58 protein-coding genes and 1 pseudogene (1 of these 59 running past the window's edge) are annotated in these 57,671 nt (G+C 47.9%); 27 read left to right on the top strand and 32 right to left on the bottom strand.

The annotated features are described in order from the left end of the window. From leuD to T491_RS0108090, 4 genes are all read right to left on the bottom strand, one after another. Nucleotides 1-252: the 5' portion of a 3-isopropylmalate dehydratase small subunit gene (leuD, locus tag T491_RS0108105; RefSeq protein ID WP_028903453.1), read on the bottom strand. Its footprint begins 345 nt before the window's first position; only the first 252 of its 597 coding nucleotides appear in the window; it begins with the start codon at nt 250-252; its stop codon lies off the left edge, out of view. A gap of 13 nt (nt 253-265) precedes the next feature. Then, nucleotides 266-1,660 (bottom strand): 3-isopropylmalate dehydratase large subunit, encoded by a 1,395-nt coding sequence (gene leuC / locus T491_RS0108100; protein ID WP_028903452.1) that lies wholly within the window; start codon nt 1,658-1,660, stop codon nt 266-268. Beyond that, a complete protein-coding gene (locus tag T491_RS0108095; RefSeq protein WP_028903451.1) occupies nt 1,660-3,165 on the bottom strand; it encodes a 2-isopropylmalate synthase in 1,506 nt (501 codons plus the stop codon). The genes leuC and T491_RS0108095 overlap by 1 nt, the downstream gene beginning before the upstream one ends. 309 nt (nt 3,166-3,474) lie before the next feature. After that, nucleotides 3,475-4,635 (bottom strand): iron-containing alcohol dehydrogenase, encoded by a 1,161-nt coding sequence (locus tag T491_RS0108090; protein WP_028903450.1) that lies wholly within the window; start codon nt 4,633-4,635, stop codon nt 3,475-3,477. Nucleotides 4,636-4,717: 82 nt separating this feature from the next. Between T491_RS0108090 and T491_RS0108085 the strand changes: the two genes are divergently transcribed. Next, nucleotides 4,718-6,034: a GH25 family lysozyme gene (locus tag T491_RS0108085; protein ID WP_028903449.1), complete on the top strand. Its 1,317-nt coding sequence runs from the start codon at nt 4,718-4,720 to the stop codon at nt 6,032-6,034. Next, on the top strand, nt 6,031-6,501 hold the full coding sequence (gene rlmH / locus T491_RS0108080; RefSeq protein WP_028903448.1) for a 23S rRNA (pseudouridine(1915)-N(3))-methyltransferase RlmH: 471 nt from the start codon (nt 6,031-6,033) through the stop codon (nt 6,499-6,501). Before T491_RS0108085 ends, rlmH begins: the two co-directional genes overlap by 4 nt. Here rlmH and T491_RS0108075 read toward each other — a convergent pair whose 3' ends face one another. Both T491_RS0108075 and T491_RS0108070 read right to left on the bottom strand, forming a co-directional pair. Next, on the bottom strand, nt 6,502-7,377 hold the full coding sequence (locus tag T491_RS0108075) for a neutral zinc metallopeptidase (protein ID WP_028903447.1): 876 nt from the start codon (nt 7,375-7,377) through the stop codon (nt 6,502-6,504). Nucleotides 7,378-7,408: 31 nt separating this feature from the next. After that, the gene (locus T491_RS0108070) at nt 7,409-8,143 is read right to left on the bottom strand and encodes a DUF5715 family protein (protein WP_028903446.1); all 735 of its coding nucleotides are present in this window, start codon (nt 8,141-8,143) and stop codon (nt 7,409-7,411) included. Between the two features lie 78 nt (nt 8,144-8,221). On the opposite strand from T491_RS0108070, the gene T491_RS16030 reads away from it, so the two are divergent. The 19 genes from T491_RS16030 (at nt 8,222) to T491_RS16020 (ending at nt 29,451) form a co-directional block, all read left to right on the top strand. Continuing rightward, nucleotides 8,222-9,196, top strand: a complete 975-nt coding sequence (locus T491_RS16030) for a PhoH family protein (RefSeq protein WP_036915708.1) — start codon at nt 8,222-8,224, stop codon at nt 9,194-9,196. Then, a complete protein-coding gene (locus tag T491_RS0108060) occupies nt 9,193-10,149 on the top strand; it encodes a phosphoribosylaminoimidazolesuccinocarboxamide synthase (RefSeq protein WP_028903445.1) in 957 nt (318 codons plus the stop codon). Before T491_RS16030 ends, T491_RS0108060 begins: the two co-directional genes overlap by 4 nt. A gap of 32 nt (nt 10,150-10,181) precedes the next feature. Continuing rightward, complete coding sequence (ubiE, locus tag T491_RS0108055) at nt 10,182-10,913, top strand: bifunctional demethylmenaquinone methyltransferase/2-methoxy-6-polyprenyl-1,4-benzoquinol methylase UbiE (protein WP_028903444.1); 732 nt, start codon at nt 10,182-10,184, stop codon at nt 10,911-10,913. Between the two features lie 13 nt (nt 10,914-10,926). Further along, entirely contained in the window at nt 10,927-11,679 is a 753-nt protein-coding gene (locus tag T491_RS0108050) for a shikimate dehydrogenase (RefSeq protein WP_028903443.1), read from the top strand. Between the two features lie 9 nt (nt 11,680-11,688). After that, nucleotides 11,689-12,852 carry an AIR synthase-related protein gene (locus tag T491_RS0108045; RefSeq protein ID WP_028903442.1) on the top strand — a complete coding sequence of 388 codons (1,164 nt, stop codon included), beginning with the start codon at nt 11,689-11,691 and terminating at the stop codon, nt 12,850-12,852. A gap of 604 nt (nt 12,853-13,456) precedes the next feature. Continuing rightward, nucleotides 13,457-13,774 (top strand): 50S ribosomal protein L21, encoded by a 318-nt coding sequence (gene rplU, locus T491_RS0108040; RefSeq protein ID WP_028903441.1) that lies wholly within the window; start codon nt 13,457-13,459, stop codon nt 13,772-13,774. A gap of 21 nt (nt 13,775-13,795) precedes the next feature. After that, on the top strand, nt 13,796-14,059 hold the full coding sequence (gene rpmA / locus T491_RS0108035; RefSeq protein ID WP_013064241.1) for a 50S ribosomal protein L27: 264 nt from the start codon (nt 13,796-13,798) through the stop codon (nt 14,057-14,059). 169 nt (nt 14,060-14,228) lie between these two features. Then, nucleotides 14,229-15,548 carry a serine--tRNA ligase gene (gene serS, locus T491_RS0108030; protein WP_028903440.1) on the top strand — a complete coding sequence of 440 codons (1,320 nt, stop codon included), beginning with the start codon at nt 14,229-14,231 and terminating at the stop codon, nt 15,546-15,548. Nucleotides 15,549-15,568: 20 nt separating this feature from the next. Beyond that, entirely contained in the window at nt 15,569-17,929 is a 2,361-nt protein-coding gene (locus tag T491_RS0108025) for a bifunctional dihydroorotate dehydrogenase B NAD binding subunit/NADPH-dependent glutamate synthase (RefSeq protein WP_028903439.1), read from the top strand. After that, the gene (locus T491_RS0108020; RefSeq protein WP_028903438.1) at nt 17,916-18,698 is read left to right on the top strand and encodes a tRNA 2-thiocytidine biosynthesis TtcA family protein; all 783 of its coding nucleotides are present in this window, start codon (nt 17,916-17,918) and stop codon (nt 18,696-18,698) included. Before T491_RS0108025 ends, T491_RS0108020 begins: the two co-directional genes overlap by 14 nt. 2 nt (nt 18,699-18,700) lie before the next feature. Next, on the top strand, nt 18,701-19,837 hold the full coding sequence (locus T491_RS0108015; RefSeq protein ID WP_028903437.1) for a hypothetical protein: 1,137 nt from the start codon (nt 18,701-18,703) through the stop codon (nt 19,835-19,837). A gap of 12 nt (nt 19,838-19,849) precedes the next feature. Continuing rightward, entirely contained in the window at nt 19,850-20,722 is an 873-nt protein-coding gene (locus tag T491_RS0108010; RefSeq protein ID WP_028903436.1) for a nucleoside phosphorylase, read from the top strand. Next, nucleotides 20,723-22,066, top strand: a complete 1,344-nt coding sequence (gene mnmE / locus T491_RS0108005) for a tRNA uridine-5-carboxymethylaminomethyl(34) synthesis GTPase MnmE (RefSeq protein ID WP_028903435.1) — start codon at nt 20,723-20,725, stop codon at nt 22,064-22,066. Between the two features lie 310 nt (nt 22,067-22,376). Then, nucleotides 22,377-23,885, top strand: coding sequence for a helix-turn-helix domain-containing protein (locus tag T491_RS0108000; RefSeq protein ID WP_197018831.1), 1,509 nt, complete (start codon nt 22,377-22,379; stop codon nt 23,883-23,885). Between the two features lie 113 nt (nt 23,886-23,998). Further along, nucleotides 23,999-25,111, top strand: coding sequence for a site-specific integrase (locus tag T491_RS0107995; RefSeq protein WP_028903433.1), 1,113 nt, complete (start codon nt 23,999-24,001; stop codon nt 25,109-25,111). 173 nt (nt 25,112-25,284) lie between these two features. Further along, a complete protein-coding gene (locus tag T491_RS0107990) occupies nt 25,285-26,139 on the top strand; it encodes a hypothetical protein (protein ID WP_028903432.1) in 855 nt (284 codons plus the stop codon). 134 nt (nt 26,140-26,273) lie between these two features. After that, nucleotides 26,274-26,630 (top strand): helix-turn-helix domain-containing protein, encoded by a 357-nt coding sequence (locus tag T491_RS0107985; protein WP_028903431.1) that lies wholly within the window; start codon nt 26,274-26,276, stop codon nt 26,628-26,630. Nucleotides 26,631-26,641: 11 nt separating this feature from the next. Then, the gene (locus T491_RS16025) at nt 26,642-27,844 is read left to right on the top strand and encodes a DUF3987 domain-containing protein (protein ID WP_197018830.1); all 1,203 of its coding nucleotides are present in this window, start codon (nt 26,642-26,644) and stop codon (nt 27,842-27,844) included. Between the two features lie 269 nt (nt 27,845-28,113). Continuing rightward, nucleotides 28,114-29,451, top strand: a complete 1,338-nt coding sequence (locus tag T491_RS16020; protein WP_051523044.1) for a hypothetical protein — start codon at nt 28,114-28,116, stop codon at nt 29,449-29,451. A gap of 80 nt (nt 29,452-29,531) precedes the next feature. Here T491_RS16020 and T491_RS0107965 read toward each other — a convergent pair whose 3' ends face one another. The 9 genes from T491_RS0107965 to T491_RS0107930 form a co-directional block, all read right to left on the bottom strand. Then, nucleotides 29,532-30,506: a hypothetical protein gene (locus T491_RS0107965; RefSeq protein ID WP_155950077.1), complete on the bottom strand. Its 975-nt coding sequence runs from the start codon at nt 30,504-30,506 to the stop codon at nt 29,532-29,534. Nucleotides 30,507-30,553: 47 nt separating this feature from the next. After that, nucleotides 30,554-30,916 (bottom strand): type II toxin-antitoxin system HigA family antitoxin, encoded by a 363-nt coding sequence (locus tag T491_RS0107960; RefSeq protein ID WP_028903428.1) that lies wholly within the window; start codon nt 30,914-30,916, stop codon nt 30,554-30,556. A 16-nt stretch (nt 30,917-30,932) separates the two neighbouring features. Next, nucleotides 30,933-31,232, bottom strand: coding sequence for a type II toxin-antitoxin system HigB family toxin (locus tag T491_RS0107955; RefSeq protein ID WP_028903427.1), 300 nt, complete (start codon nt 31,230-31,232; stop codon nt 30,933-30,935). A 719-nt stretch (nt 31,233-31,951) separates the two neighbouring features. Then, a complete protein-coding gene (locus tag T491_RS0107950) occupies nt 31,952-32,986 on the bottom strand; it encodes an aldo/keto reductase (RefSeq protein ID WP_028903426.1) in 1,035 nt (344 codons plus the stop codon). Nucleotides 32,987-32,995: 9 nt separating this feature from the next. Further along, nucleotides 32,996-33,961 (bottom strand): carboxymuconolactone decarboxylase family protein, encoded by a 966-nt coding sequence (locus T491_RS0107945; protein WP_197018829.1) that lies wholly within the window; start codon nt 33,959-33,961, stop codon nt 32,996-32,998. 102 nt (nt 33,962-34,063) lie between these two features. Then, nucleotides 34,064-34,492 carry a flavodoxin gene (locus tag T491_RS18065; protein ID WP_231480218.1) on the bottom strand — a complete coding sequence of 143 codons (429 nt, stop codon included), beginning with the start codon at nt 34,490-34,492 and terminating at the stop codon, nt 34,064-34,066. 94 nt (nt 34,493-34,586) lie between these two features. Further along, entirely contained in the window at nt 34,587-34,805 is a 219-nt protein-coding gene (locus tag T491_RS18060; protein ID WP_231480217.1) for a hypothetical protein, read from the bottom strand. A gap of 10 nt (nt 34,806-34,815) precedes the next feature. After that, nucleotides 34,816-36,162, bottom strand: a complete 1,347-nt coding sequence (locus T491_RS16010) for an amidohydrolase family protein (RefSeq protein ID WP_231480216.1) — start codon at nt 36,160-36,162, stop codon at nt 34,816-34,818. 52 nt (nt 36,163-36,214) lie between these two features. Then, on the bottom strand, nt 36,215-37,150 hold the full coding sequence (locus T491_RS0107930) for an aldo/keto reductase (RefSeq protein ID WP_028903424.1): 936 nt from the start codon (nt 37,148-37,150) through the stop codon (nt 36,215-36,217). Between the two features lie 150 nt (nt 37,151-37,300). Here T491_RS0107930 and T491_RS0107925 point away from each other — a divergent pair, with 150 nt between their 5' ends. Beyond that, nucleotides 37,301-38,194: an AraC family transcriptional regulator gene (locus T491_RS0107925; RefSeq protein ID WP_028903423.1), complete on the top strand. Its 894-nt coding sequence runs from the start codon at nt 37,301-37,303 to the stop codon at nt 38,192-38,194. A gap of 231 nt (nt 38,195-38,425) precedes the next feature. On the opposite strand, the gene T491_RS0107920 is transcribed toward T491_RS0107925, so the two are convergent. Genes T491_RS0107920 through T491_RS0107900 form a run of 5 tightly spaced genes read right to left on the bottom strand, consistent with a single transcriptional unit; the run spans nt 38,426 to nt 44,284 of the window. Continuing rightward, complete coding sequence (locus T491_RS0107920; RefSeq protein ID WP_028903422.1) at nt 38,426-39,487, bottom strand: ABC transporter permease; 1,062 nt, start codon at nt 39,485-39,487, stop codon at nt 38,426-38,428. A 5-nt stretch (nt 39,488-39,492) separates the two neighbouring features. Next, nucleotides 39,493-40,593 (bottom strand): ABC transporter permease, encoded by a 1,101-nt coding sequence (locus T491_RS0107915; protein WP_028903421.1) that lies wholly within the window; start codon nt 40,591-40,593, stop codon nt 39,493-39,495. A 26-nt stretch (nt 40,594-40,619) separates the two neighbouring features. Then, entirely contained in the window at nt 40,620-42,089 is a 1,470-nt protein-coding gene (locus tag T491_RS0107910) for an ATP-binding cassette domain-containing protein (protein ID WP_028903420.1), read from the bottom strand. Nucleotides 42,090-42,105: 16 nt separating this feature from the next. Further along, nucleotides 42,106-43,005: an HlyD family secretion protein gene (locus T491_RS0107905; RefSeq protein ID WP_028903419.1), complete on the bottom strand. Its 900-nt coding sequence runs from the start codon at nt 43,003-43,005 to the stop codon at nt 42,106-42,108. A 4-nt stretch (nt 43,006-43,009) separates the two neighbouring features. Continuing rightward, on the bottom strand, nt 43,010-44,284 hold the full coding sequence (locus T491_RS0107900) for a TolC family protein (RefSeq protein WP_028903418.1): 1,275 nt from the start codon (nt 44,282-44,284) through the stop codon (nt 43,010-43,012). A gap of 161 nt (nt 44,285-44,445) precedes the next feature. On the opposite strand from T491_RS0107900, the gene T491_RS0107895 reads away from it, so the two are divergent. After that, entirely contained in the window at nt 44,446-45,351 is a 906-nt protein-coding gene (locus tag T491_RS0107895) for an AraC family transcriptional regulator (protein ID WP_197018828.1), read from the top strand. 53 nt (nt 45,352-45,404) lie between these two features. Here T491_RS0107895 and T491_RS0107890 read toward each other — a convergent pair whose 3' ends face one another. The 3 genes and pseudogenes from T491_RS0107890 to T491_RS0107885 form a co-directional block, all read right to left on the bottom strand. Then, entirely contained in the window at nt 45,405-47,084 is a 1,680-nt protein-coding gene (locus T491_RS0107890; RefSeq protein ID WP_028903416.1) for a DUF5597 domain-containing protein, read from the bottom strand. Between the two features lie 235 nt (nt 47,085-47,319). Next, nucleotides 47,320-47,454: pseudogene (rhuM, locus tag T491_RS17380) on the bottom strand (RhuM family protein); the annotation flags it as partial. Between the two features lie 149 nt (nt 47,455-47,603). Further along, entirely contained in the window at nt 47,604-48,152 is a 549-nt protein-coding gene (locus T491_RS0107885) for a M48 family metallopeptidase (protein WP_028903415.1), read from the bottom strand. A gap of 727 nt (nt 48,153-48,879) precedes the next feature. Here T491_RS0107885 and T491_RS0107875 point away from each other — a divergent pair. From T491_RS0107875 to T491_RS0107860, 4 genes are read left to right on the top strand one after another with little or no spacing between them, the layout of a single operon-like run. After that, a complete protein-coding gene (locus tag T491_RS0107875; RefSeq protein WP_028903414.1) occupies nt 48,880-49,308 on the top strand; it encodes a membrane protein in 429 nt (142 codons plus the stop codon). 12 nt (nt 49,309-49,320) lie between these two features. After that, nucleotides 49,321-49,560: a hypothetical protein gene (locus T491_RS0107870; RefSeq protein ID WP_028903413.1), complete on the top strand. Its 240-nt coding sequence runs from the start codon at nt 49,321-49,323 to the stop codon at nt 49,558-49,560. Nucleotides 49,561-49,571: 11 nt separating this feature from the next. Beyond that, complete coding sequence (locus T491_RS0107865; protein WP_028903412.1) at nt 49,572-49,976, top strand: ferritin family protein; 405 nt, start codon at nt 49,572-49,574, stop codon at nt 49,974-49,976. Nucleotides 49,977-49,988: 12 nt separating this feature from the next. Next, nucleotides 49,989-50,711, top strand: a complete 723-nt coding sequence (locus T491_RS0107860) for a flavin reductase family protein (RefSeq protein WP_231480215.1) — start codon at nt 49,989-49,991, stop codon at nt 50,709-50,711. A gap of 96 nt (nt 50,712-50,807) precedes the next feature. Here the strand turns inward: T491_RS0107860 and T491_RS17000 are convergent, their stop codons facing one another. The 9 genes from T491_RS17000 to T491_RS0107815 all read right to left on the bottom strand — a co-directional run. Further along, nucleotides 50,808-51,293 (bottom strand): D-Ala-D-Ala carboxypeptidase family metallohydrolase, encoded by a 486-nt coding sequence (locus tag T491_RS17000; RefSeq protein WP_051523043.1) that lies wholly within the window; start codon nt 51,291-51,293, stop codon nt 50,808-50,810. 71 nt (nt 51,294-51,364) lie between these two features. Further along, nucleotides 51,365-53,851 (bottom strand): BT4734/BF3469 family protein, encoded by a 2,487-nt coding sequence (locus tag T491_RS0107850; protein WP_028903410.1) that lies wholly within the window; start codon nt 53,849-53,851, stop codon nt 51,365-51,367. A gap of 18 nt (nt 53,852-53,869) precedes the next feature. Further along, nucleotides 53,870-54,196 (bottom strand): hypothetical protein, encoded by a 327-nt coding sequence (locus T491_RS0107845; protein ID WP_028903409.1) that lies wholly within the window; start codon nt 54,194-54,196, stop codon nt 53,870-53,872. Between the two features lie 103 nt (nt 54,197-54,299). Next, complete coding sequence (locus T491_RS0107840) at nt 54,300-54,557, bottom strand: hypothetical protein (RefSeq protein ID WP_028903408.1); 258 nt, start codon at nt 54,555-54,557, stop codon at nt 54,300-54,302. A gap of 4 nt (nt 54,558-54,561) precedes the next feature. Continuing rightward, nucleotides 54,562-54,933: a hypothetical protein gene (locus T491_RS0107835; RefSeq protein WP_028903407.1), complete on the bottom strand. Its 372-nt coding sequence runs from the start codon at nt 54,931-54,933 to the stop codon at nt 54,562-54,564. A gap of 5 nt (nt 54,934-54,938) precedes the next feature. After that, nucleotides 54,939-55,238, bottom strand: a complete 300-nt coding sequence (locus T491_RS0107830) for a hypothetical protein (RefSeq protein WP_028903406.1) — start codon at nt 55,236-55,238, stop codon at nt 54,939-54,941. A gap of 131 nt (nt 55,239-55,369) precedes the next feature. Continuing rightward, complete coding sequence (locus tag T491_RS0107825; protein WP_028903405.1) at nt 55,370-56,038, bottom strand: hypothetical protein; 669 nt, start codon at nt 56,036-56,038, stop codon at nt 55,370-55,372. A 190-nt stretch (nt 56,039-56,228) separates the two neighbouring features. After that, nucleotides 56,229-57,089 (bottom strand): hypothetical protein, encoded by an 861-nt coding sequence (locus T491_RS0107820; RefSeq protein WP_197018826.1) that lies wholly within the window; start codon nt 57,087-57,089, stop codon nt 56,229-56,231. Between the two features lie 307 nt (nt 57,090-57,396). Beyond that, nucleotides 57,397-57,671: ATP-binding protein (locus T491_RS0107815; protein WP_028903403.1), on the bottom strand; the 275-nt coding region annotated here is incomplete at its 5' end.

The following is a 57,671-nucleotide window of genomic DNA, read 5'->3' as shown; positions in this document are numbered from 1 at the left end:
ACTACTGCCAGAACCAAAGTTCTTACCAGCTACCAGGATGCAACCCGAATACGCCGGATTGTTAAGCACAAAGTTCTCGTTCAGCGTGCCATCGGCATTGTATCGCCAGTCGCGAAACAAGTTGTCGCCGAAGAATTTCTCCTCGCGGGTAGTAGCCTTCAAGAATCGGGCAGGTATGATCTGGTCTGTGTCCACATTCTCCATCGGAAGTGGCACACAAGTGGATGTTATGATGTCGAATTTCTGTTTCATTGTTCTATTCTTCTTAAATTAACTCTCGTGGATCAGTAATTACACCCGTAATGGCTGCTGCTGCAGCGGTCAGAGGCGATGCCAATATGGTACGGGCACCAGGACCTTGGCGACCTTCAAAATTGCGGTTCGAAGTTGATACCGCCAACTTGCCAGCAGGCACCTTATCATCGTTCATTGCAAGGCAAGCCGAACAGCCTGGCTGACGGATAGCGAAACCAGCTGCCTCAAATATCTGATCAAGACCTTCCTCACGTATCTGCTTATCAACAACCCACGAGCCAGGCACCAGCCAGGCTACCACATCGGGCGACTTATGGCGACCTTTAACCAGATGGGCAAACGCACGGAAATCCTCAATACGACCATTGGTACAAGCGCCTAAGAAGACATAGTCCACCTTCGTACCCAACAATTTCTGCCCTGCCTCGAAGCCCATATAGTTCAATGCCTTCTCGAAACCAGCTTCGGGTGAATTGGCTTGTTGCGCATTACCGGGTATTGCCTCAGTGATACCAATACCCATACCAGGGTTGGTGCCATAGGTGACACGAGGTTCTATGTCAGCCGCATCGAAGGTCAGTTCCTTGTCGAATACAGCATCATCACCGCTCTTCAGTGTCTTCCAGTATGCCACAGCCTTATCCCAATCCTCACCCTTTGGCGCATATTCGCGACCTTTCAAATAATTAAAGGTGGTGCTATCAGGTGCTATAAAACCACCACGTGCCCCCATCTCGATAGAGAGATTGCAGAGTGTCAATCGGCCTTCCATCGACATTGCCTTAACAGTCGAACCTGCATATTCGATGAAGTAGCCCGTTGCACCGCTGGTAGTGATCTGCGCCATCAGATAGAGTGCCACATCCTTGGGCGTTACCCCCTTACCTAATACACCATTAATCGAAATGCGCATCGATTTGGGTTTCTGTTGCAGGATACACTGCGAAGCCATTACCATCTCAACCTCACTGGTACCGATACCAAAGGCCACAGCACCCATAGCACCATGTGTAGAGGTATGCGAGTCGCCACAGACAATCGTCATGCCTGGCAGGCTCAGGCCTTTCTCGGGACCTACCACATGGATAATACCATTATCCTTCGACATCATGCCATAGTGTGTCAATCCGAACTCTACCGCATTCTTTTCGAGCGTATCTACCTGCGCCTTCGAGATAGGGTCTGCGATAGGTTTGTCCTGATCATGTGTAGGTGTGTTATGATCGGGCATACAGTAGATTTGCTTCGGACGGAAACATTTCAATCCGCGAGCACGCATGCCGTCGAATGCCTGAGGCGATGTTACCTCGTGACAATACAAGCGGTCTATATATAACTGTGTGGGGCCGTCGGGTACTTGCTGCACCACGTGTTTATCCCATATTTTATCAAAGAGTGTATTCATTAGTCTTCCTCCTTCTTAAATTTGTTGATACAATCGACATAAGCCTCGACACTGGCGGTTACGATATCAGTATTGGCACCAAAACCATAGTAAAGTGCACCATCGTACTCCACTTGCATGTGAACTTTACCCACATCGTCAGAGCCCTTAGAGATGGCCTGAATGGTAAACTCCTTCAGCGTCATCTGTTTCATGATAATCTTCTTAAGAGCTTTGATAGCCGCATCCACAGGACCGTTACCAGAAGCTGCCGCCTCGAATTTCTGTCCACTGATGTCGAGCCCGATACTGGCCACACTCTTCACGCCCTTACCGGTAGTAACCTGCAAGAAATCAAGGCGAACGGCGTGTGTATCAGCTGTATCTGCACCAGCCAGCATCAGGGCATCAGCATCGCTCACCTCTTTCTTCTGATCAGCCAGCACCAGGAACTTCTCATATACTTTATCCAGTTTTTCCTCAGTCAGATCCACGCCGTTCACATGCAGACGATGCTTCAAGGCAGCTCGACCAGAGCGGGCGGTGAGTACAATCGAGTTATCATCAATACCCACGTCTTTGGGGTCCATAATCTCGTATGTCTGCACATTCTTCAGCACACCATCCTGATGGATACCGCTTGAGTGTGCAAAGGCATTACGCCCCACGATAGCCTTGTTAGGCTGAACAGGCATGTTCATCAAGCTCGATACCATACGGCTGGTGGGATAAATTTTGGTAGTATTGATATTGGTCTCGATGCCTAACTGCTTGTGACACTTCAGTATCATCGCGATTTCTTCGAGCGAGGTGTTACCAGCACGCTCGCCAATACCATTGATGGTTACCTCCACCTGACGGGCACCAGCCATCACACCACTGAAAGTGTTGGCTGTAGCCATACCCAGGTCGTTATGGCAATGGGTTGAGATAATGGCACGATCGATATTATCAACATGCTCCTTCAAGTACTTGATTTTCTCGAAATACTCCTGTGGCAGACAATACCCTGTGGTATCAGGAATATTCACCACCGTCGCACCAGCCTTGATAACAGCCTCTACCACCTGAGCCAGATATTCATTATCCGTACGTCCAGCATCCTCGCAGTAGAATTCCACATCGTCTACAAATCGCTTGGCATATTTGGTAGCTGCAACTGCACGCTCCAGAATTTCTTCGCGGGTAGAATTGAACTTATACAGAATATGCTCGTCGCTAGTGCCGATACCCGTATGGATACGCTTGTGTTTGGCATACTGCAGGGCTTCGAAAGCCACGTCGATATCCCGTTCAACGGCACGTGTCAGCGCACAAATCACTGGCCATGTAACCGCTTTCGAAATTTCAATCACACTGTTAAAGTCGCCTGGACTTGAGATAGGGAATCCTGCTTCGATCACGTCCACGCCCAACTGCTCAAGCGCCTTTGCCACCTGTATCTTCTCTACAGTGTTCAATTGGCATCCGGGCACCTGTTCGCCGTCGCGGAGCGTTGTGTCGAAAATAAACAATCTGTCACTCATTTCTTTTGTTTCTTAATTAATTGTTTGACTATATATTCCAAGAAAAAAGCCTTTCACACTCGGAAGTGAGAAAGGCTCTATAACATTCAGTATCATTATATCTAACTTATATACGCACCTAAATCACTTCCGCCTGCCCCATGCAGTCGAATAATAATCAGGCCGTTAAGTAGATTCAGACTCTTCATTTTTGCTTACTTTTTTAAATTCGGGTGCAAAAGTAATCATTTCTTTTGGAATAAACAAACAATTTGTAACTTTTTTATTAAGATTTCTATCAAATTATCATATTTACGCAATAATTACTTATTAAATGTTAGCCTTTTGATAGATTTTCTTCATATCGTCGGGTGTCAGCACCTCCATTGCTCCAATGTTCATCTTGCCACCCCGACTACACTTATCTACGAGAGCATCAATCTCTTCATTGGTAACCTTTCTTCCCACCAATTCTGGAATACTAATAGGCATGCCGATAGATTTAAAGAACTGCTCAACAGCTTCGATACCCTTCGTGGCACCTTCAACACCCATCACATTTCTGGCAAATTTCTCGAATCGGGCACTATGCTTATCCAGCACATAGCGCGCCCACGAGCCCCAGATGGCAGCCAGTCCCGCACCATGTGTCACACCAAACATGCCACTCAGTTCATGCTCCAATTTATGACATGCGAAATCCTTCTCCGTACCACATTCAGTCAGATCATTGTGCGATAATGAACTGGCCCACATGATGGCTGCACGATGCTTATAGTCCTCAGGCTGGTGCAGAACCACTGGCGTTGCCTCTATCACTGTGCGCAGTAGGGCTTCGGCAATGGCGTCAGTCAGCATAGCATCCTCATATTTCGAGAAGTAGCGCTCCATCGTATGCATCATAATATCGGTAGCACCTGCGGCAGTCTGATAAGCAGGCAAGGTATAGGTGCGTTCAGGATTCATGATAGCGAACTTACAGCGACTCAAATCGCTGTTCACACCACGCTTCAGCATACCATCATCGTTAGTAATCACACAACTCGACGACATCTCGGAGCCAGCAGCAGGAATTGTCAGCATAACGCCGATAGGCAGACATGACTGAGGCACCGCCTTACCATCCCAGAAGTCCCACACATCACCCTGATAACCAACACCATAGCCGATAGCCTTCGACGAATCAATCACGCTTCCGCCGCCAACAGCTAAGATAAAGTCAACATTTTCACGCTGGCATAAGGCGATACCCTCGCGTACCTTACTTAATAAGGGATTAGGCACCACCCCACCCAACTCAACAAAGCTGATACCAGCATCGCCCAGCATTTTCTCAACCTTATCAAGCAACCCTGAGCGACGGGCACTGCCTCCTCCATAGTGTACCAGCACCCTGGTACCCCCATATTGTTTAATCAACCCTGGAAGTTTCTCCTCACTCTCGCAACCAAACACCACGCGTGTAGGTGCATAAAAATTAAAGTCCTTTATCATATCGCTAGTTTTTTACGTTATTTTGCTTGCAAAGATAAGAAAATAATTTGTAACTTTGCACCCGAAATGATGTAAATAAATGAAAAAGGTATTAATATCTATTATATCACCCTTTATACTGCTGTCGGCATCTACTTACCTGATTGGCAAACCTTCGCACCAAGGTATGCAGCTGAGTACACACTTCCAACCATCAGCCGCTATGGTTGCCGACACACCGAAGCATGACAGCAAGCCTGATTTTGGCGACGAATTCAAATATTACTTCGACCGTCACAATGTGATGGACGAAGGTTACGAGATGGTGGCAGCCTTTGCCAACGGCAAGCGCCTGACGATAGAGCCAGCCCGATGTCTGACCGTCTGGAACGTAGGTCGCTGGCGTAACCGCCAGCACGAGGGCACCGTCCTCACCACCGACTCTGCAGGTTTCACGGTTATAGGCATCTATGAGGCCGACACCATCAAGACAGGTATACGTGTTGACACCTTAGGTACCTATTTGGGCGACTTCAAGGGCATAGAAGCCGACGGTCACGGCGCCTATATCGCCGAAGGCTGCTATTTCGAAGGCCACTGGGCAGAGAACCAGCGCGACGGTTTTGGCATCCAACTACTCACGCCTGCCAACGACAATCCCCGTCTGCAGGTAGGCGAATGGAAGAAAAACCGCTTCTGGGGCGAGCGCATGAAGTACACCTCGGAACGTATCTATGGCATCGACATTGCCCGCTATCAGCACGGCAAGGGGCGCCAAGTATTCCCTATCAACTGGAAGCAGCTCGGCATCAGCTATTTAGGACGTAAAAGTCATAAGAATGTACACGGCACAGCCGATTATCCCGTATCGTTCATCTTCATCAAGAGTACCGAAGGTACCACGGTACGCAACAAATACTACGTTTCCGACTATGCCGCAGCACGCAAACACGGCATCCCCATCGGCGCATACCATTTCTTCTCACTCAAGACCTCGGGCGCAGCTCAGGCACAACACTTCATCAATAACACCCTATTCAAGAAGGGCGACCTTCCCCCCGTACTCGATGTTGAACCCAGCGATGCCCAGATAGCAGCTGCTGGCGGCCCTGAGAAGATGTTCCAACAAATCCGTATATGGCTTCAACTGGTAAAAAGACGCTGCGGCGTATCACCTATCCTATACATCAACCAGATGTTCATCAACAAGTACTTCTCGCTGGCGCCAGATATCAAGCGCGACTATGACGTGTGGATAGCCCGCTATGGCGAGTACAAGCCCGATGTGCGCCTGGCCTTCTGGCAGTTGTGCCCTGACGGACGCGTCAAAGGCATACACGGTGATGTGGACATCAATGTGTTTAATGGCTACAAGAGCCAGTTTGAAACATTCGTACAACAAAAATCCATCAAATGAAGACGATACTGATCCTGGTGGGCAAGACCACCGACAAGCATTTTCAAGCAGGCATCAACGACTACTGTGACCGCATAGGCCACTATATGCCCTTCGACTTGGTAACCATCCCCGAGCTCAAGAACACCAAGAGTCTTTCAGAAGACCAACAGAAACAAGCAGAGGGCGAACTGATACTAAAACAGATTCAGACCAGCGACACCGTAGTGCTGCTCGACGAGCATGGCAAGGAGTTTCGCAGCATTGAGTTTGCCAAGTGGCTGGAGCAGAAACGCAATACGGCCCGCCGACTGATATTCGTCGTAGGCGGACCGTATGGATTTTCACAAGATGTCTATGCCCGTGCCAACGAGCAGTTGTCGCTCTCAAAAATGACATTCTCGCACCAGATGATCCGCTTGGTATTTACAGAGCAGATCTATCGTGCCTGCACCATCATCAAGGGCGAGCCTTATCACCACGAGTAATTACAGATCATTATAGTTCTGAACGCTGAAGGTAGTGATACGCATATCACCCGTTTCGTAGCCGCGCTTCAGCCAACGCTTACGCTGATCGCTGGTACCATGCGTAAACGATTCGGGCGTAGCACGCCCCTGCGCCTTCTTCTGCAGCCAGTCGTCGCCGATAGCCTTTGCCAACTCCAAGCCCTTTTCCAGATCGCCATACTCCATTGAGTGATTGATGGCATCCTCATAGTGCGCCCAAACGCCTGCATAGTAGTCGGCCAATAGCTCCAGTCGCACACTAATCTGATTAGCCGTCACTTTATCTGTCTGATTCATAGCCGAATGTGCCTTATTCAATGTACCAGTCAGATACTCTACATGATGGCCAATCTCGTGGGCAATCACATACGCATAAGCAAAAGTATTACCTTCGACACCCAACTGACGTTTCATCTGCGTGAAGAACGACAGATCAACATACAGTTTCTGGTCGGCCGAACAATAGAACGGCCCTACAGCAGCCGTAGCCGAGCCACAAGCCGAGTTGACCTGGTTGGTAAACAGCACAAGTGTAGGATACTGATACTCACCCCAACCATTCTCCTGAAAGACCTTAGTCCACACCTCCTCCGTACTGGCCAGAATCTTCTTACAGTCAGAGGCCAACTCCTGTTCCTCCTCTGTAAAATGCTCCTCACCAACGGTCTCTGTAGGCGCCTGCATGGTTTGCTGTACCACATTCTGCACCACATCCGTCACATCACCACCCTGTAGAAATGTAAACAGCGCTATCAGAATAATGCCCCCGATTCCACCAATACCAGCCTTGACACCACCGCCCATGCCGCGACGGTCATCAACATGCGAGCTTTCACGTCTTCCGTCTAATCTCATAGCTTGAAGGTTTTATTTTTTAATATTCTTATCACCGTACCGTCATGTGAAAACAGCCTTGCTTCACCTCGTATTTGATGTAGCAGCGACCTTGTTCGCGCATATCGCGCAGCACCTCTGAGAGTACATATTTCAGCGAGTCATTACGCACCGCACGACGGGCTGGTCCATCAGGATCCTCCACCGTTTCATAACGGTTATAACAGATATCGAATGTGGTACCATAGAGGTGGCATGAGTTCTCTGTAGCGTTCCCATTGTGGCGACGCAGTTTGGCCACATCCTCCTGCGAGCGGAGTACGCTGGTCACTATCGGACGATGCAAGGGAATGCCCTTGACATAGAGACTGTCGAAAAACGCCTGACCAATATCCTGCAGTAACACAGCCGCACGAGGTACCAGATACGGGATGCTGGAATAGAGGCGATCGATATGATAATACGGATTTGCGCCCACATATACCAGTTCGTTTTTGCGTTTCTCTGCATCTTCGCGATTTTTTACGCGTTTCACCCCCCACTTCATCGCAGCAGTCAGCTGCACAGCCTGCGTATCTGGGAAACAAGCCTTGAAACTTGGTACTGAATATATTTTGTGAGGTTTATCAGTTTTCAACTGAGGACCGACGATTTCTTGAGCTACAGGCTCTACCGATGGCTCATCACTTTGGCTCTCAGCCACCTGTGGATACGCTGCACGAATTGCCGCCAGCAACAAAACCATTGCCGTAAACCCCATTAAATATCGTTTTTTTGTCAGTTTCATCTAAAAATTTTCTTTTGCGTTGCAAAGATACAAATAATTTTTGTAACTTTGTGCCCAAATTTTAAAAAACTTCAGCTTTTGATAGAGAAACATATCGTATTAGAAGACATTGACCCCGTCATATTCTATGGGGTTGGCAACGGGCACTTGCAGATGATTCGCTCGCTATATCCAAAACTGCGCATCATGGCCCGTGACAATGTCATCCGTGTGTTAGGCGACGAGGAACAGATGGCAGCTTTCGAGGAAAGTGTTGAGAAGCTGCGCGCTCACGTACTCCGCTTCAACTCCCTTGGCGACGAGGATATCCTAGACATTATTAAAGGTAATCGCACGCGCGACGACGTGCCTGATGGCGTTGTAGTCTACTCCATGTCAGGACGCCCTATCAAGGCCCGTACACCCAATCAGCAACGACTCATCGAGGCCTACAACCAGAACGACATGGTGTTTGCCGTCGGACCTGCTGGTACAGGTAAAACCTATCTCTCTATCGCTTTGGCCGTCAAGGCGCTGAAGGACAAGACTGCCAAGAAAATCATCCTCTCACGTCCCGCCGTCGAGGCTGGTGAGAAACTCGGCTTCTTGCCAGGCGACATGAAGGAGAAGATTGATCCTTATCTGCAACCGCTTTACGATGCCCTTGAGGATATGCTTCCACAAGTGAAGCTGCAGGACATGATGGAGAAGCACATCATCCAGATTGCCCCATTAGCCTTTATGCGTGGTCGTACGCTCTCTGATGCTGTAGTGATTCTCGACGAGGCACAGAACACCACGCCTGCCCAGATCCGAATGTTCCTCACCCGCATGGGCTGGAATACCAAGATGATCATCACGGGCGACATGACCCAGATAGATCTGCCCCACTCACAGAAAAGCGGACTCATCGAGGCCTTGCATATATTAAATAATGTAGAAGGTATCGGGATTGTAAACCTGGACCGCGGCGACATCGTACGCCACAAGCTCGTAACCCGCATCGTGAATGCCTACGAGGAATTCGATAAGGAGATGAAAGGTGAATTTGATAATAACACAATAAAGAGATGAAAGCATTAACTAAGACGGACTTTAAGTTCGCAGGACAGAAGAGCGTGTATCATGGAAAGGTACGCGATGTGTACAACATCAACGACGATCTGATGGTGATGGTAGCCACCGATCGTATCTCAGCATTCGACGTTGTGCTGCCTAAGGGAATCCCTTTCAAGGGTCAGGTACTCAACCAGATAGCAGCCAAGTTCCTTGATGCCACTACCGACATCTGCCCTAACTGGAAATTGGCCACCCCCGATCCTATGGTTACCGTAGGTTTGAAGTGCGAAGGTTTCCGCGTGGAGATGATTATCCGCTCTATCCTGACGGGTTCAGCTTGGCGCGAGTACAAGAACGGTTGTCGTGAGCTCTGTGGCGTAAAACTGCCCGACGGCATGAAGGAAAACGAGCGTTTCCCCGAGCCCATCATCACTCCAACCACTAAGGCCGACGAAGGTCACGACATGAACATCTCGAAGGAAGAGATCATTGCTCAGGGCATCGTATCAGCTGAGGACTACGCCATCATGGAGGATTACACCCGCAAGATTTTCGCTCGCGGACAGGAGATTGCTGCCAAGCGTGGACTGATTCTTGTCGACACCAAGTACGAGTTTGGTAAGCGCGATGGAAAAGTTTACCTCATCGACGAAATCCACACCCCCGACTCAAGCCGCTACTTCTACGCTGATGGCTACGAGGAGAAACTCGCTAAGGGAGAGCCCCAGCGCCAGCTCTCTAAGGAATTCGTTCGCCAGTGGCTCATCGAGCACGACTTCATGAACGAGCCCGGACAGACAATGCCTGAGATTACCGACGAGTATGCAGAGAGCGTTTCCGACCGTTACATCGAACTCTACGAACACATTGTCGGCGAGAAGTTTGAGCGTGAAACCAGCGACGACGACATCGCCGAGCGTATCGAGAAAAACGTCAGCAACTGGTTGACAGCCTTCAAGTCTCGTTAATAGTCTACTTCAATTATCAATTGTCAACAAACATGTACGAGCAGGAGAAGATCAAGCCATACGGCGATGGCGAGAAAGCCTCACAGGTAGAACAGATGTTCGACAACATCGCGCCTACCTATGATAAGCTGAACCACCGTCTGTCGTGGGATATCGATAAGGGGTGGCGCCGCAAGGCCATCAAGGCTTTGCAGCCCTATACCCCACAGTCACTGCTCGATATCGCCACTGGCACAGGCGATTTTGCCATTCTGTCGGCCCAGATGCTGAAGCCCGCCCGCTTAGTGGGCGCCGACATCAGCGAGGGTATGATGGAGATAGGCCGTCAGAAGGTAAAGGCACTCGGTCTCGACCATATCGTGACTTTCGAGAAAGAAGACTGCCTGAACCTGTCATACCATAGCGACACTTTCGATGCCGTGACCGCAGCCTTCGGTATCCGCAACTTTGCCGACCTCGATGCCGGTTTACGCGAGATTTACCGTGTACTCAAACCAGGCGGTCACCTCTCTATCGTCGAACTTACGTCGCCCGTCTCGTTCCCCATGAAGCAGTTGTTCCATATCTACGCACACACCGTGCTGCCTGTATATGGACGACTGATCAGCAAGGACACCAGCGCCTACCCCTATCTCACCAAGACCATCGAGGCTTTCCCACAAGGTGAGCGCATGGTCGATATCCTGCTGAAGGCCGGCTTTGTCGAAGCTTCATTCAAGCGGTTAACGTTTGGCATTTGCACGATGTATTTCGCAACTAAATAGGTATTATAAAAAAATGGACAAGTACGGACTTATCGGCTACCCCTTGGGCCACTCATTCTCCATCAGCTACTTCAATCAGAAGTTTGCCGATGAAGGTATCAATGCCAAGTACGAGAATTTCGAGATTCCCACCATTGACGATCTGCCCGAGATCATTGACCGCAATCCCAATCTGAAGGGACTCAACGTCACCATCCCTTATAAAGAGAAGGTGATTCCTTTCCTCGACAGCATTTCGCCCGAGGCACGAGCCATTGGCGCTGTTAACGTCATCCGAGTGGTTCACGAGAAGAACAAGACGTTGCTCAAGGGCTACAACAGCGATGTCATTGGTTTTACTCAAAGCATCGAGAGCATGCTCGATCCAAAATGGCACAAGAAAGCCCTCATTCTGGGCACAGGCGGTGCCTCAAAAGCCATCAACTTCGGTCTCAAGTCATTAGGCATTGAGCCCGTGTTTGTTAGCCGCTACGAGCGCCCCGACACGATTCAATACAGTCAGATTACCCCCGAGGTAGTCAAGGAATACAACGTCATTGTCAACTGCACACCATTAGGCATGTACCCCAAAACCGACGAGTGCCCCGACCTGCCCTACGAGGCAATGGACTCACATACCATCCTCTACGACCTGATTTACAACCCCGACCAAACACTGTTTATGCGTAAGGGGGCAAAATACGGTGCCGAGGTGAAAAACGGTCTCGAAATGCTACTCCTGCAAGCCTTTGCCAGTTGGGAGTTCTGGCACGGAAACGATAAATAAAAAAAGATTATGGACAACAGATATATGATGCGAGGCGTAAGTGCCGCCAAGGAAGATGTGCACAACGCCATCAAAAACATTGATAAGGGTATTTTCCCACAGGCCTTCTGTAAGATTATTCCCGACATCTTAGGGGGCAACCCAGAGTATTGCAACATCATGCACGCCGACGGCGCTGGCACAAAATCGGCCCTTGCCTACATGTATTGGAAAGAGACCGGTGACCTGTCAGTATGGAAAGGTATCGCTCAGGATGCCATCGTTATGAATACCGACGACTTGCTCTGCGTAGGTGCCGTGGATAACATCCTGGTATCAAGCACCATCGGCCGCAACAAGATGCTCATCCCTGGCGAAGTTATCTCTGCCGTCATCAATGGTACCGACGAACTGCTCAGCGAGCTCCGCGAGATGGGAATCGGCATCTATCCCACTGGTGGTGAGACAGCCGATGTAGGCGATCTGGTTCGAACCATCATCGTCGACAGCACCGTTACCTGCCGTATGAAGCGCGCCGACGTCATCGACAATGCCAACATTCGTCCTGGCGACGTCATCGTCGGTCTTTCATCTACAGGTCAGGCCACCTACGAAAAACGCTACAACGGCGGTATGGGATCTAACGGTCTCACCTCAGCCCGTCACGACGTGTTCGCCAAGTATCTGGCAGAGAATTACCCAGAGAGTTATGATCACGCCGTACCCGAAGAACTCGTGTTTAGTGGAAAATACAAGCTCACCGACGCTGTAGAAGGCGCTCCCGTGAATGCAGGTCAGCTTGTTCTTTCGCCAACCCGCACTTACGCTCCTGTCATCAAGAAGTTGCTCGACGAACTCCGTCCTGAAATTCACGGTATGGTTCACTGCACAGGCGGTGCCCAGACCAAGGTGCTCCACTTTGTAAATGCCAACTGCCGCGTAGTGAAGGACAACATGTTCCCCGTTCCCCCACTCTTCCGTGCTATCCACGAGTGTTCAGGCACCGACTGGAAGGAGATGTACCAGGTATTCAACATGGGTCACCGTATGGAAATCTACGTACGTCCCGAGGTTGCCGACAAGGTAATCGCGATATCAAAGTCGTTCAACATCGACGCTCAGGTAGTTGGTCACATCGAGGAAGGTAAGAAGAGTCTCACCATCAAGAGCGAGTTCGGCACATTCGATTATTAATCGTTTTTTCAACCTATACAAGCACAGCGGAGGCCAAATTGAGTCCTCCGCTGTACTTTTTTAAAGCCGTCATCGCCACGGAAAGAAGTACAGCTAAAGGTGTACACGCGCGCGAACCTTAATATAATAATAAATAAGCCCTAACCTTCTGGTACCAACAATTGCTTCTTGGAAAGTTTTTTTTGCACGCACAACTACTCAAAATGCAAACGATTGTATAATATTTTATGTTAACATTTTATAAAATTAATCGCTGTGTAGGCACACATTGACGATTCATCAAAAAAAAACGCCAAAAAATTTGTGAGTTTCCGAAAAAAACCTTACCTTTGCCACCGTTATCCTGAAAACAATCTTTTTACCTTAGAAGACTAATACCTATTGAAGATATGGAGCGATCGCTTGCGAAAGTCATCGCTTTATTTTTTGCCCGCGCTCGAATAGTTAAACTTTCATAAATCTTACTACTTTTCACTATTCACTATTCACTATTATATAAAAATTATGTACCTTTGCACCCCGTTAGAGTCCGTTGGGGCAGAGTTAAGTGTGTACGAACGTATGCCGCCTCGCGGAAAAACCCCTAAATACAAATAAAAGCAAAATGTACGCAATTGTAGAAATTCAGGGTCAGCAGTTCAAGGCTGAGGAGGGCAAGAAGCTCTTCGTGCACCACATCAAGGATGTTGAGGCAGGCAAGACTGTTGAATTTGACAAGGTACTGCTCGTAGATGCTGACGGCGCAGTGAAGGTAGGTGCTCCCACCGTAGATGGAGCAAAAGTAGTGTGTGAAGTAGTGAACCCACTCGTAAAGGGTGACAAGGTCATCGTTTTCAAGATGAAGCGTCGTAAGGACTATCGCGTTCGCAACGGTCATCGTGAGCAGTTCACAGAAGTAGTAATCAAGTCGGTAATCGCTTAAAAACGTAGGAGGAACAACATTATGGCACATAAGAAAGGTGTAGGTAGTTCTAAGAACGGTCGTGAGAGCGCAGCTCAGCGACTTGGCATCAAGATCTTCGGTGGTCAGCAGTGCGTAGCTGGTAACATCATCGTTCGCCAGCGTGGTACAAAGCACAATCCTGGTAACAACGTTGCCATTGGTAAGGACGACACTCTCTACGCTCTCGTAGACGGTACCGTAAACTTCCACAAGGGCAAGTACAACAAGAGCGTTGTATCAGTAATTCCTAATGCTGAGGCCTAAGGTAAAATTTTAAAGAAACAACTTATTCCAAACAAACAACAGATTCCCGCACTCCGCAAGGAGTAGCGGGATTTCTGCATTTTTAAGGCTATTTTCTTGGCTATTTAATCGATTATTTGTACCTTTGCGCCTTAGAAAAAGAATATAAACAAATAAATACGTATTTGATATGTTAACACTCAAACTCATCAATGAGGAAACAGAACGCGTGATTCGCGGATTGGAGAAGAAACATTTTGCTGGCGCTAAAGAGGCCATCAATCAGGTTTTGGCCGTTGACAAGCGTCGTCGTGAGGCACAACAGGAGCTCGACAAGTGTCTGAACGAGCAGAAACAGCTCTCAGGACAGATAGGCCGACTGATGAAAGAAGGCAAGAAGGACGAGGCTGAGCAGGTAAAGGCTCAGGTGGCCCAGTTGAAGGAGAAATCAAAGGAAATGGACGAGACTATGGCCAAGGCTCAGGAAGAGATGACCACTCTGCTCTGCCAGATTCCTAACATTCCATACGACGAAGTGCCCGAAGGCAAGGCTGCCGAGGACAACCACGTAGTGAAGAGCAACCTGAAGGAGTGCACCGCCGACGATACTGTTGGCAACTGGGATGTAAACCCCAAGCTGGGTATTGCCAATCCCCTGCCCCACTGGGAGCTCGCCAAGAAATACAACCTCATCGACTTTGATCTGGGCGTAAAGATCACTGGTGCCGGCTTCCCTGTTTATATCGGCAAGGGAGCCCGTCTGCAGCGCGCCCTCATCAACTTTTTCCTCGACGAGGCCCGCAAGAGCGGTTACACAGAGATTATGCCACCTACAGTAGTTAACGCTGCCTCAGGCTATGGCACAGGCCAGCTGCCCGACAAGGAAGGACAAATGTACCACTGCGAGGTAGATGATTTCTATCTCATCCCAACAGCCGAGGTACCTGTAACCAACATCTATCGCGACGTGATTCTCGACGAGAAGGATCTGCCTATCAAGAACTGTGCTTACACAGAGTGCTTCCGTCGTGAGGCAGGCTCATATGGTAAGGATGTTCGTGGTCTGAACCGTCTGCACGAGTTCTCGAAGATTGAGATTGTTCGTATCGATAAGCCCGAGCACTCAAAGGAGAGTCACAAAGAGATGCTGGAGCACGTTGAAGGCCTGCTCAAGAAGTTAGAGCTCCCCTATCGTATTCTGCTACTCTGCGGCGGCGATCAGAGCTTTACAAGCGCCATCTGCTACGACTTCGAGGTATACTCAGAGGCTCAGGGGCGCTGGCTCGAGGTATCAAGTGTATCTAATTTCGACACCTATCAGGCCAACCGCTTGAAGTGCCGCTATCGCAATAGCGAGACCAAGAAGACCGAGCTGTGCCACACGCTGAATGGTTCGGCTCTGGCTCTGCCAAGAATCGTTGCAGCTCTGCTGGAGAACAACCAGACAGAGAACGGCATTAAGATTCCTGCAGCACTCGTTCCCTACATGGGTTGCGACATGATTGATTAATCAACAACTTACAAATACTTATGAACAAAATCGTTAGAAAAGAGCAGTTCTCCGAGAAGGTTTTTCTTTTTGAGATCGAAGCTCCACTGATTGCGAAGAGCCGTAAGGCAGGCAACTTCGTAATCGTGCGCGTAGGCAAGAAAGGTGAGCGCATGCCGCTGACCATCGCTGGCGCAGACATCGACAAGGGTACCATCACACTCGTAGTACAGATGGTGGGACTCTCATCCAAAAAACTCTGTGCCCTGAATGTGGGCGACTATGTGACTGACGTGGTTGGTCCATTAGGTAACCCCACAAAGATTGAGAACTACGGAACAGTAGTCTGCGCAGGTGGTGGATTGGGCGTAGCACCTATGCTGCCCATTATCCAGGCACTCAAGGCCGCTGGCAACCGTGTGCTCTCAGTAATGGCTGGTCGCTCTAAGGACCTGATCATCCTTGAAGACAAGGTACGCGAAAGTTCTGACGAAGTAATCATCATGACCGATGATGGCAGCTACGGCGAGAAAGGCGTAGTAACCGTTGGTATCGAGAAATTCATTGACCAGGAGCCACATGTGGACAAGGTATTCGCTATCGGCCCTCCTATCATGATGAAATTCTCAAATCTTACCGCTCAGAAGCACAACATCCCTTGCGAAGTCAGCCTGAACACCATCATGGTCGACGGAACAGGTATGTGTGGCGCATGCCGACTCACCATCGGAGGCAAGACCAAGTTCGTTTGTATCGATGGTCCTGAATTCGACGGCGCACTGGTTGACTGGGACGAGATGTTTAAGCGTATGGGCACCTTTAAGCGCGAAGAGCAGGAAGAACTGGCCCACTACGAGGAGCATCTGGACAGCCTTAATGCCGAGGAGAAGGTCGAGACCAAAACCACCGATGTGGTGATGGATGCCGACCCAACCAACGACACCATCGAGGTGCTGACCGATCGTAACGCCGCTTGGCGCGATGAGCTCAGAAAGAGCATGAAACCCAAGGAGCGCACACAGATTGAGCGCGTAGTGATGCCAGAGCTCGACCCCGTTTATCGTGCAACCACCCGTACTGAGGAGGTGAATATCGGCCTGACCAAGGAGATGGCGATGACAGAGGCCAAACGTTGTCTGGACTGCGCCAAACCTACTTGTGTTGAGGGCTGCCCTGTAAACATCAATATCCCCTCGTTCATCAAGAACATCGAGCGTGGTCAGTTCCTGGCAGCCGCTAAGGTACTGAAGAACACCTCTGCCCTCCCCGCTGTCTGCGGACGTGTTTGTCCTCAGGAGAAACAGTGTGAGAGCAAATGTATCCACCTGAAGATGAACGAGCCCGCTGTAGCCATCGGCTATCTGGAGCGTTTCGCTGCTGACTTTGAACGCGAGAGTGGCAACATCTCTCTGCCTGAGATTGCACCAGCCAACGGCATGAAGATTGCCGTAGTAGGTTCTGGTCCTGCCGGACTGAGCTTTGCAGGCGATATGGTGAAGAAAGGTTATGATGTATATGTATTTGAAGCCTTACACGAAATCGGTGGTGTACTGAAGTACGGTATCCCCGAGTTCCGTCTGCCCAACAAGATTGTCGACGTAGAAATTGAGAATCTGGCCAAGATGGGTGTACATTTCCAGACCGACGTCATCGTAGGTAAGACCATCAGCGTAGAACAGCTTGAGAAGCAGGGCTTCAAGGGCATCTTTGTAGGTTCTGGCGCTGGTCTGCCGAACTTCATGAATATCCCTGGCGAGAACAGCATCAACATCATGTCGTCGAACGAGTATCTGACCCGTGTGAACCTGATGGACGCTGCCAACCCAACTACTGACACCCCATTGAATCCAGCCAAGAGCGTGCTGGTTGTAGGTGGTGGTAACACCGCTATGGACTCTTGTCGTACAGCCAAGCGTCTGGGCGCCGACGTGACACTGGTTTATCGCCGTTCTGAGGTAGAGATGCCAGCCCGTCTGGAAGAGGTGAAGCACGCCAAGGAAGAGGGTATCAAATTCCTCACACTCCACAATCCTATCGAGTACATCGCTGATGAGACTGGTGCTGTAAAACAGGCCGTTCTCCAGGTGATGGAGCTGGGAGAGCCCGATGCATCAGGTCGTCGCAGTCCTGTTCCTGTTGAGGGCAAGACCGTTACACTCGATGTCGATCAGGTGATTGTGGCTGTAGGTGTGTCGCCCAACCCACTGGTACCCAAGAGTATCGAGGGCTTGAAGCTGGGACGCAAGAACACTATTGCCGTAAGCGAGGAGATGCAGTCTTCACGTGCTGAGATCTTCGCTGGTGGCGACATCGTGCGTGGTGGTGCAACAGTCATCCTCGCTATGGGTGATGGCCGTCGTGCTGCATTGAATATGGATAAGCATCTGCGTGGAGAAGCCTAATCAAGATAAAGAGAGCCATCGCCTCTGGCATCGTCTCAATGAGCGTTTTGTCAAGGCGATGGCTACTTATCATCTGATAGAAGATGATGACCACATACTCGTGGGCCTATCGGGTGGCAAGGATTCGCTCCTGTTACTCGAACTGCTGGCCAGACGTTCGCGCATCCAGCATCCACGATTCAAGGTAGAGGCGCTGCACGTCAGGATGGAAAACATCCACTATGAGACTGACACCAGCTATCTACAGCAGTTCTGCGACAATCTGGGCGTCGAGCTTCATGTGCTGACAACCCACTTCGAGGTTGATGCTGCGACAGAATCGGGACAACCTACCGATGCAGCCCGTCGCCGCAAGCAGAAAACACCCTGTTTCCTGTGCTCATGGAACCGTCGCAAGCAGATGTTCAATCTGGCACAGGCGTTAGGCTGCAACAAGATAGCCTTAGGCCACCATCAGGACGACCTGCTGCACACAGCGCTGATGAACCTAACCTTCCAAGGGCGATTCGACACCATGCCTGCCCTGCTGAAGATGCGCAAGATGCCACTCGCTATCATCCGTCCGCTATGTATGATTGAGGAGAACGACATCAAGCAGTATGCCCAACTACAGGGCTATCAGAAACAGCAGAAGCTCTGTCCCTACGAGACCTACTCGCATCGCGCAGACATTAAGCAGCTATACGACGCCATTGAGCGTATGAATCCAGAGGCCCGCTACAGCATGTGGAACGCACTTAACGAAGACAATAAACTAATTGAAGAATAGATATGAAACTAAGGAAAATTACAATACTGATATTGGCACTCTTGCTGGCACTACCGATGGCAGCACAGAAGAAGAAGCGCATTAAACCACGCCCAAAGCCAGAGCCTGTAGTCGAAGAGCCACTGGAAGACCCACGTATCACCAACATGCGTGCGATGACCCAGCAGATTATCTTCATCGACAGTATTGTAACCAACAAAGAGCAGTTTCTCTCAGCCATCCGCCTATCGTCGGAATCTGGGCAGCTCATGAATACGGGCGCCTTCTTCCGCAATCAGCTCAAAGGCTGTCTCTACATCAACGAGATGGGCAATAAGATATATTTCAGTCAGCAAGAGGGCAAACAGCAGCAACTGTTCACATCCGATAAGTTAGGCAACGAGTGGAGCCATCCGCAGGCCCTGCAGGGCCTCAACGAAGGCATCGACGAGGCCTCCTACCCCTTCATGCTTTCAGATGGTGTCACCTTCTACTTTGCAGGCAAGGGCGAAGAGAGTATTGGCGGCTACGATATCTTCATGACACGCTACGACTCACGTAGCGGCAGTTTCCTGAAACCAGAGAATCTGGGCATGCCCTTCAACTCTGAGGCCAACGACTACATGTACGCTATCGACGAAACTAATCGTATTGGTTACTTTGCCAGCGACCGTCGCCAGCCTGAGGGTAAGGTCTGCATCTACATCTTCATCCCAGCCGATGCGCGTAAGACCTACGATGCCTCGAAATATTCAGAGGAGAAGATACGTCGCTTTGCCGACATCGCAAGAATCGCCGACACCTGGGGCAATGGTCAGGAACGGAAGGCCGCACTCGAGCGCATCAAAAACAAATATGCCGCTAATGGTGCTTCAGGCGAAATGGTGAGCACTGATGGCGAAGCTTCAGCAGTACATTTCCAGTCGAAAGAGGCAAAATCGCTTTACCAGAAGCTGATGAAAGAGCAGTATGAGCTCGAAATCGCCAACTCACGTCTGGACCAGCTGCGTCAGGAGTATCACAAGGCCAATACCAACGAGAGAAAGCAGATGAAGAGTGAGATTCTGAAGCTTGAAGACGAGGTCATCAAGCTGAACGCTCACGTCAAACAGTTGGACAAGGCCACACGTAATGCCGAAATCAGTAGTAAACAACAATAATACATACAGTCTATGAAAAAGAAATTTCCAGAATCAGAACTGATTATCAATGCCGATGGTTCATGTTTCCATCTGCATCTGAAGCCTGAACAGCTGGCCGACAAGGTGGTGCTGGTAGGCGACCCAGCCCGTGTTGATACCGTTGCTGCCCATTTCGACTCAAAAGAGTGCGAGGTGTCGAGCCGCGAGTTCCACACTATCACAGGTATGTATAAAGGCAAGCGTATCACCTGTCAGAGTCACGGTATCGGCTGCGATAATATCGACATCGTAGCCAACGAGCTCGACACGCTCGCCAACATCGATTATAACACCCGCGAGGAGAAAGCCGAGCACCGCACCCTCACCATGGTACGTATCGGTACCTGTGGCGGTTTGCAGCCCAACACCCCTACAGGTTGCTTCGTGGCATCGGTAAAGAGCATTGGTTTTGATGGTCTGCTCAACTACTATGCCGACCGTAACAAAGTGTGCGACCTGAAGCTTGAAGAAGCCTTCAAGCAGCACATGAATTGGAACCCCATCAAGGGCGCTCCTTACGTATCGGTAGCCGATGCTGAGCTCATCGACCGCATTGCCAAGGACGATATGGTTTGCGGCTACACCATCTCGTGTGGTGGATTCTACGGCCCTCAGGGACGTGTACTCCGTGCCAATATCGAGGATCCCAAACAGAACGAGAAGATTGAAAACTTTGAGTATGATGGCCTGAAGATCTGCAATTTCGAGATGGAATCGAGTGCGCTCGCTGGTATGGCGTCGCTGCTGGGTCATCGCGCTATGACCTGCTGCATGGTCATCGCTAATCGCTACGCCCAGAAAATGAACACAGAGTATAAAAACTCTATCGACACACTTATCGAAAAAGTACTCAACCGCATTTAAATGAACGAAACAATCTGCGCTCTCGCCACAGCCCCAGGTGGCGCTATAGGAATTATAAGAATCTCAGGCCCTAAATCGCTTGAGATTCTTTCTCATGTATTTTCAAAGGACCTCTTGCAGGCCCAGCCCAACACCATTCATTATGGACATATCAAGAACGGCGAAGAGATTATCGACGAGGTTCTGGTGAGCGTATTCCGTGCCCCCCACTCTTATACGGGCGAAGAGAGTGCAGAGATTTCCTGTCACGGCTCGCGTTACATTCTGAATAAGGTGATAGCCTTGCTGATAGCTAACGGTTGCCGTCAGGCTGGCCCAGGCGAATTCACCCAGCGTGCCTATCTGAACGGCAAGATGGACCTCTCGCAGGCCGAAGCTGTGGCCGACCTGATAGCCTCTACCAATCAGACTACCCATCAGATAGCCATGAGTCAGCTGCGCGGTCATTTTTCATCAAAGCTCGCCCAACTGCGCGAACAACTACTCAAGCTCACCTCGCTCTTGGAGCTCGAACTTGATTTTTCCGACCACGAGGATCTAGAGTTTGCCGACCGCAGCGAACTTACAGAACTTACCAAAACGATTTACAATCACATCATCCGTTTAGCCCAGAGTTTCGAAACAGGACAAGCCCTCAAGCAAGGCATCCCCGTGGCTATTGTAGGCAAAACCAATGTAGGTAAATCCACCCTACTCAATCGCCTACTGAAGGACGATCGCGCCATCGTTTCTGATATTCACGGCACCACCCGCGACACCATCGAAGACACCATCGACATCCATGGCGTCACCTTCCGTTTCATCGATACTGCAGGTATCAGAGAGACCTCTGACACCATCGAACAGATAGGTATCGACCGCACCTACCAGGCTATTCAAAAGGCCCGCATCGTTCTTTGGCTCATCGATACAGAACCTTCAAGAGAAGAAATAAATAACATCAATCGACACTCTGAAAATAAAAAACTTATCATCATCAAAAACAAATCTGATAAAGACAGTAACAATAGTTACAATTTGTTAAACATACCATTTATCGCCATCAGCGCGAAGTTTGGCACTGGGATCGATGAGTTAGAGCGAGCCATCTACGAGGCTGCCGACATTTCCACCCTCACAGAGAACGATATCATCGTCACCAACGCTCGCCACTACGACGCTTTGGTTCGCGCCCACGACAACATCCAGCGTGTTATCGACGGACTCGAAATGCAACTAAGCGGCGACCTTCTCAGCGAAGACCTCCGCCAAGCCCTCGACACCCTTGCCGAGATCACCGGCGGCCAGATAACCCCCAACGAAGTATTAGGAAATATATTTAAAAACTTTTGCGTGGGAAAATAGAATACGATTAACGGTCATCACTCGATATGACTCGATATGACTAAATCGTTTATTTTCAAGCAATTCCACACTCGCAATATCATCAGCGTTAATCGTTGATGATATTTTTTTCGCTCATTTTTGTACGTTATTTGTACGTTTGGGAAAATCCCAACGTTGGCACATGCTCACTCAATGTCTCCGACTGGCACACGTTGGACACCATTGGATTGTTAAACGATGTCCTCGCGTGGCACACTTTGGACACATTTGGACACATTTAGACAGACTTGGACAGAAAACAGGAATAATAACGTACAAAAATAGACATATGGAAATAGTTAAGAAATGCGAATGGTGTCATAAGACCTTCATTGGTCAGATGGTCACAGCAAGGTTTTGCAGCAGTAAATGTTGCAATCAGGCTTATAGGTACAAGAGAAATGTGCAATCAGGCAAGTGCACACCTCCCGACAGCACTATCGATTTGAGTACCTTATCAAGAAGAGTTGACGAGAAGAAGCAGTTCAATGACACGCTGAAGGATAAACAGTTTCTGTCTCCTACAGAGGCTGCAGAGCTTCTGGGCGTTTGCCGAAGTACTATCTACAATTATCTTGGGCTGCAAGAACTGAAAGCAAAGCAGTTTCGAGGAAAGACCATCATCAGAAGGAGGGACATTGAAAAACTTTTCGATGATGCCCCATCCTATAAGAAGCGAGGCAGCATCCAAAAGGGAAAGAAAACTCATAATGACTATTATTCCCTTAAAGAGATGATGGAGAAATTCAAAATCAGTAAGCGAACGGTATTCCGCAGATGCGAACAGTTCGGTATTCCCCAAATCATTGAAGGTAGAAGAACTTTCTGGAAAAAGAAAGACGTTGACGTGCATTTCGCAGAACTGCTCGTGCAATACGACCTGAAAGACTGGTATAATGCCAAGCAGATAGAGGACATTTATGGGATGAAGCGTGCAGCTCTAAACAAGTATGCTCTTCGCCATAATGTGCCACGCATCCAGTTTCAGAACGTCACTTACTTCTCTAAGAGCCATATTGACAACCTCAAACGACTTGCCAAAATACCAGATGGCAACTACTACACCGTTCAGGACATTGTCAAAAGCAGCAGTTTCTCAACATCCCAAGTTCGTTACTATGTCAAGAACGAAGAACTGAGAGTGAAGAGGGTCAACGGACTGTTGCTGATACTGAGGACTGACTGGGATGCCTTCGTAAAACGATATCAGGCAAGCCACCTCTCTGAAGCACCCAAGCCACAAGAACCCAGTCCTTTCTACACCATTGATGAGATTATTGAGAAGTACAAGGTCAAGGAAACGACCATCTACCGTATTGCCAAAGCGCAGAACATAGATGTCTTTACTATTGGGGATAAGAAATGCTTCCCCAAAGCTGGTATCGACAACTATTTCATCAAGGACAATCCTACCCCAGAACTGACAGAATGGTACTCCAGCGAAGAAATCCAATCGAAATACAACATGACTTACAAGCAAGTCACAACCTTCGTCTGCAAGCATCATATCCCTCGAAAGTATGTCGGAACAAAGCCCTACTACTCCAAACTGCATGTTGACAAGGAGAAGAACATCCTTCAACCTGAGGATGATTTCAAGACCGTTGAGGAACTGATGAACATGTATCAGATGACAGTCCATCAGGTAAGAGAGGTTATCCGCTTCTATCATGTGCCAAAGAAGAGGTGTGGCAAGTTCATCAAACTCAGTTTACATGATTTCAACCGTATCATTGAGGAGCGGAAGCAAGGTATTGTACCGGCTAAATGTGATGAGTTGCCAACAGATCCATCCTAAAATCCAGTTTATTGTAAGTTTATGGCGGTATAAAGATATACTGACGATACACTCCCTAATTTTGCAGCCAGATTTTCAAAACAGAAGTATAACGCATTAAAAATTAAAGTATTATGAACACAAGTAACATTTGCACCAAGGTAACCGTTCGCCAGGCTAAGCTCAAAAACGGAATGATTTCACTCTATCTGGATTACTATCCTGCAATCCGTAACCCCAAAACCATGAAGCCGTCTCGACGCGAGTATCTGGGTATTTACATCTATGCCAGCCCAAAGAACCAGATGGAGATGGAGTTTAATAAGGACATGCGCATGAAGGCAGAAGGTATTCGATGCATTCGTGTGCAGTCGCTCATCAATGAGCAGTTCGGATTCCTCGACAAGACAAAGCAAAAGGCTGACTTCCTCACCTACTTCAAGGAGAAATGTAGAGTAAAGCATGACAGATGGGGCATTGTGTACAAGCATTTTTCAAAGTACGTCAACGGCAAATGTACCTTTGGCGAGGTCACTATTGAACTATGCCGTGGATTCCGTGAGTATCTTCTCAATGCCCATCAACTGAAGCACACCAAACAGATGCTTAGTCAGAATTCCGCTGCCAGCTACTATTCTACCTTCAGAGAACTATTGTATCATGCCTACAGGGAGAAGTGGCTGAACGAGAATATCAGTGAGTATCTTGACAAGATTGACACTCTTGATACCCATAAGGAATCGCTTACTCTTGGTGAGTTGAAGAAATTGAATAAGACACCATGCAGGATTCCTGCAGTAAAACAGGCTACACTGTTTGCGGGTTTGACAGGCTTACGTATTAGTGACGTTCTAAGACTGAAGTGGGAAAATCTTCGTATTGGTAACGATGGTGGTTATGTAATCCAGTATCGCATCAAGAAAACTGGTGCCGAAGAAACTCTTCCTATTAGCAATGAAGCCTATGAGCTTTGCGGTGAACGCAGTACGGGTACGGTGTTCAAAAAACTCAGCTACAGTATTGTAAGCTATACTTTGAAGGAATGGGTAAAGGCAGCTGGCATAGACAAGCACATCACCTTCCACTGCTTGCGTCGCACTTTTGCCTCCCTTGAAGTAAGTATGGGTACCAGCATCTATACTGTTTCGAAGATGCTTGGTCATAAGAATGTGTCCACGACACAGATATATGCAGACTTAAACGATGCCAACAAGCGCAAGGCTTCTGAACTCATTTCTCTGAAATAGTAGAGCATACGAAATCATTAACTATCAACTCCTATCATCCTTTGTCTCAGGCAATTATGAGATAAAGGATAAGACTTGATTTTGTGAATGAAAAGTATATTTTTAGCACAAATCATTACTCGTTATCACTAAAAAGCAGTACCTTTGCAGTCAACTTTTTAGGATAACGAGTTATGAATATCGACGAGTATTTTCACAAGACACTGTTTGCAAGCACTATTATAATTGGGCCTGCTTTAGCAATGACGCTACCATTTGTGTACTGGGTTCAGTACAGAGACATGCTGTTTTTCCCTAGTTTCCTTTACTATGTGACGGGAACAGGCTGTATTTCTGCAATGTTGTATTTCGGCTTATACGTTATGCCAGATAGCTTGAAAAGGCTAAAGGGAAAGAAAAAGCCAGCCAAACAGTTACTTCTTCTCCCACCACCAGCTACTTTCGTTGAAGAAAGCAAGCCTTCAGAAGAATATCATACAGCGGAGCCTAATATATATAATAAGGTGGAAGAAGTACCACCAATTCTTTCCCCTTCTGTTCCTGAAACGATTAGTAAAGCCCAGCAAGAAGAGACTGCGATGTATAAGAAACTCTACTATACTTACGTGGAGAAATACGTAAGGAAGAATCTGCCCGTTGAGGATGCCCAGATAGTATTGGAGGATATTTACCTGGCTATTGATAATCGGGCATTAGATCTGATTGTGGATGGACGTAAGACTCGTCTTCCCTTTGAGGTTAAGGCTACATCAAAATTCAGTTCTCTTAATACAGAAGACATATACCACATTGGCTTTGTCGTGAAGTTCTTCCTCAAAAAGTCTAATGTCTTTGGAGCGACTTTCATAAAAGAAGTATTCCCCAACCAGTTGAGAGAGGTAGAATTCAGCACCGTTACAACAAAGTTGACTTCAAGCGAGTCGAAAAATCCATCTATTCCAATCCCTAAAGTATGTTGGGGTGACAACCGCAGTATATCGAAGAAATTCGGCGGTCATATTACAGAAGAACTTATCAAACAAATATAATCAACAATCACTGGGAATAAGCTCAACAGTATAGTTTATTCCCAGTTTATTTTAGTTTATAGCGGTATTTGGATATACCGTTGATAAACCCTGTTCCTTTGCAGCGATGTTCCACTAAAGGGACAGGCAAAATAATGATAGAACAACAAATTCAGAATCTGACAGAGAAAGTCGATCAGCTTACCCAACTCGTTTATGAGTTGTCTAGAATGACTACTCCTATTGAGCAGTCATCAGTATCTAACCGCCATGTCCTCACCGACATTCAAGGAGCCATGCGAATTACCGGTAAGGCAAAGCCCACCATCTACGCCAATGCCCGTAAAGGTATCATCCCCAACTACAAAAGAGGTAACAAACTCTACTTCTACGAGGATGAACTCTATAAATGGATTGAGGGAGGGAAACAAGACTGCTATGGCATCAATTCCGAGGAGATGCTGAAAGAGATTCGGCAGCGAGTTCATCATCTGCCAAGTAATAACCGCTAATGGCCTGTACTATGATTAACCAGCAATGTTTACCCTTTGAGTGTTTGCAGGTGGAGATTCAAGACATCATCAAGAACTTTGTTGATGTCTATCAGTGTGATGCAGACATCGTTATCACAACCATCTATGCCATTGTGAGTATTGCCGTCAACAAGTCTATCAAACTGTTTGACGGCAAATACACAAACTATCCCTCTATGTGGATATGTCATGTAGCACCCAGCGGCAGCAATAAGAGTGCCCCTGTGAAGATGCTATACAAGCCTATCAATGAACTGAACGAAGAAGCAGTGATGGCATATTATGAAGAACTACGAAATACTGATAGGGACGATGGAGCCAACAAACCGAAACCCATCTGTAAGAAGCTGTCACTCACTGACACCACCCCTGAAGCTATCTACAAAGCACTATCCTTTATGCCACAGATGATATACCGTGATGAGATCAAAGGAATGATAGACGACTTTGACCGCTATAACCGTAGTGGCATCATCAGTAACATGCTCTCCATCTGGGATAGTACCAGTTTCTGCATCGACCGTAAAACGGAAGACCCAGTTTTCATCAGAGAGCCATTCCTGGATATTCTTGGCGGCATCCAACCTGGGCTGTTAAAGTCGACATTCGGCAATCCTCAGTTGATGGTCAGTGGCTTTAACCAGCGTATTCTATTTGTTTACCCCGATAAGGTTCCAGTCACGTACTATTCAGACAAACAACTCTCTGAAAGCATTATGCCTTACTGGACTGATTTCATAAGGGAACTGTTGAAGGTAGAGCCAACGGAACTAACCCTTTCCCCTGAGGCTAAAGATTTCTATTGCACTTACTACAACATGTTGCAAGACAAAAAGTCCTCAGCCGATGACTACATGCAGTATGTCTATAGTAAGTTGCAGATTATCATCCTCCGTTGGACTATCGTCACCCATCTGTTATGGGAGAAAACTTTTGATTACTATCAGAAAGATATTATCTCTGGTGATGAAATGATTCACTCAGTTCAGTGTATGCTCTATTTCGAGAGTGCTGCCGAGAAGGTCTATCAGGAGATTTGCGGTGGAATGTATCAGGGCTACACCAAGGAACAAAGCCTGAAGATTATCTATAACACCTATGGCGGTGAGGTTAATCTACAGAAACTGGCTGATGCTCTGGGCTGTTCTCGCCAGTATGTGAGCAAGGCGGTCAACAAGAAAGACCTAAGTTGACAGGTTGCGCTAAAATTTAAAGTTATGCACTGGTTATCAACAACATACACATCAAAAAGCCGCAACCTCGCAACCTTTGCATCGAATATGGCAGACAAAAGCCCTCCGCAGGAGTTCTCTGCCACTCTTCCTTAGAAGGGTGGTAGCCCACTAGCACCCTAAAGAGTGCACATGGGCTCAGGGAAGCATTCCCTAAGAACCTTTCCACAAGGGCTTCGCCCCTTGACCCCATCTTTTGAAACATCAATCACTAAAGCAAGAAAAACAATATGGCAAAAAAGACATGTATACATTTCGACCCTATTAAGCCAGGGTGCGAGATTCACAATTGGCGTTTGAAAGAACTTGATTATGTCATCAACGAACTTACACCAAACAACGAACACTGGGTTGATCCTCGATACGCAGGAAAGACCTTATCAGATATTCGCAAAGAAATCGCAGAACGCTATAAGGCCACCGTTGGACAGAAAATGCAGGCAAAAGCAGCTCCTATCCGTGAGGCAGCTGTCGTCATCAAGCCTGATACTACGATGGCTGACCTGCAACTGTTGGCAAAGCAACTTGAAAAAGAGTTTGGCATCAAGTGTATTCAGATTCATATCCATAGGGATGAAGGTTTCAACAAAACCAATCCTGACCCTTCGAAGTTGAACCTGCATGCTCATTTTGTGGCAGATTGGACACACGATGACGGCACTTCACTACGTCTGGGACGTCCGGATACCTCAAGAATGCAGACCGTCGCGGCTGAATGTCTCAAGATGGAACGTGGCAGCAGTTCTAACGTAAAACACCTCAATGCCATACAGTACAAGGAGAAAAAAGCTCTTGAAAATATCTCTTCCCTTAGGTCGCTTGTCCGCAAGTCTTTTCTCTCCAAGGATGCTAAGAATGCACTCTACAAGAAAATCGACCAACTCGTAGAGGATCTAAAGGCAGACCCATTGAACATCGAACTTCAGCAACAAGTGGAACAACTGACTGAAAAAGTCTTGCAACTTCAGGCGGATATAGAGCGACGGAAGCAACTACACGAACAGGATCAAAAAGTCATTTCGGCTTTAAGGGATGAAAACAAGCTATTGCGTAACAACAATAAACAGAGTGCAGCCCTAAACGAGAAGGCTCATAAGGAGATTGACAGCCTACGTAAAGAAAACATGGATCTGAAGCGCAAGGCATATCCAGAACGTTATGTCCTACCCTCCTTCATCGATGTAGAAGCCACCCATGCCTATAAGGACAAACAGGGGCAGTGCCATATCATGATGAAGTTTACAGGTGGCTCCAAGGAATACAAGGAGAAAATGAGCAACGAGGACTTTGTGGCTTTCAAAAACGGTAGTTTGACGAAAGAAGAGGTTATAGCCAAATACCACAAGCCACGCATCGAAGCCTATATCCGTAAAGAATTTTCGAGACCCGACAAACGCTCCGCTGCTATATCCCTCATAGAGAAAACAATATTCAGCTACATGAAGCTCTACTCCAGTTCCACTTTTGTTCCATCATCTAATGGTGATAATAACCCACGCAAACGTGGAAACTATGATGACATTGACGACATGAATGAAGAAGAAAGGAAAGGGAGATCATATAGATGATACTACCTTACATTCACATATAATTGAATCACTAGTGTCCCGTTAAGACGAGACACTAGTGATATCGCGATACAATAACTTTAATGCTTTGACCTATAAAACTCAAACATAAATGCCTGTCCTTCAGTAATCTTACATACTGAATATCCTCCATTCTTAAGGGGATACTTATAAACAGACACCTTCCCATTTGTCAAATCCCCAAAGTTGTTTTCCGCAACTAATGCATTGGATTTAGATTTTAGTTTATATCCGAAATTAAGGAGTTGGGTACGAAACTGATATCCATCTTCTCCGAAAAGTCGAAAACTAACATATATACATACTTGGGGGTGATCTGCAAACTCCATCGTGACAGGACACTGTGGAAAATCATAAAACACTTTACCCCCTGAGTATGCCATTGGATAAACATCACAATCTTTTTCTATATTTTCTTTCGTAAAGAAACTTGCTCCAACCCAGTTTGCTAGATATTCTGGCGTCAACAACTTTTCACGTCTTTCCTGTATTTCATTATTATCTTTTAATCTAGCATTATTAATTGAATCTAATCTTGCTCTATTTGCCAATTCCACAGCCCTTTTTCTAGCCTTTTCCTTTTGAATAAATTCTTCCGAATCATATGAAGGTATATACATCAATTTTTTACCATCCAATGTTGTTAATATAGAATCTCTGTATATTCCTTCCTTAAGCCAGATTGATACTTTCTTTTCAAAACTTTCATTCTTTGGAAGGATGCCATCAATATTAAACATGTTAAACGCAAACCTGTAGTCTACTTGCGAACTCCCGAAAATATCCTTATATCTACCAAAATGAATTTTTTCATTTCGACTGGTAAATACTAAAATAATATCTGCTTGACAAGAACGATCGGTACTATCTCGATATGTCATACTTTTTACAAATATATCAAGACCTTTTGTGCCTTTTTTGTTTAGAGGAATTGATACTCTTGTACCTTCTTTTAACAAAGGTAATGGGTTTTGTGCACAAACCACAGCAATACTTGACATTGCCATCAAAAAGCAAATCATTAATCTTTTCATACGCTTACTTTTATGATTTGACATAGGGTCATATCATACACTATTGATTAATAGCCCAACATTGCAGCTGGCGTTATTCCTAAAGTGACACAGAGCAGACGGGCAATTTTCAGCGTAGGCTCTGCCCTTCCTGAGACGTAGTCGCTTATGCGTGAAGGACTAACCCCAATCTCTGTAGCCAACTGCTTCTGGCTCATCTTCTTCTCGTCGAGCGAGAGCTGTATCAACTGGGCTACAGTAGGTTTGCCTATAGGATAGTGCTCTTTCTCGTAGCCAATAACAACATCAGACATCATTGTCAACTCCACAGCATTACGGTCGTTGGCTGGCGTGTTGTCATCCACCATCGGCAACAGTTCCTCAATCCGTGCCAATGCGAATTCATATTGCTCTTTCGTAATCTTTGCCATATCTGTACCTCCTATATTATATCGTTGAAACATCTATCTTATCATATTCACTGTGAGTACCCACAAATCGGATGAAGATATGCCCGATTGTGAACTTTACGACCACAACAAGTCGATATTTGTTGCCTCTTATGTCAAAGACATAATGCTGATTCCCAACGTAGTCTGTTGTGGGGAAGTCTGCCTTTATATCCGATAGGTTCTTCCACTCTGCATTTTCTGCGATGTTATACCATCGTTCAAGTGCAGCCTGAGCGTCTCCATGTCCTTCTGAACTATAGAACTCAACTAATCGCCTATGTGATACTATCCTCATATTGGGTGCAAATTTACGAAATAATTTTGAAATTCAAAAGAATATCGCTCATTTTTTCTGTTTTTTAGGATTTTTCTTTCGAATTTCTTTGTTATCTTGTGATTATTGATTATCTTTGCAGCGCAATAGTGCAGAACAGATGATGATACTCTTCTGAGTGAGAAGGGCGAGTTTAGTGGAAGACCTGCCTATGAACTAAAGGGATGGGAATCGCGAAATTCCATTTCCCAAAGTTCATTTGTACGGTTTAACTCATAAAGTACAGATTATCAACACTGTATAGATATTGCGTGGGAAAGTAGATTATAGCTAATTGATACACAGGCTATTACATCGCTTTGTTAGAGTATTTTAACAAGTAAGTAAGAATTAATCAAGATTAAATGCAATTACCTATAGGTCAGCAGATTAACACATTTGCTAATCAAGTTTTATTATTACATTCTGCATAAGATTTCGTCAGAAGTGATGGAAAAAACATTCAAAAATCTGCAAATATCTGAGACTCATTTTCAGGGTTGTTTACACCCCATATTTGCAGATGTTTGCAGATTCTAAAATCGCATCAATTCATAGATTGCTCTTAGCGACATTTGTTAAACAATTTAACAAAATAGTACGTCTGTGCCATTTTTTTCTTGTTTCTGCGCACAAGCCGTGAGGCTGAATGCCATTAATGCCGTGCAAATAACTGTAATCAGTTTCATATTGTCTTCTATTTACTTGTTCTTTGCAGCCTTTACCCATACAGGATCTTCGCTCATGGCTGGCTTGTTGACTGCCATCACACCTGAGAGGTTGTGGGGCACGTATGGCTCTTCTATATAGCGGATGTCATCGGCGGTCAGACGGACATCAAGCGACTTTACGGCACCTTCGATATGGTGCAGCTTGGTGGCTCCCACAATGGGTGACTCCACCTTGGTCAGCAACCAGGCAAGGGAAATCTGAGTCATCTCCACATCATAGCGATTGGCCAGTTCCACTACGCGATTCACGATGCGGTTGTCCTGCTCAGCGGTGGCATCGTATTTGAAGTGCATGAACGAGTCTTCGGCCTGTCGCTTCGAAGTCTCGCCGGGACGCTTGGCCAACTTGCCGGAAGCCAGTGCGCTGTATGGGGTCATGGCAATGCTCTCCTCGCGGCAGAACGGGAACATCTCGCGCTCTTCCTCACGCATAATCAGGTTGTAGTGGTTCTGCACACTTATGAATTTTGCCCAACCGTTTTTCTCGGCCATCGCGTTCATCTTCGCCACCTGATAGGCGTAGGCATTGGCGATGCCGATATACCGTGCCTTGCCTGCATGCACGGCCTCGTTCATGCCCTCCAGAATTTCCTCTGCCGGTGTCTTGTAGTCCCAGATGTGGTAGATGTACAAGTCCACATAGTCCATGCCGAGGTGCTGCAGGCTGCTGTCGATGTTGCTCAGTACATGCTGCCGACCATCGATGCCGTTCGTGATTTCCTCCTCTGTGCGAGGCAGGAACTTCGTGGCCACCACCACGTCTTCGCGGCGTGCCATATCCTTCAGCGCCCTGCCCACGAACTGCTCCGAAGTGCCCAGCTGATAGGCTATCGCCGTGTCGAAGAAGTTCACGCCGAGGTCGAGTGACCGACGAATGATTTCCCGTGTCGGCTCTTCGCCAATCGTCCACGAGTGCTGTCCGATACTGGCATCTCCAAAGCCCATGCAGCCGAGGCAAATGCGCGACACGTTGAGGTCTGAGTTTCCAAGTTTTACGTATTCCATTATTATATCTTATTTCAGTTTGTTATACACTTCGTCAGTCACAGGCTCAAGCCACTCATTCGAGGCTCCTTCCTGAGCATCACGGTGATAAGTAAGGTGTTGGAACCATGAATCTTTGGCGGCTCCGTGCCAGTGTTTTACCTCTGCAGGAATGGCGATGACTATCCCAGGAGTCATCTCGACGGCATCCTTGCCCCATTCCTGATACCAGCCACGACCACTGACACAGATGAGTACTTGTACTGCTTTGTGGTGGATATGCCAGTTGTTACGGCAGCGAGGCTCGAAGGTAACGTTTATAACACCACCGCCAACGTCAGCCAGATAACTCTGACCGATGAAATACTTGCCGTAAGGGTTCGGGGCGCCTTTCGGCCATTTGCTGCGCAAGGTATACCCCTCGCTGTCGAGCCAGGCACAGAGTTCATCAACCAGTTCCTGACTATTGCCCATGTTCACGGCTCCCTGCTTGTGGGCAGCCAACTGTGAAACAACACCTTCGAGACCACTCAGGGCAGCAACGGTCACTATCTCGCGGTCAGCAGTAGAGAGTTGGTCGCTGGCGAAGATGTCACCGAAGAGGTGCGACTTCAGATAGTAGTCATCCTGCGGACAGAAGTTATAATCGAAAGAACGGCCAGAGAGTTTCGTCTGCACCTCTGTACCTTGCTTCAGAGCTTTTGCAGCGTCATCCCATATTTCAGGACGTTTCCAAGGCTTTCCTTCCTGCCATGAGGGCTGTTTGTTATCCAACACCTTATTTAGAACGCCTAATGCATTCAGCGAGCGTGGAAAGCCCGTGTAGGCATAGAGCTGTGAAAAAGCCTCCTTCAGCTCATTGATAGTCACGCCGTTGTCGAGTGCCATCTTCACGGCAGGCTCCAACCGTTCCAATTCACCCTGTGCCATCAGGCAGGCACATGCTGCCAATCCCTTTTGTCTTTCGGTCATCGTCTGACCTTGTATTGTTGCCATAGTCATTACTGCTATTATAAATGTTACTATTCTTTTCATCTGATAATCTTAACTTTGTTGAACTTGCTCACGTTCGGAAATAAAAATGAATTTTCATTTCTCTCACTTAATCGCAACTTTTTTCCCGTCTTTAATCACAATACCCTTTTGTCCTACCAGAGCGAGAGTGCCCTGCAGCGTATAGACCTTTGACTTTTTTACGTCAGACTCAACATGGCTGATTCCTGTCGTAGATGAATGAAAGTTCTGTGTCGGCAGCCAGTTCTCAATCAGCGAATTGCGGTTTGAATGGTTGCTGGCATTAATCCAAAGCGCATCACCTGCCCATGTCACATTGGGGAGCAATCGCTGGGCATCTGCCACTACGCCGCTGATACCACTCGAATGACTCGACACAATCATCGCCACCGTCTTGCCAGCCAATTTTGTTCTGTTCTGGAAGAGGAAGGTCTGCATAATAGCCGCCATCTGGCTCCACCAGAGCGGAGTCACGATGATGATATTTTGATAATCATCGATACTGACAGTCACGGGGTCGATGGCTGGATAACTGCTTGCATCGTTGGGATTCGCCTTAATGGCGTTCAGCAGTTGCGTACCCAGGGCATAGTTGTTCGCCTCATACCTAAGTCCTTTCCTTTGCGGGTTGAATCTCCAATTGGTCAGCCGTAATCTGACTGGCCAGGCTGTTCACTATCGCCTTGCAGTTGCCCGTGTAGCTGTAATACACAATTAGCGTCTTGGCCATGTGGGCCTGATACTGAATTGTCTCTGCCTTCACCTCGCTGTCCGACGAACAGCAGGTCAGCAGCAAAGCTGTCATAAATAGTAAAAAATGTCTCATATATTACGTATTATTTAACTCTCTTGAAAATTCTGCTCATCGTCTCAGTGGCAAGCGGTGTGAGGTCTTGCAGTTTCAGTGACTTCACCATGTGGAGTGTGCCCTGCTTGTATTTCTGGAAGTGGGCGGTCTGGATGTGGAGCTGATAAGCCTGCTGTGAAGCGTAGATTTCGAGGATGCGAATCTGAGTGCTGTCCTCCTTCATCTGATTTGGAAAGAGACAGAGCACACCAGGCTCTTCTGCGAGGCTCTTCTGCTGAATTTCTGTTGCAGCAGTGAGATAGGCTTCGAGGTGTTCAGGATGTACTTCTATCTCGGCAATGCGAACGAGCATCGTATCATCATGCTTTTTCGCTGTCGGTTTGTCGGAGGACAGTCCCAACAGCCATTCAGCATTCTTGTGGAGAATCATCTCGCGATACGCTGCAAGGTCTGGCTCAGTAGTCAGGTACTGTTGCATGCGCTGGAGGCTCTGGGTGAGCACCTGCGGGGCGACGTAGGGATAGTCGGAACCATAGAGCAGATGGTCGGGCGTGGTGATGGTGAGCAACATGTGGATGACCTCTGGCGAGTGGGCACCGGCGAGGTCGTAGTAAAGGGCTGCGAGGTTGGCATCCCAGTCGATATCGCCCACGAGTTTATTAGCTTGCATCACGGGAGTTAGCGACTGCATGCGCGACACCATCAGCGGCAGATAGGCTCCGCAATGCGGCACTACCACCTTGACGTTGGGGTAGCGAGCCAGCACATTACGACTGATCATATTCGACACGGCACGGGTGGTCTCTGAGAGATATTCCTGCATGGCGAGGGGTGTCTGTTGCATGACCTGATGGTTGGTTGGTTCAGGACGATGTGGATGCAGGATGACGACAGCCTTGCGTTCATTGAGGAACGAGAAGAGGGTGTCGAGTTCTGGGGCACCCAAATACTGACCATTGACGTTAGTGGCCAGTTTGATACCGTCGGCACTCAGTACATCCAGAGCATAGCGGGCTTCCTCGATGGCTGCATCTACATCGGGTAGTGGCAGAGCTGCACAGAAGCGGAATCTGTCAGGGTGCTCGTATTTCAGTTTGGCTGCTGCCTCGTTGGTGGCACGTACAACCTTCGCAGATGTCGGCTGAGGAGCCGCTAATGTCAAGACTGATGTATGAATACCCGCTTTGTCCATCCACTTTAGTTGCGCCTCTGCATCCCACTTCGGAAGAGGAAAGCCCTCGTCCAACAGCCTTCCCTCCCTGTCGAGGGCAGACATAAACTCAGGTGTGATGATATGCGAGTGCATATCAATCACACCCTGAGCCTGCATCATCGTTGCAAACAGCGTTGCTATAATCGTTGTCCTTATTCTCATAAAAGTACTATCTTTTTTATTTCTCATCTCCCTTTGGAGGGGTTGGGGGAGGCTATTCCATTGAGTGTTCCCAACCTCCGCGAGTATCAATACCTGTAGCATCTGCAAGAGCTTCGAGGCGTGCAACTTCCTCTGAGGTCAACTGAATCTTAGCGGCCTCGGCAGCCTCGATGACGTGACGCTCTTTGGTGGCTCCAATAATGGGCTGTGTTCCCTTGGCGATAGCCCAGGCGATGCCGATCTGCGAGCACGATGCACCGTACTTCTTGCCGATGGTGGTCATCTCATTAGTGAGGGCTTCAAGCTGTTCCAGCACGGGGTTGTACTTCTTACCGCGATCGCTCTCTGCAGGCAGCGGATTCTCCTTATTATATTTACCAGAGAGTGCACCCTGTTCCAGTACCATGTAGGCCCAGAACTCGATACCGTTCTCCTTGCAATAGTCCAGCACGCCACCTTTCTCACTCGAACGGTAGAGCAGTGAGAAGTGGTTCTGCACGGCACTCACCTTAAAACCTGCCTCGTCCAGAATCTCGTTGGCACGACGTATCTCAGCGATGTTATGGTTCGACACGCCTACGCGCTTCACCTTGCCTGACTGCAGCAGGGGAATCAGTCCTGGTGTCCAACGCTCCACGTCCATCGGGTTGTGAATCCAATACATGTCGATATAGTCGATGCCCATGCGATCAATTGAAGCGAGAGCCATTTTCTCAACGCTATTTTCATAAACCTCTGCCAGCTGCGGGGTAAACTTAGTTGAAACCTCCACATCCTCGCGCTTCTCGCCAGCCACAAACGAGCCAAGAATCTTCTCCGACTCGCCCATGCCATACACGGTAGCCGTGTCCCAGAGGATTAGTCCGTTCTTCATAGCCGCGTCGAATACGGGCTTCAAGTTCTCTACGTCGGTCTTGCTGCCGAATACTGCGTCTCCTCCAAATGCTCCTGCGCCCCAGGCCCAGGTTCCTAATGCGATCTTTGCCATAATTTTCTAATTGTTTTGATTTGATGGTGCAAAGGTACGGAGATTTTTGCAACTTCTACTTAACTGATTTACTGATAAATCAACCCAAATAACGGATTCTACTAATTTTACATCCTTGTCTCGCAAAAAATGTGTACCTTTGTACCCGAAATGAAGCAAAGTTTGAATGTTGAATCAGTTAACGACTACGCCCGCTACGTCGGAGCAGAGGAGTTGCATCCGCTCGTCTCGATTATACATTATGACGAGCTGGAGCACTGTCGCCATTCGCTGAACAACTATCAGGTGTACGGTGTGTTCTTGTTGCAGGAAAGCCCTTACACCATTACATACGGGCAGGGTCACTATAGCCACAGTTCTGGATCGTTGCTCTGCGTGGCTCCAGGGCAGACGGGAGGTGTGAGCGACAATGGTGAGATTATACATATTAAAGGATGGGTACTACTGTTCTCGCCTGAACTGCTTCACGGCACAGACCTCGGACGACGCATAGATGACTATCATTTCTTCTCCTACTATGAAAGCGAGTCGTTGCATCCTACGCCAGAAGAACAAAGAACGATAGAAGTATGCTTTAAGATGATTCGCAATGAACTGCGTTCTAAACCAGACAACGAGCATCTGCGCCGCATCATCATCGCCTACCTCGAACTGATACTGGAGTATTGCGCTGGATTCTATGAGCGTCAATTCAAGACTGAGATTACAGCCGACAACGACCTTCTGAAACGCTTCGATGATTTACTGAAACATTATTACAGCGAAGGACGGCAGCGCAAGCTCGGCCTGCCCACCGTCCGCTATTGTGCTCAGGAGCTGTTCCTTTCGCCTAACTACTTCGGCGACCTTATCCGTCAGGCTACAGGCGAGACAGCCACAGCCATCATCCGCAACTTCGTGATGCAACGAGCCACCGCCTATCTGCACGACGGAAAAACCATCTCAGAAACTTCTGAGCTCCTCGGCTTTGAATATCCGCAACATTTTACTCGTGTATTCAAAAAACACTTCGGTCTCACTCCCAGCGAGTTTTTAAGGAAGTAAGTCATTCCAATTGCTTTTCTTTTTAAAAGGCACAAAACTGAATGCACACATTTTAGTATATTATATAACCTTGCACTAAAGCAGGTTGGATAATATGCAATACAATTTCAAAAAACACTACTACGATCCAAACGATAGTTTGGACGCAGCATGGAAAGCAAGAATCTCTCATGAGAAGCTTTCCGTAGGACATAGAACAAATAATTGTCACAAAGATCTACGGCATCGACCTTATGAATTCTTTTTATAGCTCTGCACCGCCCAACAGCTCATCAGTGTGCCGATGCCCGCAAGGGCTAAGACCTGATGGGCAGTTTCGTGCAGGCCTCCACCACGAATAAAGACGGTGCGGATGGCATCGATGAAGTAGTGCATGGGGTTGATATAGGTGGTGAGATAGGCCCACTGGGGCATGGAGCGTGTGGGGGTGAAAAGTCCCGAAAGCAGCATGATGCTCACCACAAAGAACCACATGACGAACATGGCCTGCTGCATGGTGTCGGAGTAGTTGGACACGATGAGTCCGAAAGAAGAGAAGAACAGCGCCAGCAGCATAGCAAGCACGTAGATGAGCCACACGGGACCAGCAGGTGTGATGCCATAAACGAACCACGCCAACAACAAGCATACGGTGATGACAAACAGCGCAATGAGCCAGTAAGGGATAAGTTTGGCGAGGATGAACGACCACTTGGAGACGGGTGTGACGTTGATCTGTTCGATGGTACCAGCCTCCTTCTCACCAACGATATTGAGTGTGGGCAGGAAGCCCGTCATTAGCATCATCACAATGGCAAAGAGGGCGGGAATCATGTAGAGCTTGTAGTTCTGGGTCTTGTTGTATAAGGTGAGAGGCGTGATGTTTGATGTGTGATGTTTGAAGTTTGAGGTGAGGGTTGTGACGTTTGAGGTGACTATCTGTGAGAGATAGGCGCTGCCCATTGAACCTTTGGTGCCGTTGACGGCATTGGCAACGATGAGATACTCACCATCGCGAATCTCGAGGATGACGTCTGCTCTACCCTTCTCTATGTTCTTCATCGCTTCAGCGTAGGTGGCCTTCTGTCCACCGAAGATGAAATAGTTGGAAGCTGCAATCTGCTGTACCAACCGCTGCGACTCCACGGTGTGGTCTATGTCCACCACATCTACCACGATGTTCTTCACTTCCATCTGCATCACCCACGGCATGACGCACATGATGACGATGGGGAACATGATGATGAGCTTGGGAAGAAACGCATTGCGGCGTATCTGCAGGAACTCCTTTTGTATGAGATATTTCAGTGTCATATCAGTTACTCCAATCTTACATTAAACTTCTTCAGCGCAATGGCGAGCAGCACCACCGTCATAACTGCCAGCACAGCTACCTCGTGAGCCACTTCGCCAATGCCCACGCCCATAATCATCAACTTGCGCATAGTCTCGATATAATAACGTGGTGGAACCACAGCAGATATCCATTGCAGAATCGTAGGCATCGATTCAACAGGAAACAGCATACCCGACAACATGACCACAGGCATGAGTAACACCATAGCTGATAGCAGCAGGGCCACAAGTTGCGTCTGTGCCATGTTAGAGATGAGCAGTCCCAACGAGAGCGCCAGCAGGATATAGAGGGTGCTCACAGCCAGAATCCAGAACAGCGAACCAGCCAAGGGTACTCCCAACACGAAACGTGCCATCAACAAGATGGTAATAAGGATGCCAAAGGCTAGTACCAGATAAGGCACTGCCTTAGCGATAATCACCATCAAGGGGCGCACGGGCGATACCAACAGCACCTCCATAGTACCTTTCTCTTTCTCGCGCACGATGGATATCGAGGTCATCATGGCACAGATGAGCATCAACAACATACCCATGATAGCAGGCACGAAATTATAAGCCGACTTCATCTGCGGATTGTAGAGGAGCCTCACCCCCAGCCCCTCTCCAAAGGGCGAGGGGAGTGAATAGTGTTTGCCGTCAACTGGCTGAGACAGTATGCTTTGGGCGTATGTGGTCCATTGCTGAGCCATATTGGGGTCGCTACCGTCAACCATGATTTGCCACTGAAGGTTACTACTCCCCTCGCCAATCGGAGAGGGGCTGGGGGTGAGGCTCATATCGGCCTGCTGACTGCGGATGAGCCGTTCGGCCTCCTGTGGGGTGTTCACCGTCTGCGTGATAATGAAGTATTCCGATTGTGCCAGTCGTTCTACGGCCTGTTGGGTGCGGGGCGACATCTCGGAGGTGACCACAACCGTGCGCACATTTTTCACATCGGTGGTGATAGCAAAGCCAAAAAGTAACATCATCACTACAGGCATGCCGAAGAGGATGAGCATCGTACGCTTGTCGCGCAGAATATGTTTGGTTTCCTTAATTACAAATGCTATAAACTGTTTCATTTCTCTAAACACTAAACTCTAAACGCTCAACTGTCACTACGGGTGGCCTGACGGGCCAGATAGGTAAACACGTGATCCATATCGGGTTGGTGGAAACGTTGTTTCAGTTCGTCTGGTGTACCCAGTGCACTGATCTTGCCGTCCACCATGATAGAGATGCGGTCGCAATATTCTGCCTCGTCCATATAGTGGGTAGTCACGAAGACGGTGATGCCACGATGGGCTGCGTCGTAGATGAGCTCCCAGAACTGGCGGCGCGTAGCGGGATCGACACCACCCGTGGGTTCATCGAGGAACACCACGCCCGGCTCGTGGAAGATAGAGACGGAGAAGGCCAGCTTCTGTTTCCAACCCAATGGCAGCGAGCCAACGAGGTCGTTCTTGTGCTCCGTGAACTTCAGGCGTTCCATGAGTTCATCGGTCTTGCGACGAATCTCATCGTCCTTCATGCCATAGATGCCGGCAAAGAGACGGATATTCTCGGCAACGGTGAGGTCTTCATAAAGCGAGAACCGCTGCGACATATAACCGATATGCTTCTTTATCTGCTCATATTCCGTGCGGATGTCAAAGCCTACCACCCTACCCGTTCCGCTGGTGGGCTGGTTCAGGCCTGTCAGCATGTGCATAGCCGTCGTCTTGCCGGCACCGTTGGCACCCAGGAATCCGAATATCTCGCCCCTCTTTACACTGAACGAGATGTCGTCAACGGCATGGAAATCGCCAAAGGCTTTAACCAGATGTTCTACTTCAATGACATTCTCCGACTCTTCACTCTTATCTTTTAACTCTTCACTCTTATCTATGCCTGACGGATTGAAGATACTGGCAAACTGGGTGAGAATATCATCGGGAGTACCAATGCCGCGCACCTTACCCTGATCCAGAAAAGCGACACGCTCACAGCAGCGCACTTCATCAAGATAAGGCGTTGAAGCCAAGATAGTTATTCCCCGTTCCTTCAACAAGAGTAGCATCTCCCATAACTCCTTGCGGCTCACAGGATCGACACCCGTGGTGGGCTCGTCGAGGAAGAGTACACTCGGCTGATGTACCAGTGCACACGAGAGCGCCAGCTTCTGCTTCATACCTCCCGAGAGAGCCCCTGCCTTACGGCCTTTGAAGCGTTCTATCTGCGAGTAGATGGCTTTGATGGAGTCGTAGCCTTCGTCAACAGTGGTGCCGAAAAGCGTGGCAAAGAAGTTTAAGTTCTCCTCGATAGTGAGATCCTGATAGAGCGAGAACTTGCCTGGCATATAGCCAACCCTACTACGCACCTCACGCATCTGCTTCACCACATCGTAGCCATCTACCGCCGCCGTACCAGCATCGGGCAGCAACAGCGAACAGAGGATGCGAAACATCGATGTCTTTCCGGCACCATCAGGGCCAATCAGTCCAAAGACCTCACCCTTGCCGACAGCAAACGACACATCGCAAAGTGCCTGTAGCTTGCCGTACGATTTTGACACGTTATTAACAACAATAGCATCCATAGCGGTAGCAAATTATTCACTTTTCACTTAATTTCACTTCCCCATACATACCAATCTTCACAAATCCATCATTTTTGATAGCTACCTTGACGGCATACACCAGATCGGCACGCTCATCGTCTGTGAGAATAGTCTTGGGTGTAAACTCCGAACGAGACGATATCCAGCTGATAGTGCCAGCATACTCCTTGCGCTGGTTGTCACCATAGTCGGCAAACACCTTCACCTGCTGACCTATCTTGATGTGCTGCAGCTGGGCTGAAGTGACGTAGGCACGCAGGTGCATTGACTCAGTATCGGCTATCTTAAACAACGGTTTACCCACACTCACAAATTCACCACGCTCCACATATTTCTCGAGCACCGTACCCTTGATGGGAGTCATGATGTGACACTTTCGTAACATATCCTGCAACTGTGCCTTCTGCACATCGGCAGCAGCCGTCTGCTTGTCGAGGGCTTGCGTGCTGGTGTTCAGCGATGATATCTGCGCATCCAGTTGCTTCTGCAGCACCTTCACCTGACTCGTGGCATCGTCGAGCATCTTCGAGGGAGCTGCCCCGTCAGCCACCAACTCACGGTAGCGCTGCTCGTCTTGCTGAGCCTTAGCCAACTGCTGGCGCGTAGCTGCTATCTGGCGTTCCATATCGGGCTTCTGACTCTGATAAACCGCTTTCGTAGCATCCATCTGCTGAATCTTCAGCCACGTCTGTGTGGTATCAATGAGCCCCACCTGTCGAGCTGCCTCAATCATGTCACCCTCGTTCACATCGAACGTTAGCAATGTCCCACTCTGTTCGGCAAACACAGTTGTTTCGGTAGCCTCGAACGTACCTGTTGCATCGTAGTCCTTCTCTTTGTTTCCGCAAGCAGCCATCATCAGGGCCACACCTGCCAATACATATATTTTTTTCATATACTTATTGATTTGTCGTGTATTTGTTGTCGTATATCTCTTTCAGCATTTCAATCTCGTGTACTGACTGTTGCACATAGGCAGCATGCTCCTGATTGATCTCGCGCACCAGGTCGTTCGCGTCGATGATGCCGTGTGCCAGCTTCGATTCTGCCGCTTTTCTCACAGCCTGTCGCAATGTGATAATCTCTCCGTCTTGAGCCATCAACTTCTGATAGCGCGCTATGTTCTCGTGCTGCTCGATCTGTTCCAGGTTGTTATTGAAAAGGAACACTTCCCGGTTGTTTTCCGTCATATCACGCTGCAACTGCAGTTTTGCCTTGTCGTTCTTGCGGGTATAGAGGGCACCGATGTTCCACGTTACCCGTGCACCGACGATGCCGTTCAAGCTCCATTTGTGGCGCATCATATCCTCAAACATATTCAGGCCCGGATAACCGTAGAAGCCCTGAGCAAACACGCCTACCTTCGGCATCAGCGCGGCGTTGAGTGCTTTCTCCTGAGCATTCAGCACGCCTATCTGTGCATCCATCGCCTTCAGTTCCGGGCGACGGTTTTCAGCCATCATACCTCCGCCATCAGCCTTCACCAGTGGTTTCCGTACCTCCGTCACCTCCATCCCGCAGAATGTACTCAGCATACGCTGTAACATCTGCTTCTGCGATGCCAGTTCGGTGGCTTTCTGTATCGCGTTAAGACGCTCTGCCTTCACATTCTGCAGGTCGCTCTCGGCAGCTGTGCCCCGTTTGGTCATCGACTCCAGTTTGCGTTCGTTGCCTGCCAGCAGTGTCTGCAAGTCGGTGTTCAACTTGATCTGTTCGTCAATCAGCAACAGCCCGAAAAACATCTCGTTCACGCGCCTGCGAACATTATAAATATTGACTTCGTTCTGAGCTGCCTGCACCTTGCCCTGTTCACGGGCTATGCGTTTCTGACTGCCTATGACACCACCGTCGTAAATAGTCTGCAGCACATCGATACCCACGCGATACTGGTCCTTCGTCAGTCCCTTCATGTCAATGCCCATACCGCTCATCATCGTTTTCATTTCATCGGGCCACGCCGTCACATCACTCTGGTAGGTGGCTTGTGCGGATGCCGACACCTGCGGCAGCCAACCCTTCTGGATATTGGCTACCGTCAGCTGGGTGGTCTTCTCGACAAGTCCATACTGCTGTATCAACGGATAATTCTTTTCTGCTGCCTGCTGACACTCTTCCAGCGTCTGCCCCTGTACCAGCATGGGCAACATCGTCAAAGCTAAAAACAATTTCTTCATATCATCTTTTGTCATTGAATTCCGGATGCAAAAATACGATGTTTTTTTCATCGTGGTGTTATCTGTAAGAATGGAGAAATGTTCTTTTTGTTCGATTTATACATAAACAGAGCATTGTTTCGCGGAAAATGATTATCTTTGCCAACAAAAAAGGACGTATTATGAACAGACAACCGCAACTGATGGATGCCACACGAATGCGCGACATTCTCACACCACACCTCTCGCAAATGCGCGAGCATATATTCATGAATAACGAACTGGCAATGGTTCGCGGCGACAGCACGGTGTTCAGTCTGCTGATGCGCCAAAAGCCACCTTTTACCATCAATGATCACCGTTTGGGCATCATCATGAACGGCGAGGCTGAAATTACCATCAACCTGCAAGACCGCCACCTTACGAGCGGCACACTCGTCTATATCGGTCCTGGCACCATCATCCACCCCCAACGGCTTTCCTCAGACCTCCGCATCTTCGGAATGGGACTCTTCTCTAACTTCCCCATGCCCTTTGCACAGGGACAGATGCCGTCGGTCTTCAACGGTCAGGTGCGCGACTTCCAGTTGTCCGCCAACGAAGAGGATATCGCTACCGCCACACATATTATGGACGCCATCTGGCAAACGGTTCATGCCACGGACGACTATCATCGTCCCACCGTCACAGCACTCGTAGCTGCCCAGATGCACCACTACGACCAGCTGTTCCATCGGCAGACTGACCAGCTGGCCAGCAGTCGTTCACGCGAACAGACCATTTCCGACCGTTTCCTCCAACTGGTCACCCAGCATTGTGCCGAGCATCACCAAATAGGCTACTATGCCGACCGCATGTGCCTAACTGAGCGCTACCTGAGCACCGTCATCCGACAAACCAGCGGCACCACCGCCAAAGACTGGATAGACCGTGCCCTCATCACACGCATCAAAATAGAACTGCGCCACACGGATAAACCTGCAGCACAGATTGCCGATGAGATGCATTTTGCCAATCCCTCATTCTTCTCAAAATACTTCCGTCGCCTCACCGGCATGACTCCCAGCGAGTATAAATCTATCAGTTGAATATTAATCGGCAATTGTCAAAGATGAGACCAAAATAAGCAAGTTCTTTCTCATCAGTATCTGTATAATTTGAAATGTTGAATCTGGAATGCTCCTACGGGTATGCGCACATGACGACCTTGATGCGTCTGGTCGCCATTCAGATGACGGATGATGCGCTGTTTGCCATCAACGATCTCCACCTCCTCGCATTTCGCCAACCCGATGCGCTGCTGAAAGGTAACCACCACCCCACTGCCTATCACCAGATAATCCTCTTTACCCAGTCTTAGGATGATGCAAGCCGTCTCTGGCCATTCCGCCCCCTTTGCACCTGGTTCCCAACCCAGCGAATAACTATGCCTGATGGTGAAGCGGAAACCATCAGCAGTGACGATCTCAGCCTCTCGCTGTTCGTTATCGAGCAGCACAGCATCCATATCTTTCGTGCCCTGTCGCTCAAGAATCAACGGTTCTGCCTGTCGCAACAGCTGGTAGGCAGCCACAAGCGGCGACCGCGATGTGCCTACGGCAGAGAAGGCATTGAGCTGATCATCCTGCGAGAGATCCATCTGCTTCCAGTCGTTGGCATTAGAAACCGTTGTGAGCGGATAGTCCTCGATGCTGAACGGACAGAACCCCATCGCCCCATGATGCCCGAAGGCGTAGAGAGCATACATCGCGTCTTTATCCTCCAGTCGTATCTCTGGCACGAAGAGCGGATTGTTGGGCTGGTGGTATTTTGCCAGCCACGACTTGATGCCCTTGTCGTAGATATCCACCCCCAGCACATCGATAGATGGAGCCCCACAATGCCACAGGTCGATGAGATGAGCCAACGGACCGCCCGACGGATATTGCCCAGGCTTCCGGTCGCGGCTGTTGAGAGCCACATTAACGTACATTGGCAGATTGTAGATTTCACGCCCCGCCTTGGCTATCTGCTCCACATAGGTGGCGTAGGTCCACGTCTGGAAGATCTCCTCCGTATAGATGTCATCCCCAAACAGCTGCGCCCAGTTGGCACCCACTTTAGCCTGCGGCTGCAGTTTCTCTTTCAGATAAGGGTGCAGCGACTTCTGATGCCTCTTCAGATAGTCGGTCAGCTGCTTGGGCACAGCGCTCTGGTACAACCGCGTCGCATTCGCCGAATAGTCGCGCGGCACCTCAATCATACCGATCTCATTCTCCACCTGCACCATGATCACCGTCTGCTCCAGAGCATCATGATCACGTAGATACGCCATCACATGACAGAAGGCACGCTTGTCGGCCTCCAGCACATTCTTACTCAGCGAAGAAGCCTCCTCAACGGGCACCCCTTCAGACGTATGGGCACGAGGGAAGCGCTTCACGTCTCGCTTAAACCACTCTGGCGCATAGCAACTCATCGAGTTTTTCCAAGCCCCAAACCACAACAGCACCACTTTCAGTTCGTTATGCCTTGCTTCGCTCAGAATCACGTCGAGCGTCCCCATGTCGAACTCACCTTCTTGGGGCTCAATCAACTCCCACGACACGGGAACGAGCACAGTGTTGAGTCCCATCTTGTGGAGATGCGAAAACGTACGCTTCACGTCCTCTGGCGTCGAGGCTGACGAGTTACCCAACTCACCACCAATCATCAGCATAGGCCTGTCGTTGACAACAATCCTAGCCGTACTATTATCACGATGCTCCAGGCGAGGCTGCCGTTGTGCCTGTGCTCCCATTGCCAGGATACAGAGCAGCAGGGAAATAAGCAAATTCTTCATATCATCTAAAAGTCTGCTGATTATTTTATGCCGCAAAAATAACAATTATTTTTCGAATGACATTGGATTTTTTGCGATTTTCACATTATTATTACACCAATCGTTCTGAAGAGTCACTTGACAAGTACCTTGTAGAGATAAACCGTATACCTATGATCACCCCAGATTAGGAGGTCGAATTAGCCCAGATTATCAGGAAGGGCGGAAAGACCTGCAAGAAAAGCTATACGCTCAGCTCCTTTCGCATACGCTCGTTGACCGCATAGCCCTTGATGAGATACTGCTTCAAAACCTTGTTTGCCCATTGACGAAAACGAGTGGCATTCTTGCTGTTTACACGATAGCCAACTGAAAGAATAACATCGAGATTATTTTATTATTCGAGTCCATAAACAATACTCACTTACTATGCATAAACAGCAAAAGTCCCACTATATCGACAGATGGAGCGCAGTTTTCAGGCCAAAAGAGACAAAAACATGTGTTAACACACAAATAATTCTTGAAATGTTTGTTATATTAAACATTTTGCCGCGTCATTTTCCGGGCTTCCTTCCAACGGGGGAAATACATGTCCATCAACGCGTGGAAACGAGCATTGTGGCTGGGCTCGAGCAGGTGGCACAGCTCATGAACCACCACATGCTCCACACACCACTCCGGCAACAGCAGCAGATAGGCCGAGAAGCAGATGACCCTCGTTCTCACATGGCACACCCCCCAGCGCGATTTCATGGCCTTATAGGTGATGCCCGTCGGTTTCACACCCATCATCTGGGCATGGCGCTCCACCATAGGCTCTACCAGGTTTTTCAGGCGTTTGAGTGCCTCGTCGCCCTGCGCTCTGGTTTGTAGTGGCAACTGATTGTAGAAGGCTGCCCTACGGTCTTGATGCTCCTGCGTTTTCTTTCTGGCCTCCGCTATCCACTCACGATGTTCATCAATAAATCGCTCTATCTCTTTCCGAGGCAAACCGATGGGTGCCGACACATGCACATCGCCATTCTTCACGATGCGCATCGACAACCTCCTGGTTCTCCTGTATGTCACCTGTATTGCCATTTCCATGAGTCATTATAACACCTCCTCCCCCCAGTCAGCAAAAGTATGGATAAATTTCCAATCCGCCAAACTTTTTAGGATAATTATTCGAACTTTCCATTTGTGCCATCGTTCTGCGATTCGCAAAAATACTCGCTTTTAGGTATTGCGCACGTGGTTTATTCGCCGTATCTTTGCAGTGTTTACCTGAAGAAGTACATGGTATATGAAGAAAAAAGTAGTATTGGCAGAGCCATCTGCGATGGTGTAGAAGAAGAACTGCGCCCCGGCGTCCTGCATATTTGCCCTAAAAGATCGGAACACAGTATAATCAATACTGGGACAGAGGATCTGGTGCTGTTCACTATTGTTGTTGCCAGATAAATTCCAATTTATTAAATCACATGAACATAGAAAACTATCGTGAGTATTGCCTGTCATTAAGCACAGATTGAAGGTCACACCATCCGCGAATATAAGGGTATTGTGACAGGTGAAACCATTATCGGTGCCAATGGCTCAATGCTCATGGTAGCCACCAGCGGAACGGCAGTAGTCATCTAAAACATCGCAGGCGATATATTGTTAAACTCTCTTAAAGTTTTCAATAAATCGCTTGCGATATAAAACATTCTTCTTACCTTTGCATCGTAAACGATATAAACAGATAAAAGAGATGGATGACTACACGCATCTGGCCAGTGAATTAGATTCAATCATCGAAACATTAAAGAAATAAACAACCGATACAAAAATGAAATATATCAAATTATGCTTCCGTCTGCTACTTGGTCTCTTCATGACCTACGCAGGTATCAGTCATCTGACAATAGCTCGTCAGGAGTTCATAGCACAAGTACCTACATGGCTTCAGTTCAGTCCGGGCTTTACTGATTTCGTCGTGTTGGCATCGGGCGTGGTTGAGATTGCCCTCGGCCTTGGCATGTTGTTCCTCTGGAAAAAGAAAGCACTCGTCGGTGCGCTGCTCGCACTCTTCTATGTGCTCATCTTCCCAGGCAACATCAACCAGTATGTGAACCATATCGATGCCTTCGGTCTCAACACCGATCAGGCCCGTCTCATCCGACTGTTCTTCCAGCCGGTACTCATCTTCCTCGCCCTTTGGTCAACAGGTGGCTGGAAGTATTGCAAGAACCTCTGTAACAACTGCAGGAAAGGATAACTTCGAATGGGCATGAAGATCAAAGAGTGGCTGCAATCCCTTTCGTTCAGGACTGGTGTCATCGTCCTGATGTGCTGCATACCCTTCTATATCCTGTCCTTTGCCCAAATGCTGCTGCCTATCAGTACAACAGCAAAAGGCGTGCTTTGGGCTGTGCTCTTCGGACTGGCCAAGACCTGCCAGTATGGAGGTCTGACGATCTTGGGCGTTGAAGGTTATAAACGGCTACGGAATAAATTCAGAAAGCAATAAAAAAATACAATATGATTTACGGACTTACAAAAGGAACAGATTTTGAGAAATTATGCGACGGAGCCGCCAAGGCTGAAGCCGCAGGAGTGATGACGTACTATGCCCTCGCACGTATGGCAAAGGAGCAAGGCTATCCCGAAGAGGTCTCGGAAACCTTCATAGAGATGGCCAATCAGGAGGCCGTTCATGCCGGATTCTATGCCACGCTCAACGGCAAGTATAATGCCGACATCTGGCAGATTGCAGAGAACTTTGCAACAGCTGAGGAAAAGGGAGAGGAACAGGTGAACCAGTTTGCCCAGGCATTCCGGGCTGCAGGCATGAACGAGGCTGCCGACGAGATGGAAGTTTTTGCCAAGCAGGAAGGCCATCATGGTGCCACCTTGCGGGCTATGATCGAAAAATACAAGAAATAAAAGAATAAAGGTATGAAGAATTTTATGAAATCATCAGCCCTCGTGCTGACAGGCGTACTGCTCATTGCCGCCTGTGGAAATAAGGAGCAGAAGAGTGAGGCAAACGTCAATGAGAATCCTACTCAGGAGAAAGTCGAGGTAAAGGCAGTTGAGGGTCGCAAGAACTTCAGCGACAAGGCTGTTATCACACCACTGCCCGCCATCATGATTGCTACATGGGACGAAAACAAGAATCCCGACGTGATGATGGCTGCTTGGGGAGGCCAGTGCGGACCTAAACACATCACCTTCGAACTCTCCAAGCACAAGACCACGGACAATATCCGTCTGAAGAAGGCATTCACCATCAGTTTTGCCACGAAGGGTGATATTGTCCAGAGCGACTATTTCGGCATCGTGTCCGGCAACGACGTGCCCGACAAGGTGGCTAAAGCGGGATTCACCATCACACCAAGTCCCAATGTCGATGCACCTATCATCAACGAGTACAAGCTGACGCTGGAGTGCAAGGTCGTGACCTTCGATGAAGACGAGAACGGTGGTGCCCGTGTCGTTGGCGAGATTGTCAACATGAGTGCTGACGAGAGCATCCTCGACGAGGAGGGTAACATCGACCTCGGCAAGCTTCAGCCCGTCATCTTCGATTCTGCCAAGAACGAATACCGTGTAGTCGGCGAGAAAGTCGGCACGGCTTGGGGATCTGGCAAGACCATTCAGGAACGTGAGGTGAAGTGATTAATTCTTGAACAACCTTCTTATGAGAGTCATGACGGCTCACTTTGAAAGTGCAGCCCAACGCCAAGCCCCGCAATGCCGAAAAGGTGAAGTTCATCAAGTAAGCAGAAATCTTATCTTACGCCTGTTGCCTGAAGGCCTGACTGCGAAGTGGAGCCAGATGGCGCCACGGTCGTTTCGCTCTATCAGCAGCTCGTCGAAGTCCTGTTTTGTTTCGTTGGCGTACTGAATCAGTATCGCCGCATAAACTATGAGTTGCTCCATCCCCGTTACACGGATATCTACTGCACAGCCAGTAAGATGATTGCTTGATGGCACACCCCCAATCGCCCGATTCAACTGTGGCGAGCGATAGCCGCTATTTATTATAATATGAGGGGCGGGGTTAGGAGCGTGGTGGATAAACTCATTATACCGCTTTCTCAACTCCTCCAACCACGTACAAACCCTTTTGAGGTTAGCAATCGCCTCATGACTAGGAATGTTATAAATCTCAGGATGACTACTACTCTTCGTCAACTCCCCGAGCATAAAATGCTCGGAGAGTTTCGCCCCACTGTTTAATTGAATTATCTGTTCCATAATAAATAATTAAAATGTTCTGGTGTTCTGGCGACCCTGCGTTAACCAGTGGCGTAGCCGAGCGCTGATGTTCAGAACACCATTATTCCGACTTTCTTGTACCTAAATTTTGTTGTTCCATTTTCCACATACTCCCCCACCTTCTCGATAGTACCATCTTTCTGCATGCGCCTTATTTTTACACGAGCCGCATCATAGTTTTTCAACAAGAAGCAGCGTATCACGTCAACAGCAGTAAACTCTTCGGGCAGACGGTTGTAGCCTTCTATCGTTTTCTGGCTATGACGGTGGTAGGCAGAAGCATCACGCAGCTTATCATCAAAGTACTTTTCAGCAAGCGAGCCGAAGAAGTGGCGCTGGCAGGCAAACTGGATGTTGACTATCAACTCCGCCAGGCGGTCGTCAATCTCATCCGTCTCAAATTCACCACACCAGTATTCACCTTCCTGATGGAGCTCGCCCCAGTGACGCATCACGATGAAGGGTGCCGAGAAGTTAATGCCGTGGTAGGCACAGCGTTTCAACAGCATCTCATCAGCTTTCGACTCGTTCTCAGCAGCGTCCATCATGCGGCGGGCCGTCCAGTCATAGAGTTCATCCACAATTTTCTGAACGCTGAGCTCCCCTTTCACACGATCCAGCTTCTCAGCCCACGCCTTCAGACGGTTGTCACTATCCAAATCGACTGTCGATTCGCGAGTCATCATCTGGAAATTGGTAGCAGGCAGAGGGATGACGGTCAAGCGCGTGGCCAGACCAGAGCCAAAGTTCTGCTCGTTCACCTTCTTTTTCAGGGCGATGGGCGTGCCTGTGTACACATAGTTCCAATACACGTTGAAGTCCTGCAGAATGGAGTCGTTGTTCGAATAGGCCTGACCATCCTCTTCATTATGGAAGGCCTTGAGCTCCATACTCATCTTATCAATCCACGAGCCGCCCTTTTGCACGCAAATAGTATTATCCAGCTCAGTATCGAAGGTGAGCATGTGCAAGTGCATCTCCTCGCCATCCACCACCTCAACGGCATTCACCATATCCTGGATGAACTGGGCGTTCGAAGTTCGTGCTGGGTGCACACGTACCACCACCTTGGGTTTCTTAGGCTTCTCCTTATTGGCGCCCTTGGTGCGCATCTGCTCACGATAGGCGTTGATGGCGTCGCGCCCTACCCTATCTGCCTGCACTATGGGCGCGACAAGCAACTTGAAGAGCCTTGTGGCAAACGATTTTCCACTTGCAGGATCACCAATAATCAGCGCTGAACTATTCAGGCGGCGCAACTCCTCAGGACGATGATAAAAGCGGTAGGTACAGCGTGTCATCAGTGTCATCTCGAACGCGCCAGCCACTATCAGCGCAGCGGGATACTGGTTCTTCTTCAGGCCCTTACAAATATCGCGCAATATCGGGAAATCCTCAAACATCGCCTCGATCTGCTCGCCCCACTCCCAAAGCCAACGGGCCATATCGTCATCCTTCAGCGTCACCGTCTTCTGCGTTTGCGCTTTCGTGATTTCCAGAAACGTTTTACCCGTGGCCTTTTGGATTGCTTCTTGCATCGCCTTTGAAGGCTGACTACTGGCATACTTCTTTTCTTTTTCTGCCATACACGATGCAGCACTAGCCACTGTCTGACCGACGTTTTCGTTCCTCGACGCGATGATTTCCTGCACCCACGACTGGGACTCAACAATTCGCTGAACTTGTTGCTTGTCGCCATCAAGCATAAGCAGCAGGTCGGTTGCCAGTTTGAGCGATTCATTATGACGGTTACTGTCGGCCTCGCAGGGCAGCTTGTCTGCATAGCGAGCATCAATAATACTCTGTACATCATATCCCCTCCATTTTAAGTTTTCCTTCTCCGTACTCCCCTCTGTACTCCCCTCCTCTCGAGAGACCGCTCGACCCGAAGGGACGCAAGATAGGCCAGGGGTGGAGTGATTTAGCACTTTCGTAGCCTGTGAATGACCGTCTCGATATAGAGCAGTAAATCGCTCACTAAACTCTTTGTTCTCATACGTAAACAATTCTTTATCCAAATACAAAATATCCGATTCCTTGCAAATGAAGCTCATCCTTGAGGCATCCTTGCAACTTTCGTCAACCTCCACGCCAAGCACCTTGGCCATCGCGTGCTGGTTGTCGATGAGATTACCCTTATTGGCATCAGCCTTAAATACAATTTTCAAGCCCTTGCCTGAAGGGGTGATATAAACCAAAAGAATGCCATTATTTTCATTTTTACATTCTTTCATTATTTCATTATCAAACACCTCCTGCGGCTTCTCCACATGATCTACATCCATCACCACAAGTCCCGTTAACCTGGTGGCAGCCTGCTTGCGCCAAGCCCCCTGTTTGCCCGTCTTCGACGTGGTTTCATCAAACGTGGCCTGAAATATAAACGCAGGCAGTTTGCGCTTCAGGCTGGCATCGCCCGTTTCTCTGAACTTATCAATGTTCCCGTTCCACTTCCCTGCCCTGACGAGCGCATAAAACTGCGCTTCGTCAACGGGCAAAGTAGGATTCACAAAATTCTTCTGATAACAAAATCCCATTTAACCTCCTTTTCTAAATTAAACACGATCTATAATTTCTCTATCCACCAGATGGCTGGCGGCAACCCTCTGTTCGCGTTCCAGCGCTGAGATAATGCGGGCTGTACCAATGCTCTTTTTCAGGGCACAGTAGAACTTGATGCACTTAGCACTCTCTTTGAGCCATCCATGCTCCAACGAAGCCAGCAACTTATCTTTCTTGCGGGTTTTGGTCTTACGGTTGTAAGCGTTAAACACTATTCGCCCTGTGTCCTTATCACGATGCAGCGAACCCTCAATAAACTTGCCTTCTGCAAGGCCTACCAGAATTTCTTCAGGTACTTCAATGTACTTTTTTACTCGCATAAATTGTCAGTTTTGTGAGTCAACATGGGGAAAAGTGAAGTTTTAGTTTGAGCTCAATTACATCCGGATACTTTTCCTCACCCACAAGCCCTGACTCGGTTAATTAATAAATTTCTTCTGCTATCAGTCTATAGCAATATTCCAGTACTTCATCTGCGCTCTGATAGCCAATATCCTGCACTGGCACATCATTCACATAATCTACTATGTTTTCTGCCATATCCTGCTGAACCCTGCTTGAATAAGGCAACAGAATTTGCAACAAGTATTCATACAAGCCACTACTTATTCTATGCTTTACATAGCGCATTACTTTTGCAGCTGTTCCATCTACATCGTAAAGTAAGTATTCCTCTGCCATTATATTATATATCCAGTAAAATTGTGGTACCATAATCCGTTTCATACTCACGTCTGATGCTCTCGATCGTTCTTGACTCAGGAGCAGGTTCACCTTTCTTCTTGGCCCTCAGGGCCTCTACACCCTCACCTAATCGGATGGCCAGCGCAAACATCAGATACTCCTTTTGGTGAATACGCCCACGACACACGCCAGCCTGCGATGTATTGTAGTCCATAGCCCAGTTCTCGCACACTTCGTTAGGCTCTACATACTTGTCGTTGAGGGGGCAAACCCTCGATCCATCGTTCTTTATCTGCTTATGGATACAACTGGCACAACACTTCTTGACTCTCAAGTAACAAGGATTCAATACTGTATTCTCTACTTCTTTCATAATCGCTAAAACACTCTTTTAAGTTCAACAATCTCTGCTCTCAGCAGTTTAATGGTATTCTTTCTCGACTCCAGCGTCTTCTTCATCTCCGTGATCTGAGCACTCAGCAGTCGTTCAGTGCTCCCATCAACAGTGGATTCTATCAGAGCCTGGCGCTGCCTCTTGGTTAGCTCACCATCGTAGTTCAATCCTACGTGGGTGATAAAGCCCTCAATCAGACTGGGGATGTCGAAATACATATACCCCTCTCCATTCACGTCCAGCATGTAGCTGTTTTTACAAGTTCTTACTGATACTTTCTCCATTTTTACTTAAAGTTTTAAAATTAAAAAATCTACCTTTGTCGTTCATTGACGATGCAAAGGTAGATAATTAAAGATTACCCTAAGGTGGATTCCGTATGTCCGTACAAACTCCGTATTTTTCTCCGTATTTTTTATACTAATTCCGTATCTGCTCCGTATTTTTCCATCATAATAACGGTTAACAACACCTCCCAGAACGCATCACAGAGTTGTTTTTGTGGGTTGTCAGCAATCTCATAATAGGCCCCTTCGGCTTCAGCAGCTTGAATGCCACGACTAAAGTTCTTAACCACGCTCTTGTTTATCCTCAGTCGTTCAGGCCACCCTTTTGGTGTAGCCTTGCAAGCCATTATCAGGAATTCTTGCTGCGAAAGACCGTAGTCCAGTCTGTCTTTCACCACCAGATAGATGCCCTGCCAATGGTTCTTAAATTTAAATAGGTGTGGATAGCTATCCATCAACGTAGCCAGACTTTTGCATAGCAACTCCTCATGCTCGCCTGCTGTCATCTTGAGATACAGTTTGCGAACCTTATCGGCTATGTCACGCTTTTGGGGTTTAGGCTCTTCGGCATAGTTATTCTTGGGCGCAGGTATGGGAGCTACACCATAGAACTCTCTCACCTCGTTCACCTTATTTATATAGTCAGAAATCTGGTATAGCAGTCCATGAGCCAATAGCGACAGCAGATAGTGTTCTGCCAGATTATAACTACCAGCATTCATAGCCAATGCTATCAGTTGCACGTCGTTTATTCTTATGCCATCGTGCCAGGCATACTCTTTGTTTTCATTTCTCATATCCTTATCTGAGATGTGAGAGATGTCACAGGCCTATGGCCCCTCTCGGGTTCGTAATATTTTTAGCTTCAGCGAGCGCAAATTTATAACAACTATATCATACCAACAACAAAAATATCAGAATATTTCTATTATTTTCGAATTTAGCACCAAAACTTTCCATTACTTACCAAAACTTACCCAAAATGTCTTATAATGTCATTGTTTTAATCTTCAGAAAAGCCTTTTTGGCATTTATGTATAAACACATTTTCTCATACTTTATATATTTAGGACTGGTATAAAAACTATACGTTTTCATTGAAACGATACGGCCACAACCAAAAACTTCGATAAAGTCTTTATATCTTGGACGCTCCATCACTCCCGCATCTATAGCAGCCCTGAGGGCACAAAGTATTTCCTTGGCCCTATTCTTACCTTTAGTCATTTCATAAACCATAGAAATCACGATTCCTGCTCTTCTTTCATCCAACAACGAGCTTGTGAAAAGCTGACTCGCCAGTAAACTTTTCTCGTCATAACAATAAGTATAATTTTTAGGGGTATCTTTATAAATATCATCCAATTTGTCTAGTTGATTATTTAGCACCGCCGAAGCAGCCATAATTCCATAATCGTCGGTCATGTTAACAATATGGTCCGATGGTATAATTGATAGTTTTTCATATTGCAGGCATCTGTTTAGTCCTCTGCAAACCAAGCTTATCAGTTCCTTCATATTTGGAAAGGCTTGTTCATTTTCTTCTATATAGAAGCATGTCGATTCCTTTAAGCTCAGCATCATGATGGTAGTAAAATCCCTATCCTTCCATGGTCCTTTATTCCAGAATTCCATGTCACCATCATCCACATACCTATTGGCAATCTTCATCAGTGTTACGCCATTTTCAGGCTTATATAGGTGCACATGCGAGTATACACGCTCAAATTGTTCATCAGTGAAAAATATCTTTTTGTTTTGTCGTAGGAAGTCTTCTTCCGTCACTTTCGAAAGGACTTCCTCTCGTTGTAAGCCATCTGGATTAGTATACCAGATCTCATCGCTCACAATTTTATATGTGCAGATGTAGTATTTCATGTTGTCCGTTGTTAGTTTTTTCTTTTTGAGCCGCAAAATTAGCGCTTTTTCCTGAACCACGCAAGAGTTTACGCCATAAAAAGCGCCCCCATAGTCAATGCCCAACGCCCCCTACTCGCCCTTACTGCTATGCAGTAAGCCAATCCAGTCCTCCCATAGTATAAAAAGTGTTAATAGTACTAAGCAAGGAGCCAGCAGCGATGCCCGCTCCTTAATTCTCCAATTGTAATAAGCAAATCTAAACACACCAGTTTTTCGTAAAGTTAACCAACCAGTTTCATTTTTCTGTTTTTTTAATGTTTTGTTTGTCGAAAATGGTTTGTCTGTTCTCCATTCTATAGCTTGTACCTTTGAGATTTATCACCTCACATCTGTAGAGAATTCGGTCGAGCAAGGCAGATGCCAGCACTTCATCATCGAGGGTCTGGGCCCATTCTGTAGGAGCCTTATTTGTAGTTATGATGATGGAGGTATGCTCATGCATAGTGTTGATGAGATTGAAGAAGCCAGCTGCATCTTCCTTGTTGATGGGGAAGAGCATGATATCATCGA

This window comes from Prevotella sp. P6B4, assembly GCF_000619985.1.
Lineage (GTDB): Bacteria > Bacteroidota > Bacteroidia > Bacteroidales > Bacteroidaceae > Prevotella.
This window is presented reverse-complemented; position numbering and strand designations above follow the sequence as displayed.

Coding starts and splice junctions, on each gene's coding strand:
- leuC (WP_028903452.1), bottom strand. CDS start 1,660: ATGAATACACTCTTTGATAAAATATGGGATAAACACGTGGTGCAGCAA.
- T491_RS0108095 (WP_028903451.1), bottom strand. CDS start 3,165: ATGAGTGACAGATTGTTTATTTTCGACACAACGCTCCGCGACGGCGAA.
- T491_RS0108085 (WP_028903449.1), top strand. CDS start 4,718: ATGAAAAAGGTATTAATATCTATTATATCACCCTTTATACTGCTGTCG.
- rlmH (WP_028903448.1), top strand. CDS start 6,031: ATGAAGACGATACTGATCCTGGTGGGCAAGACCACCGACAAGCATTTT.
- T491_RS0108075 (WP_028903447.1), bottom strand. CDS start 7,377: ATGAGATTAGACGGAAGACGTGAAAGCTCGCATGTTGATGACCGTCGC.
- T491_RS0108070 (WP_028903446.1), bottom strand. CDS start 8,143: ATGAAACTGACAAAAAAACGATATTTAATGGGGTTTACGGCAATGGTT.
- T491_RS0108060 (WP_028903445.1), top strand. CDS start 9,193: ATGAAAGCATTAACTAAGACGGACTTTAAGTTCGCAGGACAGAAGAGC.
- ubiE (WP_028903444.1), top strand. CDS start 10,182: ATGTACGAGCAGGAGAAGATCAAGCCATACGGCGATGGCGAGAAAGCC.
- T491_RS0108050 (WP_028903443.1), top strand. CDS start 10,927: ATGGACAAGTACGGACTTATCGGCTACCCCTTGGGCCACTCATTCTCC.
- T491_RS0108045 (WP_028903442.1), top strand. CDS start 11,689: ATGGACAACAGATATATGATGCGAGGCGTAAGTGCCGCCAAGGAAGAT.
- rplU (WP_028903441.1), top strand. CDS start 13,457: ATGTACGCAATTGTAGAAATTCAGGGTCAGCAGTTCAAGGCTGAGGAG.
- rpmA (WP_013064241.1), top strand. CDS start 13,796: ATGGCACATAAGAAAGGTGTAGGTAGTTCTAAGAACGGTCGTGAGAGC.
- serS (WP_028903440.1), top strand. CDS start 14,229: ATGTTAACACTCAAACTCATCAATGAGGAAACAGAACGCGTGATTCGC.
- T491_RS0108025 (WP_028903439.1), top strand. CDS start 15,569: ATGAACAAAATCGTTAGAAAAGAGCAGTTCTCCGAGAAGGTTTTTCTT.
- T491_RS0108015 (WP_028903437.1), top strand. CDS start 18,701: ATGAAACTAAGGAAAATTACAATACTGATATTGGCACTCTTGCTGGCA.
- T491_RS0108010 (WP_028903436.1), top strand. CDS start 19,850: ATGAAAAAGAAATTTCCAGAATCAGAACTGATTATCAATGCCGATGGT.
- mnmE (WP_028903435.1), top strand. CDS start 20,723: ATGAACGAAACAATCTGCGCTCTCGCCACAGCCCCAGGTGGCGCTATA.
- T491_RS0108000 (WP_197018831.1), top strand. CDS start 22,377: ATGGAAATAGTTAAGAAATGCGAATGGTGTCATAAGACCTTCATTGGT.
- T491_RS0107995 (WP_028903433.1), top strand. CDS start 23,999: ATGAACACAAGTAACATTTGCACCAAGGTAACCGTTCGCCAGGCTAAG.
- T491_RS0107990 (WP_028903432.1), top strand. CDS start 25,285: ATGAATATCGACGAGTATTTTCACAAGACACTGTTTGCAAGCACTATT.
- T491_RS0107985 (WP_028903431.1), top strand. CDS start 26,274: ATGATAGAACAACAAATTCAGAATCTGACAGAGAAAGTCGATCAGCTT.
- T491_RS16025 (WP_197018830.1), top strand. CDS start 26,642: ATGATTAACCAGCAATGTTTACCCTTTGAGTGTTTGCAGGTGGAGATT.
- T491_RS16020 (WP_051523044.1), top strand. CDS start 28,114: ATGGCAAAAAAGACATGTATACATTTCGACCCTATTAAGCCAGGGTGC.
- T491_RS0107965 (WP_155950077.1), bottom strand. CDS start 30,506: ATGAAAAGATTAATGATTTGCTTTTTGATGGCAATGTCAAGTATTGCT.
- T491_RS0107960 (WP_028903428.1), bottom strand. CDS start 30,916: ATGGCAAAGATTACGAAAGAGCAATATGAATTCGCATTGGCACGGATT.
- T491_RS0107955 (WP_028903427.1), bottom strand. CDS start 31,232: ATGAGGATAGTATCACATAGGCGATTAGTTGAGTTCTATAGTTCAGAA.
- T491_RS0107950 (WP_028903426.1), bottom strand. CDS start 32,986: ATGGAATACGTAAAACTTGGAAACTCAGACCTCAACGTGTCGCGCATT.
- T491_RS0107945 (WP_197018829.1), bottom strand. CDS start 33,961: ATGGCAACAATACAAGGTCAGACGATGACCGAAAGACAAAAGGGATTG.
- T491_RS18060 (WP_231480217.1), bottom strand. CDS start 34,805: ATGAGACATTTTTTACTATTTATGACAGCTTTGCTGCTGACCTGCTGT.
- T491_RS16010 (WP_231480216.1), bottom strand. CDS start 36,162: ATGAGAATAAGGACAACGATTATAGCAACGCTGTTTGCAACGATGATG.
- T491_RS0107930 (WP_028903424.1), bottom strand. CDS start 37,150: ATGGCAAAGATCGCATTAGGAACCTGGGCCTGGGGCGCAGGAGCATTT.
- T491_RS0107925 (WP_028903423.1), top strand. CDS start 37,301: ATGAAGCAAAGTTTGAATGTTGAATCAGTTAACGACTACGCCCGCTAC.
- T491_RS0107920 (WP_028903422.1), bottom strand. CDS start 39,487: ATGACACTGAAATATCTCATACAAAAGGAGTTCCTGCAGATACGCCGC.
- T491_RS0107915 (WP_028903421.1), bottom strand. CDS start 40,593: ATGAAACAGTTTATAGCATTTGTAATTAAGGAAACCAAACATATTCTG.
- T491_RS0107910 (WP_028903420.1), bottom strand. CDS start 42,089: ATGGATGCTATTGTTGTTAATAACGTGTCAAAATCGTACGGCAAGCTA.
- T491_RS0107905 (WP_028903419.1), bottom strand. CDS start 43,005: ATGAAAAAAATATATGTATTGGCAGGTGTGGCCCTGATGATGGCTGCT.
- T491_RS0107900 (WP_028903418.1), bottom strand. CDS start 44,284: ATGAAGAAATTGTTTTTAGCTTTGACGATGTTGCCCATGCTGGTACAG.
- T491_RS0107895 (WP_197018828.1), top strand. CDS start 44,446: ATGAACAGACAACCGCAACTGATGGATGCCACACGAATGCGCGACATT.
- T491_RS0107890 (WP_028903416.1), bottom strand. CDS start 47,084: ATGAAGAATTTGCTTATTTCCCTGCTGCTCTGTATCCTGGCAATGGGA.
- T491_RS0107885 (WP_028903415.1), bottom strand. CDS start 48,152: ATGGAAATGGCAATACAGGTGACATACAGGAGAACCAGGAGGTTGTCG.
- T491_RS0107875 (WP_028903414.1), top strand. CDS start 48,880: ATGAAATATATCAAATTATGCTTCCGTCTGCTACTTGGTCTCTTCATG.
- T491_RS0107870 (WP_028903413.1), top strand. CDS start 49,321: ATGAAGATCAAAGAGTGGCTGCAATCCCTTTCGTTCAGGACTGGTGTC.
- T491_RS0107865 (WP_028903412.1), top strand. CDS start 49,572: ATGATTTACGGACTTACAAAAGGAACAGATTTTGAGAAATTATGCGAC.
- T491_RS0107860 (WP_231480215.1), top strand. CDS start 49,989: ATGAAGAATTTTATGAAATCATCAGCCCTCGTGCTGACAGGCGTACTG.
- T491_RS17000 (WP_051523043.1), bottom strand. CDS start 51,293: ATGGAACAGATAATTCAATTAAACAGTGGGGCGAAACTCTCCGAGCAT.
- T491_RS0107850 (WP_028903410.1), bottom strand. CDS start 53,851: ATGGGATTTTGTTATCAGAAGAATTTTGTGAATCCTACTTTGCCCGTT.
- T491_RS0107845 (WP_028903409.1), bottom strand. CDS start 54,196: ATGCGAGTAAAAAAGTACATTGAAGTACCTGAAGAAATTCTGGTAGGC.
- T491_RS0107840 (WP_028903408.1), bottom strand. CDS start 54,557: ATGGCAGAGGAATACTTACTTTACGATGTAGATGGAACAGCTGCAAAA.
- T491_RS0107835 (WP_028903407.1), bottom strand. CDS start 54,933: ATGAAAGAAGTAGAGAATACAGTATTGAATCCTTGTTACTTGAGAGTC.
- T491_RS0107830 (WP_028903406.1), bottom strand. CDS start 55,238: ATGGAGAAAGTATCAGTAAGAACTTGTAAAAACAGCTACATGCTGGAC.
- T491_RS0107825 (WP_028903405.1), bottom strand. CDS start 56,038: ATGAGAAATGAAAACAAAGAGTATGCCTGGCACGATGGCATAAGAATA.